This window comes from Methylobacterium sp. J-076, assembly GCF_022829405.1.
Taxonomy (GTDB): domain Bacteria; phylum Pseudomonadota; class Alphaproteobacteria; order Rhizobiales; family Beijerinckiaceae; genus Methylobacterium.
The window spans coordinates 164819-219999 of sequence record NZ_JAKSXW010000143.1 but is presented as its reverse complement, the minus strand read 5'-3'; the positions used below and the strand labels follow the sequence as shown (position 1 = coordinate 219999).

The window sequence follows — 55181 nt, the reverse complement described above, 5'->3', positions numbered from 1 at the left end:
GGCTCATCCGGTGCCGCTTCGGCGAACAGCGTCAGGGAGGAGCGGAACTTCATGTCGTCCGGGCTGCCGAACACGTCGTGGGCCGAGCCCGGCGCCGCCAGCGCCGCCGTGGTGCAGTCCCGCAGGCGCGGCCCGAGGAGCGGGTGGGCGAGGTAGGCCCGCGCCTCGTCGAGGGAGGCGATGGCGTAGCGCTGTGCCATGGGGCTCGATCCGAGCCCGGCGATCTGCGGGAACACGAACCACATCCAGTGGCTGCGCTTGCGGCCGGCGCGGAGCTCGGCCAGCGCCTGCGCGGCCGTGTCGGCCTGCGCCGCGACGAAGCGTGCGAGACCGAAAGGGTCTTGGGCGGGGTGGACCATGCCGGTTCCTGTCTGTTCGATCGGACGGTGGACCGGAGGACAACGCGCGTCCCCCCTCGCCCGTCGGCCGGGGCCGCTCGCCGGGGGTGACCGGTGCCGTCCCACGCCGCATCGTCGTCTCCGGGACGAGATCGCCCCCGTCGAGACGGTCCTCGCCCCCTGCACGCGTGCGCCCGGGGGTGGTGCCGCACGACCGGGGTGGGGGTCGGTGGGCCTGATCGGGTCATGAAAAAACCCCCGGCGAGGGCTCGCCGGGGGTTTTCGCGTTCGGCGGTCTGACCGCTTACTTGATGAGGGCGAGGAGCGCCTTGCCGGCCTTGGAGTTCAGCTCCTTGGCGTCGAGGGTGCCGTCACCGTCCGGGTCGGCCATCTTGAAGCGCTCGCCCACGGCGGCGAGGTATTCCTTCTTGTCGAGGGTGCCGTCCGAATCCGGGTCGGCGGTCTTCACGCCGGCCTTGCTGAGGCGACCCTTCAGCTCCTTGGCGTCGAGGGTGCCGTCCGAATCCTTCTCCAGCCGGTCGAAGGTGGCGGAGGCCACGGCCTCGACTTCCTTCATGTCGACGGTGCCGTCGTTGTCGGTGTCGATCATCTTGACGGCGCCGGCGCCGCCCATCGGCTTGGCCATGGCGGACGGCGCCGCAAAACCGGCCGCCAGAAGGGCCACAGCCGCGAAACCACTGATGTTGCGAAGGGTCATTGCCACTTTCTCCCGCTCCTGATGCTGGGTTGTCCTAGTGCGCGGACGATCTGGACGCAAGTGCGAAAGGCATCTTCCGGTTGCGCGACACAGCCCTGAAAACGCGAAAAGGGGCCGGTGGTGACCGGCCCCCTTGCATGTCTCGACGGCGAACTCAGTATTCGTAGCCGCGACGGTACTCCCCGCGATCGCCCCGGCGATCGTCCATGAACCGCTCGCGGTGGTAGGCGCGCCGCTCGACCTCGCGGTCGCGGCGGTATTCCTCGCGCCGGAAATCCCGCTCGCGCTCACCGCGGGAGCGAAGGTCGATGCTCGGGCCGCCGGGCCCGATATCGATCCGCTGGGCGGAGGCGGGCACGGCACCCGCGATCAAGGCCACGACGATCGCACCGGCTAGCAGTGTCTTCACAAGATTCTCCTTCGCATGTCGCGCACCAACACAGGTTGACGAAGGAGGTTCCAGGGCAGCGGGGCGATCAGGCCAGCGTCGTCAGGTCCTGAAACCAATGCTGTGCCTGGACATACTGCTTTACCCGATTCGACAACGCACGGGCATTGGTGTCGTGCACGACCCAAACCTGTACCGCGTCGTTCACCACGATCTCATGAATGCGGGCGAGCAACCGATCCTGCTCGGCGGGGTCGAGGCTGGCCTTCACCTTGTCGCAGAGGGCATCGACCTCCGTGTTGCGGTAGTGGCTCCAGTTCACCCCGTTGGGCGAGATCTGCCGGGAATCGTAGAACCGCAGGATCGCGTAGAACGGGTCGGAGGTGACGTAGGCGATGTTCTCCGCCGAGACGCCCTTCAGGCTCGGATCCGCCGCGCCCTGCCGCCACGCGGTGTAGGCGACTTCCAGCTCCACCACCTTGAACTCGGCCTGGATGCCCACCTCGGCCCAGCTCTGCTGCACGTATTCGTTGATGGGCAGGGACAGCATCTGCCCCGTCCCGCCGCTCGGGATGAGGATCGTGGTCTTGAGCGGGTTCTTCACCGAGTAGCCCGCCTCCTCGACGAGCTTGCGCGCCTGATCGACATCGGTCCCGATGGCGAAGTCCGGCTTGCCGAACCACGGGCTCGACTTCTGCACCTGCCCCGCCGCGGGGGTGGCGAGCCCTCCCATGAGCTGCACCACGCCGGCCCGGTCGATGGCGAGGTTGGCGGCCTTGCGCAGGCGCAGGTCCCGCCAGGGCGAGCCCTCCAGCAGGGAGAGGTGGTAGTTCCAGACATGCGGCGTGTCGTTGCCGACGATCCGCATCCCGGCGCCCTTCAGGCGCGGCACCGCATCGGGGGCCGGCGATTCGATGAGGTCGACGTTGCCCGAGAGCAGGGCGTTCACCCGGGCGAGGTCCTCCGGCACGCAGGCCAGGGTGAGCTTCGAGACCTTCGGACGCCGCTTCGGGTTCCAGTAGGCGGCGTTCGGGATCAGCTCCAGGCTCACCCGCGGCGTGAGCTTGAGCAGCTTGAACGGCCCGGTGCCCGAGGGCGCGAAGGCGAATTTCGACCAGTCGCGGCCGACCGTCTCGTACTGCGCGGGCGAGGAGATCAGGAACCACAGCATTTGGTAGGGGAACAGGCTGTCGACGCTCTTCGTCGTCACCTGCACCGTCATCGCGTCGAGCTTCCGGTAGCTCGCCACGCCCGGCAAGCGCGGGCGGACCTGGGCGGCCTGCCGCTGGTCGAAATGCGGTGCCTCCTTGTTCAGCACCTTGTCGAAGTTCCAGATCACCGCATCGGCATCGAAGGCCGCCCCGTCATGGAACGTCACCCCGTCGCGCAGGCGGAAGGTCCAGTTCTTCCGGTCGGCCGGGTCGCTCTCCCAGGAGGTGGCGAGGCCCGGCACCATCTTGCCCGGCCGGTCGGCCACGTCGAGCTCCCAGGCGACCAGCGGGTCGTAGAGGGTGAGCCCGGTGAACTGGTAGCCGCCCGCGCCCCGGTCCGGCTGGCCGGTGGTGAGGGGCAGGTCGGTCATCGAGATGCCGTAGGTCAGGCTGCCCGGTTCGCCCGCGGCCTGGGCCCGGCCCGCCGTGCCGAGGGCGGCGAGCGCCGCGCCGCCGGCCATCAGGGAGCGGCGTGTCGGTACGAACATGGTCATCGGGACTCCCGGACTGCACACAGCGGCGTGTTGCATCCGGTATCTTGCATACATCGTGCCTGAGACGGCCCCGTCTCCAGGGGCGGAGCGCCGGGGGTCGTCACCGGACGGGGCGCCGCCCCTCCCCCAGGCGAGCGGCGCGGAGGACGGGCCTCAGCCCTCCCAGACCTGCCCCGGCCTTAGGGCGAGGAACCGCTCCGGCCCCAGCCCGGCGGCGGCCAGGGCCGCCGCGAGGTCCTGGGCCGGCTGCTCGACGCCTTCGTCGGTGAGCTGGAACGTGCCCCAATGGTGCCCGAGCGCCTGCTCCGCCCCGAGGATCCCGGCGATCTCCACCGCCTCGAACGGATCGACATGCTGGGGCCGCATGAACCAGCGCGGCTCGTAGGCGCCGATGGGCAGGGTCGCGAGCCGGGGCGCCCCGAAGCGGGAGCGGACATCGCGGAAGATCGCCCCGTCGCCGAGGCCGGTATCGCCGACATGGTAGTGGAAGCCCCGCGGCGACAGGATCGCGAAGGCGCACCACAGGGCCATGCGGCGGTCGTTCAGCCCCCGGGCGGACCAGTGGTTGGCGGGGGTGAGGTGGATGGTGAGCCCATCGCCGAGATCGACCGACTCGCCCCAGTCGCGGGTCTCGACATGCATCGTGGCGTCGTAGCCGCGGAGGATGGCGTCGTTGCCGAGGGGCGCCACCACGAGGGGCTGGTGCGCCTGCCAGAGCCGCGCGAGGTTCGGCCCGTCGAGATGGTCGTAATGGTTGTGGGTGAGGAGCACCGCATCGATGGGCGGCAGGTCGGCCATGGCGATGCCCGGCGGGTTCACCCGCTTCGGCCCGGCGAATCGCACCGGGCTCGCCCGCTTGGCGAAGACCGGATCGATGAGGATGTTGCGCCCGGCGACCTGCACCAGATAGCTCGCATGGCCGATCAGCACGACCCGCAGGCCCGCCACCCGCTCGGGCGGCCGGTCGGCGGGGAACGGGCTCGGGACGCTGCGGGGCCAGGGGGTGCGCTTGCGCTTGGCCTGCCAGCGGGCGACGTCTTTCAGCCCGCGGTCGGTGTCGACGCCCGGCAGGAAGAAGCGCTTGCCGTCGAAATGGTCCGAGACCGGGCCGGAATAGTACGGGTTCGCATTCCGGCGGTGCGCGGCATAGCCGACGCCGCCGAGTGTCATCACCGTGGCCGCGCTCGCGACCGTCAGCAGGCTGCGCCGTTTCATCGCTTCAGAGATGGCTGCCCGGCCGCGCCGGTCAAGCGCGGCGAAAAGCCGGATCAGCCTTCGAGGACTTCCGTCGCCAGCGACAGGCGCACCCGGTAGACGACCTTGCCCACGGCATCGCGCACGCCGGCCACGTAATCCTGCCGCTCCACGTCCGGCAGCATGTCGCGGGCGATGGCCGACATGATGCGGGTGACCTTGGCCTGGGCCGCGGGCAGATCCGGCAGATCGAAGCCGACCTCGTCCCGGATCGGCTGCGTGCCGTCGTGCAAATCGATGTAGTATCGGGGCATTGGCAAACGTGTCTCAGGGCGTCGAACCGGTGCCGAGACTACGAAAATCTAGGTTAACAGGATCTTTCCACGCCCGAAAACAGCCGGCGTGAAACCTGTCATCGCCGTGATGGCTACGACCGCCAGCGCAGCTCGCGCCGCTCCAGCGGGTTGACGAAGGGGCGCCCGGAAAGCCCCGCCTCCAGAGCCTCCCGCTTCAGCCGGAAGTACCACTGCGAGGGCAGATCGCCCTGCCCGAACAGCACCATGGTGGGCTTGCGGTCGAGCCCCTTCTGGGCGTCCTGCAGCACCCGCTGGTCCTGGCCGAGGAACTGGCGCATCAGCGGCCGGGCGACGGGCTTGAGCAGGTTGAGGGCCGGCATGCTCCAATAGAGGGCATTGGTGAGCATCGTCCGGCTGGGCGAGAGCGGCGTGGCGAAGGTGTAGTTCGCCACCTGCCGCGTGCCCGCGCGGATCCGCTCCAGCCGCACGCCGGGCAGGCGGAACTCGATCTCGACCTCGGGCACGCCACCGAGGAGGCGGTAGACGGGGGAACTCGTCGTGGTGGCGTGGCTCGCCATGGTGAAGCCGTGCATCACCGGCTCGAAGATCTTCACCTTCTCGCGGAGCTGCTTCGACGGGCGGAACCACCACGTGTCGTGGACGAAGGCGACGTGCCCCGGATCCACGAGGCTGAGCACCGTGAGGTCGAAGGAGGCCTCGACCTCCAGCTCGACCACGAGGCGGCCGGCGGGCGTGAAATCGAGTTCGGGCACCGCCGGGGGCTCGCCCGCCGCCGGGCCGAGATGGGGGTTGACCCAGAGGAAGCCCGCGCTCTCCCGGATGGGGAAGGGCTGCACCCGGATGCGGGAGAAATCGGCGGCGTCGTGCTCGGAGAGGGTCGGCACGTCGCGGCAGCCGCCATCGGTCCCGAAGCGCCAACCGTGGAACGGGCACATCAGGGTCTGCCCGTCGAACGGCCCCTTCGAGAGGGCCATCCCCCGGTGGGGGCAGCGGTCGCGCAGGGCGAAGGGCGCCCCGTCCTTGCCCCGGCCGAGCACCATCTGCTCGCCGTTGAGGGCAACGGCCCGCAGCTTGCCCCCGGCGAGCCCGTCGGCCCGGCCGGCGCAGTACCACGCGCTCGGCAGCGGCTGGCGCATCGCCTCCGGGTCGAGGGCCGCCTCGTCGGCGGGGCGTGGCGGGGGGACCTGAACGTTCACGGGCGGGACTGGCTTGCGGAGCGGGGGGGCATTGGCCGTCTTACCCCCTCCGACCCCGCCGACAAAGCATGGGCGAAGCGACGCAGGCCCGCACCCTTCACAAGCCGGTTTCAGCCGCCTACCTTGGCTCCACCCGCAACTAACGAAAGGAGGTGATCCAGTGTCTCATTGTCATCAGCCGACCGTCTCGGCTTCCCGGACCTGGACCTTCGCCTCCGGCGCGTCGCTCTAAGCGCGTCTGAGTTCGAACTCGGAACAGATCCGCCGGGACTTTCGGACCGGCAATGGAAGGGCCATTCCCCTTGGGAGTGGCCCTTCGTCGTTTCGGCCGCCTTCAGCGCTTGGCGGACTGGAACAGGGGCTGGGCCAGGGCCTCGGCCCGAGCCTGCCACAAATCGCGCTCCTCGCGCAGGGCGTCGCGTTCGGCCAGGAGGGCGTCACGCTCGGCCATCGCCCTGTCCCGCTCGCCGCGCAGATGGTCGCGCTCGCCGCGGAACTCGCTGTACTCGGCCTGGACCGACGCCTGCTCGGCCCGCAACTCTTCGAGGGACTCCATCTCCTGGGCGATGTGCTCGCGCAGTTCGCGGATCTGCCCGGCCAGGGCGCTCTGCAAGGCCTCCTGCCGGTCGTTCTCGACCTTCAGGCGCGCCTTGAGCATCAGGTTCTCGGCCATCAGCTCGGAGATGTCGGCCGCCTCCTCGCGCTCGGCGGCGGGCTCGGCCTGGACGAGGCGGGGGCCCCGCGCCGTGTTGGCGGCTTTCGGGGTCGGTGTGGCCGTCGGCGACGACCCGTTCGGCAGCGTGCCCTCGTCGGATTCGTACCGCCGCATCGCGGCGAGCCAATCCCGCAGGGGACCCGGCGCCGTTTCGCTGTCGTCCTCGACGGTCGGGAGCACACGGGCGGGTTCAGACATCGTCAGGCGTCCCAGGGTATCGATCCCCGCACCCAATCCAAACATGCTTAACAGTCGGTAAAGAGCTGCGACAGTTCCGCCGCACCCCTCCCCCGCGGGCGGCTGCCGAGGGGCCACACCCTTGAGGGAAAATTGACTTTTCCGCCGGCTGCCGCTACGCCCCGCCCTCCCGATCCTGAGATGATCGCCGTGACGACCCGCCGACCGGCCCGCGAGGCCGGAGGTCAACGCCCGACAGCGCGTCCGCGCCCTCGGGCGCGATGGGCGTTGGGCGGATCGCCGATGGCGGGCCCGTTGGCGGAGGCTGAAGCCGCATGGTGGCCGAGCAGAACGTTCTGAAGATCGAGGATGCGGTGAACGACACCTGCCCCTGGTCGGGCAAGCCGGTCGCCGCCGACTCGCTCACCCTCTACAACGGCGCCGTCGTGGGCTTCTGCAACCCCGAGTGCCGGGACAAGTTCGCCCGCGCGATCAAGGGCTTCGAGGCGTCGCTGCAGGCCCGCCGGGTCTCCCGCGCCGGGCTCGAGCAGTAGCGGGCCGGAGCCAGCATGTTCGAGGGACTTTCCGACCGGCTTTCCGGCATCCTCTCCGGCCTCACCCGCCGGGGCGCGCTGACCGAGGCCGACGTCACCGCCGCGATGCGCGAGGTGCGCCGCGCCCTGCTCGAGGCCGACGTCGCCCTGGAGGTGGTGCGCGGCTTCACCGACAGCGTGCGCGACAAGGCGGTCGGCGCCACGGTGCTCAAGTCGGTCACGCCCGGCCAGATGGTGGTCAAGCTCGTCAACGACGAGCTGGTGGCGATGCTCGGCACCGATGCCGAGACGATCAGCCTGAACGCCCCCGCCCCCGTGCCGATCCTGATGGTCGGCCTCCAGGGCTCGGGCAAGACGACCACCACCGCCAAGATCGCCCGCCGCCTCACCGAGCGCGAGCGCCGCAAGGTGCTGCTCGCCTCCCTCGACACCCGCCGCCCCGCCGCCATGGAGCAGCTGGCGGTGCTGGCCAAGCAGGTGGGCGTCGAGAGCCTGCCGATCGTCGCCGGCCAGTCGGCGGTGCAGATCGCCCGGCGGGCGATGGAGGCCGCCCGGCTCGGCGGCTTCGACGTGGTGATGCTCGACACCGCCGGCCGCACGACGGTGGACGAGGCCCTGATGGCCGAGGCCGCCGAGGTGAAGGCGGCCACGAACCCGCACGAGGTGCTCCTCGTCGCCGACGCCCTCACCGGCCAGGATGCGGTGAACACCGCCCGCGCCTTCGACCAGCGCCTCGGGGTGACGGGCATCATCCTCACCCGGATGGACGGCGATTCCCGCGGCGGCGCGGCGCTCTCCATGCGCGCCGTCACCGGCAAGCCGATCAAGCTCGTCGGCACCGGCGAGAAGGTCGATGCGCTGGAGGAGTTCCACCCGGCCCGGGTCGCCAACCGCATCCTCGGCATGGGCGACATCGTCTCGCTGGTCGAGAAGGCCGCCGAGACCATCGACCACGAGCAGGCGCTCCGCACCGCGGAGAAGATGCGCAAGGGCAAGTTCGACCTTGAGGACCTGTCCATGCAGCTCGCGCAGATGGAGCGCATGGGCGGCATCGGCGGCCTGATGGGGATGCTGCCCGGCATGGGGCAGATGAAGAAGCAGGTCGAGGGCGCCAACCTCGACGAGAAGATGTTCAAGCGCCAGCGGGCGATCATCTCCTCGATGACCCCGCAGGAGCGCAAGAATCCGGACCTGCTCAAGAACTCCCGCAAGAAGCGCATCGCGGCGGGTTCGGGCGTCGACGTCTCGGAGATCAACAAGCTCCTGAAGATGCACCGGACCATGGCCGACATGATGAAGGCGATGGGCTCGGGCAAGCGCGGCATCGGGCAGGCGCTGGGCTCGATGTTCGGGCTCGGCGGCGGCGGCGGGATGCCGGGGGGGATGCCCGGCCTGCCGCCGGGGATGCCGGAGCCGACGCCCGAGCAGATCGCCGCCCTGGAGAAGCAGTTCGGCGGCAAGCTGCCGCCGATGCCGCCGGGCCTCGGGGGCGGCGGTGGCATGGGCGGCGGAATGCCGAAGTTGCCGGGCCTCGGGGGGGCGAAGCTCCCCGGGCTGGGCGGCCTGCCGTTCGGGAAGAAGAAATGATGATCCTCTCCGCGCAAGCCGTCGATCCCGAACTCGCGCGCCTGCGCGACAGCATCGACAATTTCGACGCGGCCCTGATCCACCTGCTCGCCGAGCGGTTCCGCTGCACCCAACGGGTCGGCGAGCTGAAGGCGCGCAAGGGGATCCCGCCCTCCGATCCGGACCGGGAGGCCCGTCAGGTCGCCCGGCTCCGCACACTCGCGGTCGATGCCAAGCTCGACCCCGATTTCGCCGAGAAGTTTCTGGCGTTCGTCGTCAAGGAAGTCATCCGGCACCACCAGACGATCGCGGCCGAACACGGCGCCACGGTCGGCACTCAAGACTAGGAACAGACAATGTCGCTCAAGATCCGTCTCACCCGCGGCGGCGCCAAGAAGCGCCCCTACTACCGCATCGTCGTCGCCGACGCCCGCTCCCCCCGCGACGGCCGCTTCATCGACAAGGTCGGCGCCTACGACCCGATGAAGGCCAAGGACGATCCGGCCCGCATCGTCCTCGACAACGAGAAGATCCAGAGCTGGCTCGCCAAGGGCGCGCAGCCGACGGACCGCGTCCTGCGCTTCCTCGACGCCGCCGGCCTCGCCAAGCGCCCGGCCCGCAACAACCCGCAGAAGGCCGAGCCGGGCGAGAAGTCCAAGGAGCGGGCCGCCAAGCGCGCCGAGAAGGCCGCCGCCCCGGCCGAAGACGCCGCCGCCTGAGGCACGAAGCGGTGACGCGTCGCCCCGCCGGTCCCCCGTCCCGCGACGGCGCCCGCCGCGCCCGGCCTCCGGCCCTCGCGCCGGAGGCCGCGACCACGGCCAAGCCCCCCGCACCGAAGCCGCCCCCGGCTGCGGCCGACCCGGACCTCGTCCTCATGGGCGAGTTCGGGCGGGCGCACGGGCTCAACGGCGAGGTGCGGCTCAAATCCCACACGGCCGACCCCCAGGGCATCGCGGGCTACGGCCCGCTGATGACCGCCGACGGGCGTGCCCTGACCCTCGCCGAGGTCCGGCCCGCCGCCGGCTCCTCGCCCGACATGCTGATCGCCCGCGTGCAGGGCGTCTCCGGCCGAACCGCCGCCGAGGCGCTGAACCGCCTCGCGGTCTACGTCCCCCGGTCCCGCCTCGGCAGCGCCGAGGAGGCCGACGAGTTCTTCACCACGGACCTGATCGGCGTCACCGCAGTCGATGCCGCGGGGACCGTCGTCGCGACGGTCGTCGCCGTGCCGAACTACGGCGGCGGCGACCTCCTGGAACTGCGCCCGGCCGCCGGTGGGGCGACGGCGCTGCTGCCCTTCACCAAGGCCTTCGTGCCGTCCCTCAACCTCGACGCCCGGCGGATCGTCGTTGCGCTGCCCGAGGACCTGTTCGAGGCGCCAGGGCCGAAGCCCGCCGACGATCCGGGCTAGCTCTGCGCTTCGGGGTGATTGAACTTGCCGACCAGCGAAGTTATCCTTCGGGTGGAGCCGGGAGAGAGCCACCTCCCCCGGTTCCGTCGCTCATGGCTTAGAGCACTTTGAATGCCAGCGTGATGGTCACGGACCACGCGCTGGCATTTTTGCTCACGGTGAGGGTGACGATCGGAATGCCGATCACCGCAATCACCTCCTCTCCGATCTGTCTCCTCACCCTCGCGGGGGCGACGGCCGATCAATTCCGCCGCAAGCCCCGTGGCCAGGGCCTTCGGGCCGGAGAGGCGCCTTGAGCTTGGCCGTTATCGCAAGCGGGCCCAGTCCACTCAAGCAACGTGGCGTTGAGCGATGGCCCTACCGCGCCGTGGCGGTATCCCGGCAGGGCCGGATCGCCTCCGGCTTCGGCCGATTCTCCGGTGCGGGGGCTTCGAACACCGCGAGGTAGACGCCCCGCTTCAGGGGGTGGAAGCCGGTCTCCCGGTAGCCGGCGGCGGACAGCTCGCACCGCAGGAGGGCCGGCGGGGTGCCGTGCCGGGACGGGATGTCGTCCGCATCGACGATGCCGACCCGCCCGCCCGGCCGCATGGCCGGGGCGAGGTTGTAGAGCAGGCCGAAGGGCTGAGTGATCTCGTGGTACATGTGCACGAGCACCACCGCATCGACGGCGTGCGCGGGCAGGCGCGGGTCGTGCGGCTCGCCCTGCACCACCGTGACGTTGTCCATGCCCTTCACCCGCCGCTCCAGGGCCGCGAGATAGGTGGGGGTCACGTCCTCCGCGAGGACCTTGCCCGTCGCCCCGACCTTCGGGCTCAGCCGCACCACGTAGTAGCCGCTCCCCGCGCCGATATCGGCGACGGTCTCGCCGGGGGCGATGCGCATGGCGCGGGCGACGGTGTCGAACTCGCCGTCCCTGTCCCGCTCGGCCTCGGCGGTCCATTGCGGCGCCACGATCTCGGCCACCGGCCGATCCGGCTTCGGGAAGGCCGCGGCCGGCGCCCCCGCCGGGGCCAGCGGACCCGCCGCCTGGGCCGGTACGACGAGGGCGAGGGAGAGGAGCAGGGAGCGGATCATCCCCGACAACCCGGCACGGGCCGCCCCGGTGCCCGCCGCGTTGACCGTGCCGCACCGGACGGGCGATGGAGCGTCATGACGCTCACCCGCGACACGCCCTGGCGGGCCACCATCCTCACCCTCTACCCGGAGATGTTCCCCGGCCCCCTGGGCGCGTCGCTCTCCGGCGATGCCCTCGCCCGCGGCGAGTGGAGCCTGGAGGCGCGCAACATCCGCGAGCACGGGCTCGGGCGGCACCGGAGCGTGGACGACACGCCCTCCGGCGGGGGGGCCGGCATGGTCCTGCGCTGCGACGTGCTCGCCGCGGCCATCGACGCCGCGGCGCCGACGGAGGATCCCCGGCCCCGGCTGCTGATGTCCCCCCGCGGGCGGCCCCTGCGGCAGGAGCGGGTGCGCGCCCTGGCGGAGGGCCCGGGCGTGCTCGTCGTCTGCGGTCGCTTCGAGGGGGTGGACGAGCGGGTGATCGCCGGGCGCGGACTGGAGGAAGTTTCCATCGGCGACTACGTGCTCTCGGGCGGCGAGATCGCGGCCCTGACCCTGCTCGATGCCTGCGTGCGCCTGCTGCCCGGCGTGATGGGCAAGGCCGAATCGGGCGTCGAGGAGAGCTTCGAGGGCGGGCTTCTCGAATACCCGCACTACACCCGCCCCCGCGAATGGGAGGGCCGGGCGATCCCCGACATCCTGAGCGGTGGCAACCACGGCGCCATCGCCAAGTGGCGCCGGGCGGAGGCCGAGCGAATCACCGCAGAGCGGCGGCCGGACCTGCTGAGGCGCGACCGTCCGTAAGGCCGGTCAGGCCGCTTCGAGGTCGAGCACCGGGCCGTCCCCGTCGAGGACGAAGGGATCGAACTCCAGCGCGTGCGCCTGCGGCCGCTCCAGCAGCTCGACCTTGCGGCCCCGCGGCAGCATGGCGATCACGACGGCGAACAGGACCGTAAAGACCGCGAGAATCGCGGCATCTTCGAAGGACATCGGCGCACCCGGAACACAACGCGGTACGCCGTCCAGGCTAGCCGCCCGATCTTAATCGCCCGTTCTCCGCGCCTCGGCCCTCCCGTCCCGCCGCGGAGCGGTCTTGCGCCCGTCGGGGATTCGGCGCAGAGGCGGCTTCGGGACACTCCTCCCCAACGAGGAGCGCCCATCTGGAAGGATGGACCGACATGACGGCACGCCCCACCACGCGCCCGCGCGTGAACCACTTCTCGGCCGGCCCCTGCGCCAAGCGCCCCGGCTGGACCACCGAATGCCTGGCGCAGGCCGCCCTCGGCCGCTCCCACCGCTCCCCCCTGGGCAAGGCCAAGCTCGGGCAGGCGATCGACCTGACCCGCGAGGTGCTGCAGGTCCCGGCCGATTACCGGATCGGCATCGTCCCGGCCTCCGACACCGGCGCCGTCGAGATGGCGATGTGGACCATGCTGGGCTGCCGCCCGGTGGCCGTCGCCGCCTGGGAGGCCTTCGGCAAGGAATGGGTGACCGACGCCCTCAAGCAGCTCAAGATCGACCCGGTGATCCACCAGACGCCCTACGGCGTCCTGCCGGACCTGTCGGCGATCGACACCAAGCACAGCGACGTGGTCTTCACCTGGAACGGCACCGCCGCCGGGGTGAAGGTGCCGGACGGCGGGTGGATCGCCGCCGACCGCGAGGGGCTGACGATCTGCGACGCCACCTCGGCCGCCTTCGCGCAAGCCCTGGACTGGGACAAGCTCGATGTCGTCACCTTCTCCTGGCAGAAGGTGCTGGGCGGCGAGGCCGCGCACGGGATGCTGATCCTGTCGCCCCGGGCCGTGGCGCGGCTGGAGAGCCACGCCCCGTCCTGGCCCCTGCCGAAGGTGTTCCGCCTCACCAAGGGCGGCTCGCTGATCGAGGGGATCTTCAAGGGCGACACGATCAACACGCCCTCCATGCTCGCGGTGGAGGATTACCTCGACGCCCTCGCCTGGGCGAAGCGGATCGGCGGCCTGCCCGCCCTGCACGCCCGGGCCGACGCCAACGCGGCGGCGATCTACGCGTGGGTGGAGCGGACCCCCTGGGTGGCACCGTTGGCCGTCGATCCGGCGACCCGGTCGAATACCGGCGTCTGCCTCGTGATCGCCGACCCGGACGTGCTGGCCAAGGGCGATGCCGCCGTGGCGGCTCTGGCCAAGGGCATCGCCGCGCGGCTGGAGACGGAGGGCGTCGCCCTCGACATCGCCGCCTACCGCGACGCGCCCGCCGGCCTGCGGATCTGGTGCGGGGCCACGGTGGAGACGGCCGACGTGGAGGCACTGCTGCCCTGGCTCGACTGGGCCTTCGCGCAGGAGAAGGCCGCGCTGACCGCAGCGGCCTGACGTTTCCCACGCAAGCACCACCCCTTTCCTCAGGGGGCGCAGCTGCGGGATCCGGCAATCCCGGATTATTCCCATTCCTTCCGCCTCATCCTGAGGTGCCCGCAAAAGCGGGCCACGAAGGAAACCTCCAGGACTCGTTGAGATCACTGGAGGTCTCCTCCGAGGCGGCATCGCCGCAGCTCAGGATGAGGCGGAGATGGGACCCCTGCCGCAGCGATCCCCCCGAGCGAGAGGGCCTCGCGCGCACGCACCCTGATCCTTTCCAGCGCCGGAGGCCCGATGCCCGCGCGGAGCCAGCCCCCCAAGCGAGTCCTCGTCTCCGACGCCCTCTCCGAGGCGGCGATCCGGATCTTCCGCGACCGCGGCATCGCCGTCGATGTCCGCCCCGACCTCGGCAAGGACCGGGACGCGCTGATTCGCGAGATCGGCGCCTATGACGGGCTCGCGATCCGCTCCACCACCAAGGTCACGCCCAGGGTGCTGGAGGCTGCTACCCGGCTGACGGTGGTCGGCCGGGCGGGGATCGGCGTCGACAACGTCGACGTTCCGGCCGCCACGGCCCGCGGGGTGATCGTGATGAACACGCCCCACGGCAACGCCATCACCACCGCCGAGCACGCCATCGCGCTGATGTTCGCCCTCGCCCGCCAGATCCCGCAGGCGGATGCCTCGACGCAGGCGGGCCGGGGGGAGAAGAGCCGCTTCCTCGGCGTCGAGTTGACCGCCAAGACCCTGGGGGTCGTCGGCTGCGGCAACATCGGCGCCATCGTCGCCGAGCGCGGCCTCGGCCTGCGCATGAAGGTGATCGCCTACGATCCGTTCCTCTCGGCCGAGCGCGCGGTGGCGCTCGGGGTGGAGAAGGTGGCGCTGGACGACCTCCTCGCCCGGGCGGACATCATCACCCTGCACGTCCCCCTCACCGAGAAGACCCGCAACATCCTCTCTGCCGCGGCGCTGGCGCGGACGAAGCCCGGCGTGCGCATCGTCAACTGCGCCCGGGGGGGCCTCGTGGACGAGGTGGCGCTCCGCGCGGCCCTGGATTCCGGCCATGTGGCCGGGGCGGCCCTCGACGTGTTCGCCACCGAGCCGGCGCACGAGAACCCCCTGTTCGGCCACGCGAACGTGGTCTGCACGCCCCATCTCGGCGCCTCCACCGCCGAGGCGCAGGAGAAGGTGGCGCTTCAGGTCGCGGAGCAGATCTCGGCCTATCTCCTGGACGGGGCCATCGCCAACGCGGTGAACGTCCCCGCCATCGGCGCCGACGAGGCGCCGCGCCTGCGCCCGTTCGTGGACCTCGTGGAGAAGCTCGGCTCCTTCCTCGGCCAACTCAGCGAGGCACCCGTCACCGGCATCCGCGTGGTCTACGAGGGGGCGGTGGCCGAGATGAACACCCGCGCCCTCACGGCGGCGGCGGTGACGGGGGTGCTCCGGACCTTCCGCGCGGACGTGAACATGATCTCGGCCCCGGTGCTCGCCCAGGAGCACGGCATCGTGGTCGATGAGGTGCGCCGGGGCGGGGCGCACGGCACCTTCGATTCGGTGGTGCGGATCACGGTCGCCGCGCGGGACATGCCCCGCGACGCCGCCGGCACCGTCTTCCAGGACGGCAAGCCGCGGGTGGTCGAGATCCGCGGCATCGCCATGGATGCGGGCTTCGCCCCGCACATGCTGTTCGTGCGCAACGCCGACAGGCCGGGCTTCATCGGCCAATTCGGCAGCCTGCTCGGGGAGGCCGGCATCAACGTCGCGACCTTCAACCTCGGCCGGGAGCGCGAGGGCGGCGATGCCATCGCCTTCGTCGCCGTGGACGGCCCCGTTGCCGAGGAGGTACTGGGGCGGATCGGCGCCATCCCGCAGGTGAAGCGGGTGCGGGCGCTGCGGTTCTGAGGCTCGCCTCGCCTTTCGGCGACCCTGACCCGTCCTACTCTCCCCCCTCATCCTGAGGTGCGGCGAAAGCCGCCTCGATGGAGGCATCCAGAAGGCTCCACGATCCCTGGAGCGCTCCTTCGAGGCCCGCCGGGGCGGGCGCCTCAGGATGAGGTGTCGGGTGGGATTGCGGCGGGCACAGGAAGGATGCGGATAGAAAAAAGGCCCCGGCTCGCGGGAGCCGGGGCCTTCGTCGTCAGAGCCTATGGCTCAGTAGTTGTAGGCGCGCTCGCCGTGGTCGGCGATGTCGAGGCCCTCGCGCTCCTCTTCCTGCGTCACCCGCAGGCCGATCGTCAGGTCGACGAGCTTGTAGAGGATCGCCGAACCGATGCCCGACCACAGCAGGGTCAGCCCGACAGCCTCCGCCTGGATGATCAGCTGGGACATCATATCGTAGGTGCCGACGACGAGCTCACCCGGCTTCGTGGTGTAGTCCGGGATGCCGACGCCGCCGAGGCTCGGATCCACGAGGATGCCGGTCGCCAGGGCGCCGAGGATGCCGCCGACGCAGTGCACGCCGAAGACGTCGAGGGAGTCGTCGTAGCCGATGGCGTTCTTCACCGTGGAGCACATGATGAAGCAGACCACGCCCGCGACGAGGCCGAGGACGATGGAGCCCATCGGGCCGGCGAAGCCGGAGGCCGGGGTGACGGCCACGAGGCCGGCGATCGCACCCGACACCATGCCGAGCAGCGACGGCTTGCCCTTGATCGCCCACTCGGCGAACAGCCACGCCACCGCCGCGCCGCAGGTGGCGACGAAGGTGTTGATCATGGCGAGGGCCGTGGTGCCGTTGGACTCGAGGTTCGAGCCGGCGTTGAAGCCGAACCAGCCGACCCACAGGAGCGAGGCGCCGATCATGGTCATGGTCAGCGAGTGCGGGGCGAGCAGGTCGCGGCCGTAGCCGATGCGCTTGCCCATGATCAGGCAGCCGACGAAGCCGGCGATGCCCGCGTTGATGTGCACCACGGTGCCGCCGGCGAAGTCGAGGGCGCCCTTCTGGAAGAGGAAGCCCGCATCCTTGTTGACGGCGTCGAGGGCCGCCTGGGCGCTCGCCTTCGAGGCGTCGTCCGTGGCGGCGGCGAGGGCCTTGGCCGCGCCGGCGACGACATCGGGGCCGCCCCAGTACCAGACCATGTGGGCCATCGGGAAGTAGATCAGCGTGACCCAGAGGATCATGAAGACCACCAGCGCCGAGAACTTCATGCGCTCGGCGAAGGCGCCGACGATCAGCGCCGGGGTGATCATCGCGAACGTCATCTGGAAGCAGATGTAGACGTATTCGGGGATCACGACGCCGTTCGAGAAGGTGGCCACCACCGAGTTCGGATCGACGCCCTTCAGGAAGGCCTTCGAGAAGCCGCCGACGAAGTCGTTGATGCCGCCGCCGTTGGTGAAGGCGAGGCTGTAGCCGTAGAACACCCAGAGCAGGCCGACGATCGCGACGATCGCGAAGACCTGGGTGAGGACCGAGAGCATGTTCTTGGTGCGGACGAGGCCGCCGTAGAACAGGGCGAGGCCGGGCACGCTCATCATCAGCACCAGGGCCGAGGAGATGAGCATCCAGGCGGTGTCGCCCTTGTTCGGGATCGGTGAGGGCGGCGGGGACGCGGCCTCGGGGACCGGCGTCTGCGCGAGCGAGGGCTCGACCAGAAGGAGGGCGAGCGCCGCCCCTCCCAGGCCGAGCGTGAGGGCAGTACGGAGTTTCATGGGCACGGGGCTCCCAGTCGCTGTTCGCGGTGTCGAAGATCGGAAAAGGGATGGTGAGGTCGAACGGGCGCTGCCGGCGCGGCCGGCGCAGCCTTTTCGATCAGAGGGCGTCGGCGTCGGTCTCGCCGGTCCGGATGCGCACCGCCTTCTCGAGGGGCATCACGAAGATCTTGCCGTCGCCGATCTGGCCGGTGCGGGCGGCCCCGGCGATGGCATCGACGACGCTGGAGGTCAGGTCGCTGGCCACGGCCACCTCGATCTTCAGCTTCGGCAGGAAGCTCACGGCGTATTCGGCGCCGCGGTAGATCTCGGTATGGCCCTTCTGACGGCCGTAACCCTTCACTTCGGTCACAGTCAGGCCGTGCACGCCGATGCCGGTGAGGGCGTCGCGCACCTCCTCCAGCTTGAACGGCTTGATGATGGCCATCACGATCTTCATGGGTGGCACCCCCTTGAGGTCTTTGGGATCCGTCGCCGCTGCCTGACCGGCGCGGCACCCCGGTCCGGGTGGCCCACATGGCCGGGATGGCCTGCGGTTGTGCTGACCTATTCAAGGACTGTGCCAGGGAGCTTGGCCATGGACCACCGCCGGTTCCGGCGACCTGCCTGGAAATTAGTCGCGGAACTGCCTCAAAAACGCACAGACCACGAATTCGAGTGCCTCGATACTGGGCATGATGGCCAGCGTTTGTGTGCGGCGCCGCGAAAGGCGCCCGGCACGTCTCAAGGCTCCGCTTAATCCAACCGGGGTCGGATCAATCCTTCCTGCGCGACGGAGGCGACGAGGCGGCCGTCCCGGTCGAAGATCTGGCCCCGGGCGAACCCCCTGGCTCCGGCGGCGGCCGGGCTGTCCTGCGCGTAGAGCAACCACGCGTCGGCCTTGACCGGCCCGTGGAACCACAGGGCGTGATCGAGGCTCGCCGCCTGGACCTGCGGATCGAACACCGAACGCCCGTGCGGGATCAGCGATACGTCCAACAGCGTCATGTCGGAGGCGTAGGCGAGGACCGCCCGGTGCAGGGCGTCGTCGTCGGGCAGCGAGGCCGCCGCCCGGAGCCACACGTTGAAGACCGGCTCGCGACCCTCCCCGCTGCGGTAGCGCCGCAGGTCCACCGGGCGCAGCTCGATGGGCCGGGGCCGGGCGAAATAGGCGGCGATCGCCTCCGGCAGGGCGAGCCCGGCCGCCGCGGCGATCTCGCGGGCCCCGGGCAGCCCCTCCGGCCCCGGCACCGGCGGCATGGCCGGCAGGTGCGTGAAGCCGTCCTCGACGATCTGGAAGGAGACCGTGGTGGCGAAGATCGCCCGGCCGTTCTGGATCGCCTTCACCCGGCGGGTGGTGAAGCTGTGGCCGTCGCGCAGGCGCTCGACCTCGTAGACGATGGGCACCCGGGGATCGCCCGGCAGCAGGAAGTAGGCGTGGAGGGAGTGGACCGGCCGGTCGGCGGGGACCGTGCGGGTCGCCGCCACCAGGGCCTGGGCCACCACCTGCCCGCCGAACACCCGCCGCCAGCCGGTCTTGGGGTTCTGCCCGCGGAACAGGTCGGTCTCCAGCCGCTCCAGGTCGAGGATGGCGATGAGTTCGGCGACCGCCTCGGTCATCGCGTCGGTGTCGGCATCGGACATTCGAGGGGGGATCCGCCGCCCTGGGGTTTCCGTTCGGGCTTCGGATGCGACATAGGCTGAGGCGTCCGCGCGGTCCACGGGCTGCGGAGCACACGGAGAATTCGATGACGGCCAGCGCGCTTCCGCCCGCCCGGACCGGCACCCGGCCGGGCACCCGCACGGTGCTGATCGCCGGAGGCGGCCTCGCGGGGCTGACCCTGGCTCTGGCGCTCAAACACGCCAACGGCGCGGCCCTGGACGTGCGCGTCCTCGATCCCGGCGGCGCCCGGGCGGAACGGCACCGGGGCCGGGCCTACGCCGTCGCCGCGGGCGGGCGGCGGATGCTCGCCCGGCTCGGGGTCTGGGACGGGATCGCGGGGGCGGCGGAGCCGATCACCCGGATGGAGATCAGCGACAGCCGCCTCGCCGATCCGGTGCGGCCGGCCTTCCTGAGCTTCGGCGACACGCCGGGCGGGGCGGAGGAGCCCTTCGCCCACATGGTGGAGGCCGAACCCCTCGGCGCAGCGCTCCTCGCAGCCTGCGCCGAATCGGGCGTTACTATCCAGCCGGCGGCGGTGACCCGGGCGGCCTGCGCGGGCGGGCGCATGGTGGCGGAGCTGAGCGGGGGCGAGCGGCTCTCCGCCGACCTCCTCGTGGCGGCGGACGGCGCCCGGTCCCGGCTGCGGGAGGCGGCGCGGATCGGCTGGGTCGGGTGGTCGTACCCCCAGGTCGGCATCGTCGCGACCATCGGCCATGCCCGCCCGCACGGGGGCCGGGCCTTCGAGCATTTCCTGCCCTCCGGCCCCTTTGCGATCCTGCCCCTGCCGGATGGCGGCGCCCTCGGCCACCGCTCCTCCATCGTCTGGACGGAGCGGAAGGCGGATGCCGGGGCGCTGCTCTCCGGCGGGCCGGACGAGGTGCTGGGGGAGATCGGCCGCCGCTTCACCCACGATCTGGGGGACATCGCCCTGGAGCGGGGCCCGCACAGCTACCCGCTGTCGCTCGGCATGGCGCGGGCGTTCCAGGCCGAACGCCTCGCGCTCCTGGGGGACGCCGCCCACGTCATCCACCCCATCGCCGGGCAGGGCCTCAACCTCGGCCTCGCCGACGCGGCCGCCCTCGCCGACGGCGTGACGGATGCGATGCGCCTCGGCCTCGATCCCGGCGCCCCGGACGTGCTGCGGGCCTACGAGCGGGCGCGCCGTTTCGACACCTTGGCCATGGCGGCGACGACGGACGGGCTCAACCGCCTGTTTTCCAACGACGCCCTGCCGCTCCGCCTCGCCCGGGACCTCGGCCTCGGCCTCGTGGACCGGCTGCCGGGCCTGAAGGGGCTCTTCATCCGCGAGGCGGCGCAGCAGCGGGACAGCGTGCCGCGGCTGATGCGGTGATCCGGGGCCGCGTCCCTCCCCCGTCCTGGGGGGCATGCGGTCACCGGCGGCCCATCCGCCCCCTCATCCTGAACGTTCGACCGAGAAGCCCGCGCCTCGAGCCGTCATCCTGCGCGAGGCGACAACACCCAGGGGCGCGGGACGTTTCCGACCGGGGTGCGTACGTGGTTCGCGTCACGTCGTCCGCGATGACGGAACGGACGAGGATCGTTCCGGCCGGACGCTCACCGGGAGAGGAGGGTGAACGACCGTCCCTGCGGGAGAAGCTCCCCGTCAGCCCTTCTTCTTCGCCCTGTCCAGGCCCTCGTGGATGAGGCGATGCGCCTCTTCCTTGTCGCCCCAGCGGACGAACTTGACCCACTTGCCGGGCTCCAGATCCTTGTAGTGCTCGAAGAAGTGCTGGATCTGCTGGATCGTGATCTCCGGCAGGTCGGTGTAGTTCTCGACCCGGTCGTAGCGCTTGGTCAGGTGGCGCGAGGGCACCGCGATGATCTTCTCGTCCTCGCCGCCCTCGTCCTGCATCACCATCACGCCCACGGGGCGCGCGCTCATGATCGCCCCCGGCACCACGGCGCGGGTGTTGGCGATCAGCACGTCGCAGGGGTCGCCGTCGCCCGACAGGGTGTGCGGGATGAAGCCGTAGTTCCCCGGATAGAACATCGGGGTGTAGAGGAACCGATCGACCACGAGGGCGCCGGATTCCTTGTCCATCTCGTACTTGATGGGCTCTCCGCCGAGCGGCACCTCGATGATGACGTTGACGTCATGCGGCGGATTCTTGCCGATCGAAATCGCGTCGATGTTCATGGGGTCTTGCTCCCTGAGGCGGATGGTGCCGCGCTGGGGGTCTCATAGCCACGCGCGCGCCCGCTGCAAATTGCCCTTACGTCACGAAATGGGAAAACCGTTCGCTCAGGCGAAGACGTACCCCACCTTCGGCAGGGTGATGCCGGCGACCCGGTCCGGCACCAGCGGCCCGCGCGTTCCGCCGAGACTTTCATAGAAGGCGGCGGCGCGAATATTGTCCTCGAGGGTCCAAACGCCGAGGCGCCCGAGGCCGTGATCGCCGAGATCGTTGTGGACCGCCCGGAACAGCCGGCGGCCGAGGCCGAGGCCCTGGTACTCGGGCAGGAGGTAGAGTTCATCCACCTCGCCGTCGGTCCCGAGGGCCCGGCTCCGCGCCCGCCCGTAGGACGCGTAGCCGACCACCAGTTCGCCGGTCTCCACCACCGCGATCGGCCGCCCGCGGTTGAGGGCGGCCCGCCACCACGGGCGCCCCCGCACGGAGATCATCCGTTCCAGGGCGACGCCGGGGATGATCCCGCGATAGGCCTCGCGCCACGCCGCATCGAACACCCGGGACAAGCCGCCGAGGTCGCCCTCCCGGGCACGGCGGATGCTCGTGGTGCGCGTGCTCATCGGCTCGGCCTCCCTTGTTTCCCCGGCTGACAACCCGTGGACCCGCCGCAGGTTCGCCGCAGATCCGGGCGGAGTGGAGGCAAGAACGGCGCCGTTTGCGCGCAGCCCATTTGCCCCTCCCCCGGCCGGCTGGTACAGGCCGATCCCCGCCTTCCGGACCCATCGTGCTCAAACGTTTCCTCAAACCCGAGACGCGCTACGCCCGCCGCATGGCCCGCATCGCCCGGTTCGAGCGGCCGATCGGCGGCCCGGGCAGCCGGCTCTTGGCCTGGGCGAACATGCTGCTCGTGGACCACGGGGTGTTCCGCCTCGCCTACCTCAACCGGCACCGGGTCGGCCGGGGGCAGGTCTGGCGCTCGGCCCAGCCCGGCCCGCACCAGCTCGCCCGGTTCCGCGCCGAGGGCGTCCGCACCGTCATCTCCCTGCGCGGAGGGCGCGAGCACGGCTCGTGGCCGCTCCAGCGCGAGGCCTGCGAGCGCCACGGGCTGACCCTGGTGGAGTTCGTGCTGCGCTCCCGGGAGGCCCCCGACCGGGAGACCATCCTGGCCGCCAAGCGCTTCTTCGCGGGGATCGAGTACCCCGCGGTGATGCATTGCAAGTCGGGTGCGGACCGGGCCGGCCTGGCGGCGGCGCTCTACCTGATCCTGCACGAGGGCCGCCCCGTGGCCGAGGCCGCGCGCCAGCTCTCGGCCCGCTACGGGCACTTCCGCTTCGCCAAGACCGGCATCCTCGACGCGTTCTTCGCCCGCTACCTGGCCGAGGGCGAGCCCCGGGGCCTCGACTTCCTCACCTGGGTCGAGACCGTCTACGACCCCGACGCCCTGAGGCGCGACTTCCGGCCGGGCTTCTGGTCCGACGTGGTCGTGGACCGGGTGATTCGGCGGGAGTAGGCGGCTTGCCGAACGGGCGGTCGGCGCTCACATTCATCGGGGCAAGGGGCGTGTGACGGACTCGCGGGATCTCGTTCGCCTCCTCGAACAGGATGGCTGGATCTGGCATTCGACGACCGGAAGCCATCGGCACTTCAAACATCCGGTAAAGCCGGGCAAGATCACCGTCCCTCACCCCAAGAAGGACATGCACCCGAAGACCGTGCGATCGATCCTCAAGGCGGCGGGCCTTTGACCCGGAGGCCGCCCCGGCGACAGGATGCAGACGTCATGCCCTACATCGCTTTTGTTCATCCTCCCTCGGACGGCTCCGAATGGGGGGTGACGTTTCCCGATATCGTGGGATGCGTATCGGGCGGCCCGAGCTTCGAGGCTGCCGTCGATGCCGCACGGGAGGCCCTGGCCGGTCATCTGGCCTTTCTCGCGACGGAGGGCGACCCTCTGCCCCCGGCCCGCAGCTGGGCCGACATCCAGGCCGACCCGGCGACGGCCGCAGAGGCGGAAGGCGCGATCACACAGCTCATCCTGCCCGGTGGGCCGACAGAGGCGCGGGTGAACATCGACGTCGCGATCGACGAGCGGGTGCTTCGGCTCACCGATGCAGCGGCGCGGGCGCGCGGCGTCAGCCGCTCGGCCTTCGTGGAGGCGGCCCTGTCGGCCGCCGCCGAAGCGTCCCTCTGAAGCCCTACTCCCCCGGCGGCCGGGCCGCCTCGCGGAACGGGTGGGCCGGATAGGTGCCCACGATCCGCACCTCCCGCGAGAAATAGCCGAGCTCATCCAGCGCCCTGCGCAGGCCGGGCTCGTCGGGGTGGCCGTCGACCTCGGCGTAGAATTGCGTGGCGGTGAACTCGCCCTCGATCATGTAGCTTTCGAGCTTCGTCATGTTCACGCCGTTCGTGGCGAAGCCGCCCAGCGCCTTGTAGAGGGCGGCCGGGATGTTGCGGACCCGGAACACGAAGCTCGTGACGCAGGCGCCCTCGCCCGAGGCCACCTCCGCCTCCGGCGACAGCACCACGAAGCGCGTGGTGTTGTGGGCCGCGTCCTCCACGTCCCGCGCGAGGATCTCCAGGCCGTAGACCTCCGCCGCCAGGGCCGGGGCGAGGGCCGCCCGGGTCCGGTCGCCCGCCTCGGCGATCTCCCGCGCCGCGCCGGCCGTGTCGCCGCTCACCACCGAGCGCAGGCCGAGCCGCCGGATGATTCGCCGGCACTGGCCGAGCGCGTGGACGTGGCTGTGGACGCTCTTCAGCCCCTCCACGGCCGTGCCCGGCAGCGCCATCAGCTGGAAGTGGATCGGCAGGAAGTGCTCGGCCACGATGTGCAGGGGCGAGGTCGGGATGAGGTGGTGGATGTCGGCCACCCGCCCGGCCAGGGAATTCTCGATGGGGATCATCGCCCGGTCGGCCCGGCCCTCGGTCACCGCCGCGAAGGCGTCCTCGAAGGTCGGGCACGGCAGGGGCGTCCAGTCCGGGTAGGCCTGGGAGCAGATGATGTGCGAGTTGGCCCCGGGCTCGCCCTGATAGGAAATCGTTCGCTGCGGCATCGTCTCTGGGGTTTCAGTTGAGGCGGCGGCGCAGCATCAGCGCCCGCGCCTTGTCGAGGTCGGCGGGGGTGTCCACGCCGAGCGGCAGGTCGTCGACGACCATCGCGTCGATCCGCATGCCGGCCTCCAGCGCCCGCAACTGCTCCAGCTTCTCGCGGGTCTCCAGCGCGCCCGGCGGCAGGGCCACGAAGCGCACCAGCGCCTTCCGGCGGTAGGCGTAGAGGCCGATATGGTGCCAGAGCGGCCCGGGACCGTACGGGGCGCGGGCGCGGGTGAAGTAGAGGGCGCGCAGGCGGCGCGGCCCGACCTCGTGGCCCACGATCTTCACGACGTTGGGGTTGTCCGCCTCCTCCGGGTCGGTGATCGGCGCGCAGAGGGTGGCGATGTCCACCGTCCGGTCGGCGAGGGGCAGGAGGGCCGCGGCGATGATCGCCGGATCGATGGTCGGCAGGTCGCCCTGGACGTTGACGACCACATCGTGCCGCCCCTCGGGATCGATACTCTCCAGGGCCTCGGCGAGGCGGTCGGAGCCGGAGGGGTGGTCGGCCTGGGTCATCACCGCGAGGCCGCCCGCCGCCTCGATCACCCGCACGATCTCGGGGGCATCGGTCGCCACCACCACGGGGCCGATCCCGGCCTCCACCGCCCTGCGCCAGACGTGGAGGATCATCGGCTCCCCCGCGATGTCGGCCAGGGGCTTGTTCGGCAGGCGGGTGGCGGCGAGTCGCGCCGGGATGAGCACCAGGGGATCGGACATGGCTTTGCGGATCCGCGGAAGGGGTGGGTCCATATCAGGCCGGGGGCTGGTTGTCGTCCCCGGCGCCGCGGCGATACCCAGCGGTGACAATACCGGCAAAGTTCTGCAGGAGCACCGCCCCCGCGACCCTGCGTTCGGCACCCGCGGCATTGTCAAGGTCGGCCAGAAGCGGCTAAGGCACCCTCGAAGCCTTCCAGAGTGCGGCGGTATGGCCCGGTCTGCCCGCACAGGCGCGGCCCGGAGGACGTAGAGAGGCCCATGAACTCGTTCGAGGTGAACAAGATCGCCGGCGCCGTTCTCGGTGCCCTGCTGTTCGCGGCCGGCTCCGGTTTCTTGGCCGAGCTGATCTACCACCCGAAACCCGCCGGCAAGGCGGGCTACGACCTGCCGGAGGCCCAGGCCGAGAAGGCGGCGGCCCCCGCCGAAGCGAAGGTCGAGCCCATCGCCGTGCGGCTCGCCAGCGCCAACGCCGAGAAGGGCCAGGGCGGCACCAAGGCCTGCCAGGCCTGCCACAGCTTCGAGAAGGGCGGCCCGAACAAGGTCGGCCCGGACCTGTGGGACGTCGTGGAGCGCAAGAAGGGCGCCCACGAGGGGTTCGACTACTCCGCCGGCCTGAAGGAGAAGGGCGGCACCTGGACCTATGCCGACCTGGACGAGTTTCTGACGAGCCCGAAGGCCTACATCAAGGGCACGAAGATGGGCTTCGCCGGCATCGCCGCACCGCAGGAGCGGGCGAACGTCATCGCCTACCTGCACACCCTGTCGGACAGCCCGAAGCCGCTCCCCGCCGCCGAGAAGGCCGGGGACCCGCCGGCCGCCCAGCCCGCTGCGGCGAAGGCCGAGGACAAGCCGGCCCCGGCCGCGCCCGCCGCCAAGCCCGCCGCCGACAAGCCCAGCGCCGACAAGCCGGCCCTGAACAAGGGCTCGGAGGGCAAGGAGTCGCCGGCCAAGCCCGCCGACCTCGGCACCGCCAAGCCGGCGATGGAGAAGCCCGCCGGCAGCCCCCGCCCCGAGGGCAACGGCAGCGACCGCAACGCCCCGAGCCCGCCCGCCAACGCCCGTGACGGCGACCAGCAGGGCCAGCCCTCGAGCGTGATCCCGGCCGAGCCGACGGCGCCCGCCGCCCCGGCGACGACGCTGCCGCCGTCGCAGCCGAATCCCGAGGCGGTCGACAAGGCCAAGGAACTGGACATCCAGGTCCCGCAGAAGGACGACACGTCGGGCCCGAAGTAAGGTCCCCGATCCGCGGGTGGCCGGGGGAACGCCTGGCCGTTCCCGGGCGGGGGTGTTCTCACGTCCACAATCGCCCTCGTCCTGGGCGTCCGGCCGGGACGTGGTTTTCACGGGAGCGGCCCCGCACCGAGAGGGGCGCCGGTTCCCCTCCCCCCTGTCTCGTGCGCGAGCCCCGCCGACATTCCCTTCGTGGCGGCGGGATGCTTAGGCGAAACCACCGCGACGGTGAGGGGACGTTCCGGATAAGGCTGCTGCGGCAGGCCCCATCACCCCCGGCTGCCGCCTCTCCGTGCGACGCGGGGGCGCCGCGGCCCTCTCCCCGCATCCGTGCAGCCTGAGGTCTGAGCCGGCATCGAGCGGCGGCCCCGACGATGGCCCCGAGCGCGCCAGCCGCCTGGAAGACCCGGGCGAGGTGGCTTCGCCGCCCCCGAGCCGAGAGCGAGGGTGGGCTGTCGCGCGCCGTGTGCCGGCGCACGCGAAAACACACTATCCCGTTGCCCATACCGGGTGACTTGATGCTTAAGCGGCATTCCACTTCACCGAGAATGCTCTTTGCCGCCGGGACGCGCAGAGGAAGGCCCTTTGCCCGACGACACACCCGAACGACCATCCCCCCGGCGGGCGCCCCTCGCGCTCCTCGTCGCGGTGACGATGACCGGCACGGTGGCGCTGCACATCTTCGTCCCGGCGCTCGCGGTGGCCGCGGCCGAGCTCCACGCCGATGCGGCCGGCATCCAGGCGACGATCACTGTCTACCTCGTCGGCCTCGCGGGCGGGCAGCTGCTCTACGGCCCCCTGTCCGACCGGTACGGCCGCCGCCCGGTGCTGATCGCCGGCCTCGGCCTCTATCTGGCGGGGCTGCTGCTGGCGATTCCCGCGCCGAATCTCGGCGTCCTGCTGGTGGCGCGCGCGATGCAGTCCCTCGGCGCCTGCTCCTGCCTCGTGATCGGCCGGGCGATGGTGCGGGACGTCTCGACCCGGGAGGACGCGGCCAGCAAGCTGGCGATCCTCGTCACGGCGATGACGCTCACCCCCGCGCTCGCCCCGGCGATCGGCGGCGTGGTGAGCCAAGCCTTCGGCTGGCGGGCGGTGTTCGTGCTGCTGGCGGGTGTCGTCGCCGTACTGGGCGCCCTCGTGGTGCTGACCCTGCCCGAGACCAACCGGCACAAGGTCGCCCTGCCGGGGTTCGGCGCCGTCCTCGCCGCCTACCTGCGCATCGTCCGCGTCCCGACCTCCCGGGCCTACCTCGTCGCCGGGGGCTGCGCCGGGACGAGCCTCTACGCCTTCCTGGCGGTGGCGCCGTTCCTGCTCGTGAACCGGCTCGGGCGCTCGCCGCAGGAGGTGGGGTTCGATTGCCTGCTCGTCGTGTTCGGCATGGTCGCCGGGGCGGTGCTGGCGAGCCGGATCGCCCGGCGGGTGTCGATCCTGTGGGCGGCCCGGAGCGGCAACGTCGTCTGCATCGCCTCGGCCCTGGCGCTGCTCGCCGTGGACCGCTCGGGGATGCTGAGCGTGGTGAGCCTGATCGTCCCGCTCTTCGCCTACGCGGTCGGCGTCGGTCTGCTCAGCCCCAACGCCGTCGCCGGGCTGATGAACGTCGATCCGCACGCGGCGGGCTCGGCATCGAGCCTCTACGGCTTCACGCAGATGACCTTCGGTGCGGTGTTCACCGTCGCGGCGACGGCGTGGCCGGCGACGTCCGCCACGCCGGTCGCGGTGACGCTGCTCGGCGCCGGGCTCGTGGCCGCCCTGGCCCTCAGGCGCGGGTGAGGCGCGACGCCTGCGCCGGCTCGACCGGGCCCTGGAGCCCGGCGGCGTAGCCCTCCGACAGCTCCAGCCACAGGAGCCGGGCGGGATCGACCGGGCCGGGCATGACGAGGCGGCCCGGCGGCACCGGGGTGAAGCCGAACCGGGCGTAGTAGGGCGCATCGCCCACGAGGATCACAAGCCCGTCGCCGGCCGTCCGCGCCGCCTCGATCGTCGCCCGGGTCAGGGCCGACCCGATCCCGCGGCCCGCGAAGCTCGGATCGACGGCGAGGGGCCCGAGCATCAGGAAGCCCTGCCCGCCGGCCCGAACCGGGCTAATCCGCACCGATCCCACGAGGAAGCTGCCCACGGAGGCGGTGACGCCGAGATCGAACCGGTGCGCATTCCCCTCCCGCAGGCGGTAGGCGGTGCGCGCGAAGCGGCCCGGCCCGAAGGCGCGGGCCTCCAGGCGGGCGATGGCGGGGGAATCCTCCGGCCGCTCCGGGCGGACGACGAGGGAGAGTGTGGTCACGGCGCGCGCGCCTCCGGGGAATCGTGAGCCGCGTAACAGTGTGGAGGCGCGGCGGCAAACCGGATCCGAACGGGCCCGGGCGGCTTGTCCCGGTCGAAGCCGGTCCGGAACCGACCGCCGGAGGGAAACCGCCATGCTGTACGAACTCGCGAGCCTGTCCTGCCACCTCCTGGCGGTGGGGAAGGTCGCGCAGGGCGCGGCGGCCTGGGCGGAGGATCCGGCGGCCGGCGGCACGCTGCTCGGCTGCTGGCGCACCGAGATCGGCCCCCTCGGCCGGGTGATCGTCCTGCGCGGCTATTCCCAGCCCGAGGACATGACCGTCGAGCGCCGCCGCGCCCTGATGAGCGAGGATCCGTTCCGCGGGGGCGGCGCCATCACCGCATTGGAGATGGACAGCTACGCGCCCTTCCCCTTCCTGCCGGAGGCCCGGCTCGACGGGCGCGGGGGCATCTTCGAGTTCCGCACCTACCGCCTGAAGCCCGGTGGCCTCCCCCCGACGCTGGCGGCCTGGGAGGCGGCGATGGAGCCGGCGCGGGAGTACACGCAGCACCTCGTGGTCAATCTCTACGCCCTCGACGGCCCGCCGCGGATCACGCACATTTGGGCCTTCGACAGCCTGGAGCAGCGCGCCCGCCTGCGCGAGGCGCACTACGCCAACGGGACGTGGCCGCCCAAGGGCGGGCCGGACCAGATCGCCGAGGCGGTCTCGGTGATCGCCCTGCCGATGGCGGGGCCGGCGAAGGGCTGACCCGCCCTGGCTCTCACGTCGCCCGCGCGGAGAAGTCGATGCGCGGGTCGATCCAGACATAGATCAGGTCGGAGAGCAGGTTCACCGCGAGACCGATCAGCGAGAAGATGTAGAGGGTGGCGAACACCACCGGATAATCCCGCCCGACGATGGCGCGGAAGGAGAGTTCCCCGAGGCCATCCAGGGAGAAGATCGTCTCGATCAGCAGCGAGCCGGTGAAGAAGGCCGAGATGAAGGCGCCGGGGAAGCCCGCGATGACGATGAGCATCGCGTTGCGGAAGACGTGCCCGTACAGCACCCCACGCTCGGAGAGGCCCTTCATCCGGGCGGTGAGGACGTATTGCTTGCGGATCTCGTCCAGGAACGAGTTCTTGGTGAGCAGCGTCGAGGTGGCGAAGGCGCCGATCACCAGGGCGGTGAGCGGCAGGGCCATGTGCCACGCGTAGTCGGTGACCTTGTGCCAGGGGGTGAAGCCGTCCCAGCCCTCGCTGGTGAGGCCGCGCAGGGGGAACCACTGGTAGAACGAGCCCCCCGCGAACAGGATGATCAGCATCAGCCCGAACATGAAGCCCGGCACCGCGTAGCCGACGATCACCACCGCCGAGGTCCAGCGGTCGAACCGCTCCCCGTCCTTCACCGCCTTGCGGATGCCCAGCGGAATCGAGATCGCGTAGGACAGGAGCGTCATCCACAGGCCGAGCGAGACCGAGACCGGCAGCCGCTCGCGGATCAGCTGGATCACGCTGACATCGCGAAAATAGCTGCGGCCGAAATCGAAGCGGACGTAGTTCCACAGCATCAGGGCGAAGCGCTCGGGCGCCGGCTTGTCGAAGCCGAACTGCTTCTCCAGCTTGGCGATGAACTCGGGGCTCAGCCCCTGCGCCCCGCGATAGCGCGAGTTGGCGGCGCCCCCGCCGCTCCCGCTGCGGGCGCCGCCGCCGCCGAGGTCGCCGTTGCCGCCGGTCACGCGGGAGAGCGCGCCGTCGTTCTGGCCCTGCATCTTGGACAGCACCTGCTCCACCGGGCCGCCGGGGGCGAACTGCACGATGGCGAAGGTGATCAGCATGATGCCGAACAGGGTCGGGATCATCAGGCCGATCCGGCGCAGGATGTAGCTCAGCATGGCGTGTGGCCGTTCGAAGGAATCGCCCGCTCCCCTCCCCACCCCCTCATCCTGAGGTGCCGCGGCAGCGGCCTCGAAGGAGGGCTCCCGGGATCGCGCGCCGGCCGGAGGGCTCCGTCGAGGCCGCCGCCGCGCGCCGGCACCCCAGGATGCAGGACAAGAAGGGAAATCGCTTTCATCCTCACTCCCGCCCGATCCGGCGGGCCCTGTCGGCGTCGTACCACCACGTCGCCGGGGCGCCGAGGTCGTAGCGCGGCGCCTTGGCCGGGCGGCCGTAGACGTCCCACAGGGCGAGGCGGTGGCTGGCGCCGTACCACATCGGCACCCAGTACCGCCCGGCGCGCAACACCCGGTCGAGGGCGCGGCAGGCCGTGGTCAGGGCGGCGCGGCTGTCCGCCCCGGCGATGGCGCCCAGCAACGTGTCGATGGCCGGCGCGGCGATGCCGGCGAGATTGTTCGCGCCGACGGTGCCGGCGGCGCGGGAGCCGTAGAGGTCGCGCAGGTCCCCGCCGGGGGTGACGCCGCCGCTGTAGCGCCGGGCGGTCAGGTCGAAATCGAAATCCTTGAGCCGCGCTTGGTACTGGGACGGATCCACCATCCGGCTCGACGCCCGGATGCCGAGCAGGGCGAGGTTGCGGATGAAGGGCTGCGTCACCGGCTGGAACACCGGGTCGTCGTCCAGGAATTCGATGGTCAGGGCCTCGCTGCCCGGCAGACGCAGCGCGCCGCCGACGCGGGTGCAGCCGGCCTCCCGCAGGAGGATGTCGGCCCGCTTCAGGAGCGCCCGGTCCTGCCCCGACCCGTCCGAGACCGGGGGCGTCCAGGGCTCGGCGAACACCTCCGCCGGCAGCGCCCCGCGCAGGGGATCGAGGAGCGCCAGTTCCTCGGCCGTCGGCACGCCCGTGGCCTTCAGGTCGGAATTCTCGAAGAACGAGGCGGTGCGCGTGTAGGCGCCGTACATCAGGTTCGTGTTCGACCACTCGAAGTCGAAGCACAGGCCGATCGCCTCGCGGACCCGGGGATCCTTGAACTTGTCCCGGCGCGTGTTGATCCACCAGCCCTGGGTGCCGGAGGGCCTCGCATCCGGCACGAGGTCGCGCACCACCCGCCCCTCGGCGACGGCGGGGAAATCGTAGCCCGTCGCCCAGACGCGGGCGGTGAACTCCTCGCGGAAGGTGAAGGCGCCGCTCTTGAACGCCTCGAAGGCGACGGTGCGATCACGGAAGTACTCGTAGCGGATCGTCTCGAAATTGTGCCGCCCGACCGAAACCGGCAGGTCCGCACCCCAGTAATCCGGCACCCGGTCGAGCCCGATGGAGCGGCCGGGATCGACCGCCACGACGCGGTAGGGTCCCGAGGCGAGGGGTGCGTCCAGGGTCGAGGCCTCGAACTCGCGGGTCGCGTAGTAGGCGGCGGAGAAGACCGGCAGCTGCGCCACGATCAGCGGCAGGTCGCGGGCGCGGCCCGGCGCGAAGGTGACGACGAGGCGGGCATCGCCCTCGGCGCGGGCCTCGGTCATGTCGCGGATCGTCTCGGCGATCTCGGGGTGCCCCTTGTCGCGCAGCACCGTGAGGCTGAAGGCGACGTCCCGGGCGGTGAGGCGCGAGCCGTCGTGGAAGCGGGCCTGGGGCCTCAGGTCGAAGCTGTAGGTCAGCCCGTCCGGGCTCACCGTCACAGCGCGGGCCAGCAGGCCGTAGATCGCGTCCGGCTCATCGAGGGCCCGGGTCATCAAGCTGTCGAAGGTGAACTCGATCCCCGCCGCGCCGGAGCCGCGCAGCACGTAGATGTTCAGGGTGTCGAAGGTCCCGAGGGACTGGTTGCCGATGGTCGAGGCGATCTGGCCCGAGAAACGGCCCCCCTTCGGCGCGAGGGGGTTCACGTAGTCGAAGTGCGGGAAGTCCGCGGCGTATTTCAGGTCGCCGAAGCTCGACAGGCCGTGCCGCCCCCCCTCCTCCGCCGCGCGCCCGCGCCGGGGCCACGCCGTGGCGGCGAGGCCGCCGAGGACGAGCCCGCGCCGGGTCGCCCTCACCGGGGCGCCCCCGTCTTGGCGGCGAGCGCCTCGTCGTACCACCACGTCGTCGGGAAGCCGGAATTGGCGTAGAGCGGCAGGACCGGCGGGTGGCTGAAGCGGTTCCAGCGCAGGGTCCGCTGCCGGTCGGAGGCCCATTGCGGCACCACGAAGTCGTGGGCCAGCAGCACCCGGTCCAGGGCGCGGGTGGCGGCGACGGCGCCCTCCCGGTCGGGGGCGAAGATCACCTTCTCCACCAGGGCGTCGATGGCCGGATCCTTGATGCCGATGAGGTTGCGCGAGCCGGGCTTGTCGGCCGCCTCCGAGCCCCAGTACTCGCGCTGCTCGTTGCCCGGCGAGAGCGATTCGCCCCAGCCGGTCGTCGTGATGTCGAAGTCGAAGTTGCGCATCCGGTTCTGGTACTGCGCCTGATCGATCACCCGCAGGGTCGCGCCGATGCCGATGAGCTTGAGTTGGGCCGAGAACGGCAGGATCACCCGCTCGAAGGTGTTCTGGAATTCCAGGAACTCGACAGTCAGCGGCGTGCCGGACTTGTCGATCATCTGGCCGCCCTTCAGTTCGTAGCCGGCCTCCTTGAGGAGGCGCACCGCCTCGCGCAGGTTGGCCCGCACCGCCTCGGGGCTGTCGTTGACGGGGTTCCTGTACGGCGTGGTGAAGACGGAGGCCGGGACCTTGTCCTTCAGCCCCTCCAAGATCTCCCGCTCCTTGCCCTCGGGCAGGCCCGACGAGGCGAGTTCCGAGCCGAAGAAGTACGAGTCGATGCGCTTGTACAAGCCGTAGAACAGCGCCTTGTTCATCTCCTCGTAGTTCATGGCGAGGTTGAACGCCCGGCGCACCCGCGGGTCCTTGAACTTGTCCTTGCGGGTGTTGAACACGAACGCCTGCATGATGCCCGTGCCCTTGTCGGGGAAGGCCTCCTTGATCAGGCGCCCGTCCTTCACGGCGGGGAAGTCGTCGTAGGCGGTGGCCCAGTTGCGGGCGATGTTCTCCACGCGGAAATCGTAGAGGTCGCCCTTCAGCGCCTCCACCAGCACGGTCCCATCGCGAAAATACTCGTAGCGGATGGTGCCGAAGTTGTTGCGCCCGGCATTCACCGGCAGGTCCTTGCCCCAGTAGTCGGCGACCCGGGCGTAGGTCGCGGTGCGGCCGGGCTCGAACTTCTCCAGCCGGTAGGGGCCGGAGCCGAGGGGGATCTCCAGGCTCGTCTCGGTGGGGTTGCGCGCACGCCCCTGCGCGTCCTTGGCGGACCACCAGTGCTTGGGCAGCACCCGGAGCTGGCCGATCACCTGGGGCAACTCGCGGTTGCCCTTCTCCGTGAAGGTGAAGGTCACCTCGCGGGGGCCCGTCGCCTCGGCCTTGGCGACGGTGTGGTAATAGGCGGCGTAGAACGGCGAGTTGGCCTTCAGCACGTCGAAGGAGAAGACCACGTCGGCGGGGGTGATCGGCTGACCGTCATGCCACCTGGCGCCCTGGCGCAGGCGGTAGGTGACGGAGCCGAGGTCGGGGGCGATGCGCGCCGCCTCGGCCAGCAGCCCGTAGGAGCTGAACGGCTCGTCCGAGGCCTCGGTCATCAGCGTATCGTAGATCTGCTGGACGCCCCCTTCGAGGTCGCCCTTCAGGCCCGACACCACGATGTTGAAGTTGTCGAACCCGCCCTGGGAGCCGAGCCGCACGAGGCCGCCCTTGGGGGCGGCGGGGTCGGCATAGTCGAAATGCGTGAAATCCGGACCGTATTTCGGCTGGCCCATCAGCGTCATGGCGTGGGTCCATTCGCCATTCGCGTCGGGCGGGACCGGCTGCGCCCTGGCCGGGCCGACCATGCAGGCCGCCAGGAGGGTGCCGTTGAACAGGCGACGGGTCACGGGCTGCGTCACGGGCTTGGCTGCCTCCGGTCCTCGCGGGACCGCGCGGCTGTCCGCCGACGATCCCAGGCCGGTCTTAGGCCGGGCACCCCGGGGCGTCGAGTGCGCAGGCGCCCCGTGCGTCACGTCGCGCGGGCGGGACCGCTCAGTGCCGGGCGCGCCGGGCGAGGTGCGCGCCGACCTCGTACAGGGCAAGATCGAGGACGACCCGCAGATGGCTCTGGGCCTCGCTGCCGGCCTCATCGACGGCCTTGCGGGCTTCGAGCAGGGCGTTGGCCGCGCGGTCGAGGGGGTGCTGCCCGCGGGTGCTCATCCGGGCGAGGTAGCCCGTGCCTTCCTCGCGGCTCTCGGTGATGTCGATGAGGATGCCCTTCGAGCGGACGGGGCGTCCGAGCTGGTCCTGATAGACCCGGCCGCGGCTCAGGAGCCACCGGATCCCCCGGGTCGGGGTGACGACCCTGTACTCGGCGAGGAAGAGGCCGCCGCCCTCGAGCGCCCGCCTCAGCTCGCTGCGCAGCCATTCGCGGTCATCGAGGTGGATGCCCACCATGGCCGCGTCGCCGTGAAGCGGCTGGCCCGCCAGCGCGGGGTCGAGGGCGAGGAGGTCGGCCGCGCCCCGGTCGTACCGGGCCGTGTGGCGCACGATGTCCCAATCCCACGTGCCCACGACGCCGGAGGCGTCCAGGGCGGAACGCAAGTCGTCGAGAGAGCCCTGCCACTCGTCATCCACCCAGATCCCCACGGGCAGGCAACCCCTGTTTCGCAACCCAAAACCGTCGGAGAGGACCCAGCCGTGCCCCGCGTGGCGGCGTGCCACCCGAGGCACGGCTATTCCGTTAATCGAACTAATCGTTCTCGATATACTTTCGCACTGATACGGAAATTCAGCTGTCCGGGCAACATGCGGATCGGGGAAATCCGGCCTCCGTCGCACCGACGACCGCGCCGCGGGGGGCGGCCCCGGCGAGGCCGGAGCGCCCCCCGCCAGGGATCATGGTGCAAGCCGGCTTGGGCCTTGACGGGCCTGAGGATTCGTCCGGTGGACCGCTTCGCCCCTAGGCGGCCCGGCCCCGGCGCCCTTCCACCAGCCACATGGCCAAGATGGCGGCGGCCAGGGCCGCCAGGGCAGCGAGCCCGAGGGCGAGGGGATAGACTTCCACCCCGCGAATATTCGCGCTGTCGCTCGGCCGGAAGCCGATCCAGTCGCTGCCGGAGAGGCGGCCGCCGCGCAGGCTTTGCAGCCGGGGCACCTGCAGCGCCCCCGACGCGTCGGACAGGCGCCGCACCGACCCGCCCGAGCCCTCCGCCACGGCACGCAGGCGCTCGGTGTCGCTGAACACGTCGGCGAGCTCGCGGGGGTTGGCCGGGCCGACGCTCACGAAGGCCACGAGGGTACCCGAGCGCAGGGTGTGCAGCCCCAGGCTCGTCGCATCGAAGGTGGCGGTGAACAGGCCGGGCTCGGCCGGCTTGAGGGTCAGGGTCGTCACCTTGCCGGTCGGGCCGGTGACGGTCACCGGCTCGGCCGTGTCGGCCATGGTCTGGCGCTCCACGCGGACCTCCCGGCCATGGCCGGTGGTCTGGGCGCGCAGGGCCTCCTCCTCCAGGGCCGGCTCCTTCATCAGCCAGTGGGCGAGGCGCCGGAGCAGGTCGAGGTAGGGGCCGCCGTCCTGGTAGCCCCGCGCCCAGAGCCACGCGTGGTCGGACAGGAGCAGGGCCACCCGGCCCTTGTCCTCCCGCGACAGGGCGAGCAGGGGCAGGCTGTCGGCTCCGGAGAGGATCGGCTCGATGCCGGGCCGCAGCCGGGCCTGGACGATCCGCAGCCAGTCGCCCCAGGCGGGGGGGTTCACATCGGAACCCGGCAGGGCGCGGGTGACGGGGTGGCGCTTGCCGGTCTGGGTCGGGGTGGCCTTGTAGGGCCGCTCCACCACCCGCCCGTCGGGATCGCCCGGCAGGATGCCGGCGAGCCGGGTGCGGGCGAGGCTCGCCGGGCCGGCATATTCCGGCCCGGCGGCGATCAGCAGTGCCCCGCCCTCGCGGACGTAGCGGGCGATGTTGTCGAAATACGCCTGCGGCAGCACGCTCTGGTTGGCGTAGCGGTCGAAGATGATGAGGTCGAAGTCCTTGATCTTCTGGACGAACAGCTCGCGGGTCGGGAAGGCGATCAGCGACAGTTCGGAGATCGGCGTGCCGTCCTGCTTCTCCGGCGGGCGCAGGATGGTGAAGTGGACGAGGTCGACGTTGGCATCGGACTTCAGCAGGTTGCGCCACGTCCGCTCGCCCTGGTGCGGCTCGCCGGAGACGAGGAGCACCCGCAGCTTCTCGCGGATGCCCTCGATGGGCAGGACGGCGCGGTTGTTGACGGTGGTCAGCTCGTTCGGCAGGGGCTCGACCTCGATCTCCACGACGTTCTGGCCGCCGTGCTCGATCCGGGTGGAGAGGTCGAAGGGCCGGCCGGTGGGCACGTCCCGGCGGTCGATCTCCTCGCCGTCCCGGCGGGTGACCACCACCGCGTGGCCGGTGCCGCCGCGCTCCATCACCTCGGCGCGGATCTTCAGGTCCTTGCCGACGATGCCGAAGCGGGGGGCCTCGATGAGCTTGATCTGCCGGTCGCGCTCGTCGGCATGGCCGGTGACGAGGACGTGCAGCGGCGCCTTGATGCCGAGCTGCGCGAGGTTCGGCGGGATGTCGTGCACCACGCCGTCCGTCACCATGACGACGCCGGCCAGCCGCTCGGGGGGCACGTCGGCGAGCGCCTGCCCGAGGGCGGCGAAGAGCTTGGTGCCGTCGTCGCCCTCCCCGGCATCGGGCACGTCGATGAAGCGCGGCTCGATGGCCGTGAGCGGGCCGAACCGGCGCTGCAGCTCCGCGCGGACCTGATCGGTCACCTGCGGCCGGTCGCCCAAAGCCTGCGAGCCGGAGCGGTCGATCACCACGGCGGCGATGTCCTTCACCGGCTCCCGGTCCTCGTGGACCAGGGCGGGGTTAGCCAGCGCCGCCAGGACGAGGCCGAGGACGAGGGCGCGCAGCAGCGCCGTGCGCCCCCGGGTGAGCACCGCCAGCACCACCATCACCAGGGCGACGACCCCGAGCCCCGCGAGGACCGGCCAGGGCACGAGGGGGGTGAAGCTGAGGCTCAGCATGGGAGTGCTCCGCTATGGCATCCGCGTGCCTCGACCTGACCCGATGCGGCGCCCCCCTCTCCCCGCCTGCGGGGAGAGGCCCGTCTGCACCTCGTCGTGCAGACGGGAAGCGCAGGCGAAGCCGAAGCGGCGGTGAGGGGTCGGCGCCGAAAGAGGCTCCGCCGGCCGCCCCCCCTCACCCTCGGCTGCCGCCTCGCCCCGGCGACGACAGGGTCGCCGGAGCCCTCTCCCCGCCGGCGGGGAAAGGGGAGAACACCATGTGCCGACAGTGTCCCAAAAAACCTCACTGCCCCAGCCGCTCCAGCAGCGCGGGCACGTGGACCTGATCCGCCTTGTAGTTGCCGGTGAGGGTGTACATCACGATGTTGACGCCGCCGCGGAACGCCATCTCCCGCTGGCGCTGGTCGCCGCCGGTGACGGGGTAGAGCGGCTCGCCCCGGCGGCCGATGGCCCAGGCCGTGGCGAGGTCGTTGCTGGTGATGATGATCGGGCTCACCCCGTCGCCCGCCCGGGCCGGGCGGCGCTCGCCGCCCTCGGGGGCCGGCGGAAGGGCCTCCACCCAGGTCTGGCCGGTGGCGTAGCGGCCGGGGAAGCTGTCCACGAGGTAGAACGCCTTGGTCAGGACGTGGTCGGCCGGCACCGGCTCCAGCTCCGGCACCTCCAGGGTCGCCAGCATCTTGCGCAGGTAGGCGGCCTCCGGCGACGTCGGCCCGCCGGGGCGGCTCGTCAGCGCATCGCGGGTGTCGAACAGCACGGTGCCGCCGTTGCGCATGAACGCGTCGATCTTGCGGATCGCCGCCTCCGACGGCTGCGGCCGGTTCGGGGCGATCGGCCAGTAGATCAGCGGATAGAAGGCCAGCTCGTCCTTGGTGGGGTCTAGCCCGGCGGGCTCCCCCGGCTCCAGGGCGGTGCGGGCGGCGAGCATCTGCGTCAGGCCGGTGAGCCCGGCGCGGCTCGCCTCGTCCACGGCCGCATCCCCGGTGATCACGTAGGCGAGGCGGGTGACCAGGGCCGATTCGATGCCGTTCGGCCGGTTGGCCACGGGCTCCTCGGCCCGGAGCCCGCGCACCGGCAGGGCCGTGGCGAGGGTGGCGGCCAGCAACAGGGCGGCGGGCCGGGCCCCCAGGCGGCCCAGGCGGCCGAGCCGGCCCAGGAAGCCTCCGAGCCACAGCCCGGCCAGGGTGTCGAGGATGAGGAGCAGCAGCCCCGCCGTGAACAGGCCGGGGCGCAGATCCACCGTGGCGGCCCCGGCGAGGGAGCCGAGCGCCGCCCCGGAGAGGCGCGCGTAATCGATGGGCACGAGGCGGTCGTCCGGCTTCAGGGCGTTCACGCTGATTCCCCCATCGGGCGGCCCGTAGAAGCCCGGCGGATGCTCCTGCCCCGCCCGGTCGGCATAGTCGGCCGGCACCGCCGTGGCCGAGGCGGGCGGCGAGCCCAGCACCCCGAAGCCGTCGAGGGTGACGCGGGGGGCGAGCACCGCCACCTTCGCCCGGTTGCCCCCCCCGGCCGCGGCCTCGCCCGGGCTCGCCCCCGCCAGGGCCACCACCCGGCGCAGCATGTCGATGAACAGGCCCGATAGGGGCAGGTTCGACCAAGTGGTGTCGGCGGTGACGTGGAACAGCACGATCCGCCCCTGCCCGCGCTTCTGCGCCGTGACGATGGGCGTGCCGTCCTGGAGGGAAGCCCAGGTCTTGCCCGGCAGGTCGCCGTCGGGCTCGGCCAGGATCTGGCGGCGCACGCCGATGTCGGCCGGGGGCGTCAGGCCGGCGAAGGGGCTCTCCGGAGGGAACGGGGCCATGGTCTTCGGCGCGTCCCAGGACAGGGCGCCGCCGAGGTTGCGGCCGCCCCGGCGCAGGCGCACCGGGACCAGGGTATCCTGCCCGGCCGCGAGCCGGGGCCCGGCGAACCGCAGGAGCAGCCCCCCCTCGTCCACGAACTTGTCGATCCGCCCCGCGGTCTTGTCGTCCAGGGCGCCGACATCGGCCAGGACCAGCACCGAAACCTGGTTGTCGAGGAGCTGGTCGACCGATTCCGCGAGGCCCGTGGCGCCCCGGGCCTGCTGCACGTCGGCGAAGGGGTCGAGGGCGCGGGACAGGTAATAGAGCGGCGCCAGCAGCGGCTGCGACTGGTCGAGGGTGCCTCCGAAGACGAGCCCCACCCGGCGGCGCCGGCCGCGCTCGTCCATCAGCGAGACCGCCCCGGCGGAGCGCTCGCCCGCCACCTCGATGCGGCTGATGCCGTTGCGCAGTTCGGTCGGCATGTCGAAGGCGGCCTCGGCGGTGGTGGCGTCGGCGGCGAAGGCGAAGTCGCGTTCGGCCAGCGGCAATCCCTTCTGGTCGAGGGCGCGGACCACGCCCGCGTCGCGGCCGTTGGCGGCGGCGCGCAGCACATGGGCGACGAGGCGCCCGCCGGTCTCCGCCACGGCGAGCGCGAGGGCCGGGGGCGCGTCGGCCTTGAGGACGGTGAGCGCCGCCCCGGCGCCTCCCGCGAGGTCGCCGAGCCCCGTCACGAAGCGCGTGGTGCCGGCGGCATCGCCGCTGCCGGACACGCCGTCGGCGATCCAGACGATCCCCGCGCCGGGGTTCTTGTCCAGGAAGGCGCCGATGCTCTGGAGGTGGGCGTCCCGGGCGGGCTGGTACGGCCGCGGCGCGATGGCCCGCAGGCGCTCCAGGGATGCGGCCGGGGTCTTGGCCTCGATGGCGGCGGCGGGCTCGGCGAGCCCCACCACCGCGACGGCACGCCCTTCCCGGGCCGCGCCCTCGACGGTGTCGGTGGCCACGCGCAGCCGGTCGCGCCAGTCGTGGGCGGCGGCGAACCCGTTGTCGAGGAGCACGAGAAGCGCCTTCTTGCCCCCGCCCGCGCCGATGCCGCCGGGGCTCCAGACGGGCCCCGACACCGCCAGGATCAGGGCGGCGGCGACGAGCAGGCGCAGGATGAGCAGCCAGGGCGGCGTCCGGGCCGGGGTCTGGCGCTGGGGGATGAGGTCCGCCACGAGCTTCAGCGGCGGGAAGTCGATCCGGCGGGGGCGCGGCGGGGTCACCCGCAGCAGGATCCACAGGGCCGGAAGGCCGATCAGGGCGGCGAGCGCCAGGGGGGCGGCGAAGGTCAAGCCGAGCATGGATGCCTCAGCCGCCCCGGGCGATGACGAGGGTGGCGAGGCGCAGGGCCGCCTCGCTGGCGGGCCGGTCGGTGCGGTGGAGCGTCAGCGTCCAGCCCTGGCCGCGGACGATCTCCTCCAGGCGCGCCCGGTGGGCGGCGATCCGCGCCCGGTAGCGGTCGCCCCAGGAGCCGGCATCGCCGATGTCCAGGGAAGGCCCGCCTTCGAGGCCATGCAGAACCGCCTGGCCCGTAAAGGGGAAGGTCTCCTCGACCGGGTCCGCCACCATCAGCAGGTGGCCCCGGCTGCCCGCCGCCGCGAGGCCGGCGATGGAGGCGGCGATCCGCTCCGGCGGGGTGAGGAAGTCGCCGATCAGCACCACCTCGTCGAACCGGGCCGGCTGGGCCTCCGGCGGCAGGTCCCGGTCGAGCCCCGCCGTGTCGGCGACGAGCGCCTGCGCGAAGTGCTCCACGGTCCCCCGGGAGGCGCGCGCCCGGGTCAGGCCGAGCAGGCCGACCCGCTCGCCGCCGTCCACGAAGGCGTCCGCCAGGGCGAGCCCGAGGACGAGCGCCCGCTCCACCTTCGACGCGCCGGCGAGGTCGGAGGCGAAGGCCATGGACGCGGAGCGGTCGATCCAGAACCAGATGTTGTGGGCCGCCTCCCATTCGCGCTCGCGGACGTAGAGCCGGTCGTCCCGGGCGGAGCGGCGCCAGTCGACCCGGGCCGCCGCCTCGCCGGTCACGAAGGGCCGGAACTGCCAGAAGCTCTCGCCGGGGCCCGCCCGGCGACGGCCGTGCAGCCCGTGGGCGAGGAGGCTCGACACCCGCCGGGCCTCCAGCACGAGCCGGGGCATCCGGGCCGCGAGGGCCGCCGCGCCCTCGGTCTCGCGCCGGCCGGGACGGCGGGTGACTGCGTCGAGGGCCTGGGTTCCGACCAAGGTCAGAGCTTCTCCGCGAGCTTGGCGATCAGGCCCTCGATGGTCTCGCCGTCGGCCCGGGCCGCGTAGTTCAGCGCCATGCGGTGCTTCAGCACCGGTTCGGCCAGGGCCTTCACGTCCGCGACGGAGGGGGCGACCCGGCCCTCGATGAGCGCCCGGGCGCGGACGGCGAGCGTCAGCGCCTGGCTGGCGCGGGGGCCGGGGCCCCACAGGAGCTTGTCCTTCACCAGGGCGTCGCCGCCATGGGGGCGGGCCGAGCGGACGAGGTCGAGGATCGCCTCCACCACCGCCTCGCCCACGGGCAGACGGCGCACGAGGCGCTGGGCGGTCATCAGCTGGTCGGTGGACATCACGGCGACGGGGCGCACCTCGTCGGCGCCGGTGGTCTCGATGAGGATGCGCCGCTCGGCCGCACGGTCGGGGTAGCCGACGTCGATCTCCAGCAGGAACCGGTCGAGCTGCGCTTCGGGGAGCGGATAGGTGCCCTCCTGCTCGATCGGGTTCTGGGTGGCGAGCACGTGGAACGGCCGGGGCAGGTCGTGCCGCTCGCCGGCCACCGAGACGTGGCCCTCCTGCATCGCCTGGAGCAGGGCGGACTGGGTGCGCGGGCTGGCGCGGTTGATCTCGTCCGCCATCAGGAGCTGCGTGAATACCGGCCCCTTCACGAAGCGGAAGGCCCGGCGGCGCTCGGCATCCTCTTCGAGGATTTCGGTGCCCAAGATGTCGGAGGGCATCAGGTCGGGGGTGAACTGCACCCGCCGCCCATCGAGGCCGAGGACGGTGCCCAGCGTCTCCACGAGCTTGGTCTTGGCGAGGCCCGGCAGGCCGACGAGGAGGCCGTGGCCGCCGGCCAGGATCGTCACCAGGGCGAGATCCACCACCTTCTCCTGGCCGAAGATGACCCGGTGGATCGCCTCCCGGGCCTGTCCCACCGCCGCGAGGCAGCTCTCGGCGGTGGCGACGATGCCGTCATCGAGGCTGGTGGCGGGGCTCGCGCCCTGGCTGGCGGCCTGGATCATGCCGGTGTCCGTCTCCGAGGGACGCAACGGGCCTGGACCCGCGGGAAGAGGGGGAGTGTGGGCCCGTTTCGGTCAGGCTGGCAAGGTCGGGATCGCCGCACGGTGGCGCGCCCCCGCCGTCAGGCCTTCCGGTCCCTCCCCTCGGTGAACTCCCGCCAGAGCAGCACGAGGGCCGCCATCACCGCGGGGCCGAGGAACAGGCCGAGCAGGCCGAAGGTCTCGACGCCGCCGAGGATGCCGAGCAGCACCCAGAGGAACGGCAGCTTGGTGGTACCGCCGATCAGGGCCGGGCGGACGAAGTGGTCCGCCGCGAAGGTCACGACGAGGCCCGCCGCCGCCACGATGAGCGCGGCCTTCGTCGCCCCCGCCGTGACAAGGAGCAGCGCCGCGATGGCGATGGCCAGGGCCGCGCCGAAGGGGATCATCGCCGCCACGGCGGTGAAGGCGCCGAGCAGCACCGGGTGCGGCACGCCGGCGAAGTAGTAGACGATGCCGAGGATCACGCCCTCGCCGAGGCCGACGAGGACGAGGCCGTCCACGGTGCCGTGGACGGAGGCGACCATCTGCCGCCCGACCCGCTCGCCCCGGGGGCCGAACAGCCGGTTGCAGGCGGCCAGCGCCTGACGCTCGACGGTCTCCCGGTCCCGGAACAGGAAGAACAGCGCCACGAGGCTGAAGCCGAACAGCACCGCCCGGTGCACCACCTCCCTGCCGATGTTGCGGGAGGCGCCGATCACCTTGTCGTTGTCGAACCGGTGCAGGAATTCCGAGCCGGCCTGGGCGTGGCCGAGGTTCTCGTTCCACCACGCCGTCGCCTGCGCCGCGCCGTAGGGCAGGTGCGAGAGGAACTGCGGCGCCGGGATGCCACTCTCCTCCGCCTTCCGGACGAACTCGGCCACGTCGTGCGCCTCCCGTGCCGCCTGCACGCCGAGGATCGCCAGGGGCGCGAGGAAGACGAGGGCGATCGCGACCACCGCGAGGCTCGGCAGCAGGATGTTGTGCCGGCCCGGCGGGAAGCGCCGCTCCAGGCGGACGTAGAGCGGGCCGAGGGCGATCGCCAGGACCACGGCCCAGGCCAGGGCCGGCAGGAACCCGTGCAGGATCCAGAGGCCGAGGGCGCCGAGCGCGAGGGCCAGCACCACCCGGGCGGCCCCTTGAGAGCGCGCCCGCTCCACCGGCGGCAGGTCCGACACGTCCCTGCGGGGTTCGCTCAGGGCGCGGGCGGGGGGCACAGGTGCCGAGAAGGGCGTGTAGGGGGTCGGGGCGGGCGGGGACTTCATCCGTCTTCTCCGGTTCGGGGCGCCAGCCGGGGGCCGCGGCGATTCGGCCGGAGCGAGCGTGACGGTTCAACGCCGCAGATAGGTCTTCTCCGCCGTTCCGCCACCGGAGGACCCGCGCTCCTGACCGGACCGTGAGTCCGGCCCCCCGCGTACCCGGTAAACCACCCTCCGGCGCGACGTGGTTGCCGCACCCCACCCCCTCGTGTAGAGGTCCCGGCCATCCGTCGGCGCCGCGCGACGGGTCCGGTGCATCCGGGCTCGCCGCCCGCGCTTCATGGCAGCGAGGGAAGGGACGCCGGTCTGCCGGCGCGAGGGGGCTCCCGCCGCCGAACCGGTTTCGATCAGAGCCCACGAGAAGACATGTCCGACGACCCCGCCCACGGCAGCGCCACCTTCCAGCGCGTGGCCGACATCATCGCCGAGACGGCCGACATCGAGCGGGACAAGATCACCCCCGAGAGCCACGCCATCGACGACCTCGGCATCGACAGCCTCGCCTTCCTCGACATCGCCTTCGCCGTCGACAAGGCCTTCGGCATCAAGCTGCCGCTGGAGCGGTGGACGCAGGAGGTCAACGAGGGCAAGGTCCCGGCCGAGCAGTACTTCGTGCTGAAGAACCTCTGCGCGCGGATCGACGCCCTGGTCGCCGAGAAGGCCGCCAAGGCTTAACGCCCCGCCGAGCCGACGCGTCACGCCCGCCATGCGCCTTGAATATTTCGAGATGATCGACGCCGTGGTGCGGCTCGACCGCACCGCCGGCACCATCGAGGCGCTGGCGAAGGTGCCGGCCGAGAGCCCGGTCTTCGAGGGGCACTTCCCCGGCCACCCCCTGGTGCCGGGCGTGCTCCTGACCGAGACCATGGCCCAGGCCTCCGGCTACCTGATCCTCGCCCATCTCGGGTTCGCGCGGATGCCGTTCCTGACCGGCGTCGACAAGGCGCGCTTCCGCAGCTTCGTCGGCCCCGGCGCCACCCTGACGGTGAGCGCCACGCTGGAGCACGACGGCTCCGGCTACGCCGTGACGAAGGCGGCGATCTCCCACGAGGGCAAGGCCCTCTGCGACGCGGAGCTGCGGTTCCGCACCATGCCCTTCCCGGACGGGCTCGACGCGCCGATGCGCGAGCGGGCCAGGGCGATCGGGCTCCTCGAACTCGCCGGCCTCGGCGGTGGAACCTCGGCATGAGCCGTCCGGTCGTCGTCACGGGGGTCGGCCTCGTCTCCTGCGCGGGCGAGGGTCCGGAGGCGCATCTGGCCGCGCTCGCGGCCGGCACGCCGCCGCACACCGACGCGGCGCGCTTCGCGCCCTATCCCGTCCACCCCGCCCCCGCCATCGCCTGGGACCGGCAGATCCCGAAGAAGAGCGACCAGCGGCAGATGGAGGCGTGGCAGCGCCTGGGCGTCTACGCCGCCGGCCTCGCCCTCGACGCGGCGGGCGTGAAGGAGGATGCGGCCTTCAAGCAGGCCTTGCACCTCGTGGTGGCCGCGGGCGGCGGCGAGCGCGACTACGCGGTGGACGGCACGATCCTCACCGGCCTGCGCGACGCGCCGGATCCGGGGGCCTTCCTCAACGAGCGCCTGCAGAACGACCTGCGGCCGACGCTCTTCCTCGCCCAGCTCTCGAACCTGCTCGCGGGCAACATCGCCATCGTCCACGGCGTCACCGGGGCCTCACGCACCTTCATGGGCGAGGAGGCGGCGGGGGCCGACGCCCTGCGGATCGCCCAGGCGCGGATCGCCTCCGGCCAGAACGAGGCGATGCTGGTGGGCGGCTCCTACAGCGCCGAGCGGCCGGACGCGCTCCTCGTCCACGCCATGGGCGGCTTCGCCAAGCAGGGGGATTTCGCGCCGGTCTTCGCCCGGGGGGGGGCGGGGGGCTTCATCCTGGCGAGCTGCGCCGCGTTCCTGATGCTCGAATCGGCCGAGCACGCCGAGGCCAGGGGCGCGAGAGCCCTGGCCCGGCTCGGCGCCGTGGCGAGCGGCCGTTGCCGGCGGGAGCCCGGCAGCGTCTCCGGGGCCCTCGCGGCCCTGTGGAGCGAGGCGGCCCCCGCCAAGCCCGACGTCATCGTCTCCGCCGCGACGGGCGTCGGCCCGATCACCGCCGAAGAGGGCGACACCCTCGCCCGGCTCGCCCCCGACGCCAGGGTGCACGCCCTCGGCGACCTGATCGGCCACGGCCTGGAGGTCGCCGCCCCGTTCGGCGCGGCCCTGGCCGCCATCCTCATCGCGCAGGGCCGGGCCACCGAGGCCGCCGTCACCACGGTCGGCCACCGCCGCGGCGAGAGCGTGATGCGCCTGACGCGGGCCTGAGGGGACCGCCGCAAGGTCCTCTCGCGGCACCGGGCCGACTCTGCGCGCGATGCCCGAGAGAGCCGCTTCCGGCGCGTCGCCAGACCCCGCCTATCGCCGCCGGAGCCGGACGTAGAGGGCGCCGCCGCCGCCGTGGTGCCGGGACGCCTCCTCGAAGCCGATGACGAAGTGGCGCAGCTCCGCGCTCCGCAGCCAGTGCGGTACGCTCCGCCGCAGCACGCCGCGCTCGCCGAAGGGGTCGGCATAGCCCTCCCCGCCCTTGCCCGTGACGATGAGCACGTAGCCGTGCCCGGCCGCCCGGGAGCGCAGCAGGAACCCCGTCAGCGCCGCATGCGCCTCGGACTGGATCATCCCGTGGAGGTCGAGGCGCGCCTCGATACCCTGGCGCCCCCGGCGCAGGGCGAGGCGCACCTGACGCTCCAGCCCGTCCGCCGGCAGGGGGCGCTGCGGCGGGGCCTGGTAGGGCATGGCGGTGGCCGTGCGCGCCGGGGGCGGCACGAATTTCGGCGGGGTCCGCTTGGCCGGCTTGGCCGCCGGCACGGGAACGGCCTTCGGGCCGGACAGGCGCGCAGGCATCACCGGTGCCGGTTCGGGCGGCGGCGGCGCGGGCGCGTCGGGCTCGGGGCGTCCGCGCAGGGGCGTGACGAGCTTGGCGACCTCCCGCCAGAGGCGGGCTTCCCCGGTGGTGAGGGCGCGGTGGCGGCGGGGCGGCTTCACGGCGTGGCCCCGTCGCGGGCCCCGTCGCGGGCCCCCTGGCGGGGCAGCAGGACGACGAAGCCCACCGCATCGCGCAGGTTTCCGGCCGCGACGCCCGCCGCCTCGCCGCTGCCGACGAACAGGTCCCCCCGCGCCGGCCCGACGATGGCCGAGCCGGTGTCGGCGGCCACGGTGAGGCGCCCGCGCTCCCCCTCCCCCGCGCCGGGCAGGTGTCCTTCGAGCCAGAACGGCAGGCCGTAGCGCCACAGGGTCGCGTCCACGGCGAGCCCGATGCCGGGGCGGAGCGGGGCGTTCGCCGCCCCCGGCGGCCCGAGGGCCGGCTCCTCCACCTCCGCGAGGCGGAAGAAGATGTAGGAGGCATTCCGGCGGATGAGCCGCCGGGCCTCGTCCGGATGGTCCCGGAGCCACCCGGTCCAGCGGGCGAGGGTCAGCCCTTCGAGGGGCAGGTGCCCCTCCTGCACGATCAGCTTGGCGACGGCCGTGTAGGGCCGCCCGTTGCGCCCGTCGTAGAGCGCCCGCACCACCCGCCCGTCCGGCAGGCGGATCCGGCCGGAGCCCTGGACCTGAAGGACGAGCAGGTCGATCCTGTCCCGCAGCCACAGGACCGGCCGCGCCTGGGCCCCGAGCACCCCGTCCTCGATCGCCGCCCGGTCCGGGTAGGCCTCGAACCCGTCCCCCGTGGCGCGGGCGGCGCGCAGGGCCGGATCGAGGCCGGGCCGCGTCTCACCGGGGGCGAGGCCGACGAGGTCGTCGGGGCGGGCGAGGATCGCCGTCGTGAAGCCCGGTCCGGGCGTGAGGGAGCCCGGCAGCTCCGGCTCGAAATAGCCGGTGAGGAAGCCCGGGCGTCCATCCGGACGGACGATGCGGTAGGCGTCGAAGGCGTGGCGGAAGAAGTCCGCCGCGGCGGCGTCGGCGACGCCCGCCGCCCGGGTGCAGGCTGCGGCGAGGTCGGCGGCATCCCCGGCGACGGCAGCGCGTTGTGCCGGGGCCGGCGCCGGGGCGGCGCAGACCCGGCGGAAGGCGGCCAGCGCGCCCGCCGGGTCCGGCCCCGGAAATCCGGGCAGGTCGGAGAACGCGACCGGCTCCAGCCGCGCACCACCGACCTCGCCGGGCGCCCCTAGGGCGGCGCCGGAGAGAAGAAGCCCCAGGAGGAGGGCGACCGGAGCGGGTCCGGGGCGGGCACGCGGAGGTCGCACGTCACACGGCTGTCAGGCGCCGGCCTCGGTGGCGACAAGCTGCCAGTTCGGGTCCCGGGAGCCGAGGGTCCGGGCGAAGGTCCAGACGTCGGGCACCTCGACCACCGTCTCCGCGCTGCCGTCCACCACCTTGCCGTCCGCATTGCGGGTGGAGGTGATGAGGTTGGACAGGAACCGCACGGTGATGTGGGCGACCCGGTTGCGCACGTCCACCGCGACGATCTCCGCCCGGTCGATGGACACGAAGGTCGTCTCCAGGGTCTGCCGGGTGCGCTCGCGCTCGGCGATGGCGCGCTCGAACGCCTCGCCGACCTCCTTCGAGAGCAGGGCGCGCAGGGTCTTCCGGTCGCCCTTGGCGAAGGCGATCATGATCGACTCGTAGGCGCCCTTGGCCCCCTCGATGAAGGAGCGGGGCTCGAAGGCGGGCTCCACCTGCACCACGGCCTCCAGGCCGCGGGCGACCTCCGAGCCGGGCTCGGCGATCCCCCGCCAGTCGCGCGGGGCCGCGGCCGGAGCGGATTGGGGGAGCCGGTCCACGCCGGGGAGCCGCACGACGTTGTCGCGCTCGCCTCGGTTCTGGGGTTCCGTGCGGCTGCGCTCCACCGGCTTGAACGGCGCACGCTCCGCACCGGTCTTCTGGCCGAGCACCGACCGCAGCCGCCAGATCACGAAGACCGCCAGCGCCAGGAATATGATCGTCGTTAAGTCGAAGCCGTCTTGCATCACCGATCCGATTGCGGCCGTCCGCGCGTCAGTTGCCCCGCGTGACTGGGCCATCACTTAGCGCATATCCCGCTCTCCCTTATCCGACCAACGCGCCCGGATCGAGCGGGTTGTTCGGGCACCGGGGATTGTCGTGCGACCAAGCCGCGCGACCGTAGGTGAGAGTGGCCGCGGAGATCGCCCCGCGGCGTCGCTTGTCCGTTCCCTGCGGGCGTGTTAGCGGCGCCGACGTTCGGGTCCCCCAAGGGCCCGTGTCGCGATGCCACCTCGGCCGTCCGCGTCGGACGCCTTGATCGAGAAGGATGACCCCGATGGCCGACTCCCCGGCAGCCAACGGCAATGGCGGCGGCATGCCGCAGGGCGCCCCCACCATCAACGCCCTGGCGCAGTACGTGAAGGACCTGTCCTTCGAGAACCCGCACGCCCCGCGCTCCCTCCAGCCGAAGGAAGGGGTGTCGCCGCAGATCAACATCCAGGTCAACGTGAACGCCTCGCAGCTGAGCGAGACGGATTTCGAGGTGGAGCTGACCCTCGAAGGCGACGCGAAGATGGACAACGAGGTCCTGTTCGCCTTCGACGTGAAGTATGCCGGCGTGTTCCGCATGCTCAACATCCCGGAGGATCAGATGCATCCGGCGGTGATGATCGAGTGCCCGCGCCTGCTGTTCCCCTTCGGCCGGCAGATCGTGGCCGAGGCGGTGCGCAACGGCGGCTTCCCGCCCCTCTACATCGACCCGATCGACTTCGTCGGCCTCTACCGGCAGAAGATGACCGAGCAGCAGGGCGCCACGGGTCCGCTGGCCTCCTGAGGCGTCACGGCGCGCCCGGGCCGCGATAGGCGGCCGACAGGGCGCGCAGGGCCTCCGCCGCCGCGCCCCTCAGGGCGCGCGCATGGAGGACGACCCGCGTGAGCGGCAGCTCGGGCAGGCCCAGGCGCTGCCCGGACTCCACGGTGCCCGCGGGGGCCGTGCCCGGTGCCAGAGCCGCGACGGCGATCCCCGCCGCCACGGCGGCCCCGACGGCGGCCACGCCGCCGCCGACGAACACTTCCCGCCAGGGCAGGCAGGCCGCGTCGAGAACGATCTCCGCCGCCGACCGGACCTGACAGGGCCCCGCCAGCGTCGCGAGCGGCAGCGGCCGCCCGGCCTCCCGCGCCCAGCCGAACCCCGGGGCCGCGTACCAACCGAGCCGTTCGACGGCCAACACCGTCCCGCTCCCCTGCGCATCGTCCGGCTCCGCGCCTTCCACCCGCAGGAGCACGGCATCGAAGCGGCCCGCCAGAAAGGCCGGATAAAGCTACCGCGACGGCAGGATCGTCACCTCCGGCACGACGCCCGTGCCGTCCAGGCCGAGCCGCGCGAGGCGATCCGGCAGGGCCGGGCCCGCGACGTGCTCGCTGATCCCGAGGGTCAAGCGCGGCGGGGGCGCGTCCGCGAGATCCGCCAGGGCGCGGGCATGGGCCTCCAGCAGGGTCCGGGCCGAGGCGAGGAACCGGGCTCCCCGGACGGTCGGCGCCACATGGCGCGGCGTCCGGTCCAGAAGGCGGACGGCGAGCCGTTCCTCCAGGCGCTTCACCCGCAGACTGATCGCCGCCTGCGTCGTCCCCAGGGATTCCGCCGCCCGCGTGAAACTCGCCAGATCGACGACCCGGACGAAGGCGCGGACACCGTCGAGGTCGAGGCTGCTGTCCGGTTCGTGCACCACCACAAGCACCCGTTATGACAGATATCAGTAGCCATATGTTTCTCTAATCACCCGGCGATGCAACCATGTCCTCGCGCTTTTGGAGGACGACATGATTCTCGCCCGCTACCGGCACCGCCTGCCGGCCGATTACGACCTCGGTCGCATCCGCTCCCGCATCGCGGCGCGCGGACCGGCCTGGGACCTCGCGCCGGGGCTCGTCTTCAAGGCGTTCACCCTGGAGGACCGGCGCCAGGGCGCCCGGGAGAATGCCTACAGCTCGCTCTACCTCTGGCAGGATGCCGGCGCGGCGGCGGACTTCCTCGCGGGGCCGGGCTTCGCCGCCGTTCTGGAGGCCTTCGGGCGGCCTCGAATCGATCTCTGGCTGCCCTTCGATGTCCGCATCGGTGCCGCCGGCCATGCGCGCAGCCTCGCCATCACCGACCACACCCTGCCGCCGGAGGCTGACCTCGGCGCCGGGCGGCGTGAGGAGGCGGCGCGGGGGCGCACGCTCTGCGGAGAGCCGGATGTCCTGGCGGTGCTGCACGGGCTCGACCCCGCCGGCTGGCGCCTGACCCGCTTCGTCCTGCGCGCCGGGGAGCCGGCCGCCGGTGCCGGCGAGATCGTCCATCTCGCGGCCCCCGGGCTCGCGGCCCTGCGCGCGACATCCCCCACCCTTTGAGGAGATTCCGATGCCCCTGACCCGTATCTCCCTCCGCGTCGGCAAGAGCCCGGACTACCGCGCCGCGCTGATCCGTGGCGTCTACACCGCCATGCGGGAGACCTTCGCCGTGCCGGAGGACGACCTGTTCGCCGTGGTCCACGAGCACGACGCCGCCGACTTCGCCTTTGGGCGCGGGTATCTCGGCATCCGGCGGGACGACGACCTCGTCCTGATCCAGATCACCGCCAACGCCACCCGGACGATCGGCCAGAAGCGGGCGCTCTACAGGGCCATCACCGCACACCTGGCGACCGATCCGGGTGTCCGCCCGGGGAACGTGCTCATCAGCCTCGTCGAGGTCAGCCCCGAGAACTGGTCGTTCGGCGACGGCGAAATGCAATACGGGCCGGTGGAGGCGGCGTGACGGGTGCTTGACCGCACCGTCCGGGCGGCCCATGCGGGCGGCCCCAACGGTATTCGGACAGCATGGCCCCCACCGCCCACCTCGCTCTGATCAACCTGTTCATCGGTGACATCCAGGGCGGCCTCGGCCCGTTCCTCGGCACGTGGCTCGCGGAGACCGGGTCGTGGAGTCCCGCCCGGGTCGGGTTCGTCATCACCCTCGTCGGGTTCGCGACGCTCTTCCTCAGCGGCCCCTTCGGCGCCCTGGTCGACCGGGTGCCCCGGCCCCGGCTGCTGATCGGCGCGGCCTGCGCGGCGATCCTGGCCGGCACCCTGCTGCTCCTCCCCGCCCGGAGTTTCTTCGGGGTGTTCACCGCCCAGCTCCTGGCCGCCGCGGGGGGCACGCTCCTGCTGCCGGCGGTGGCGGCCCTGACCCTGGGGATCGTCGGCAAGGACGGGTTCCCGAAGCAGCAGGGCCGCAACCAGGCGTTCAACCATCTCGGCATCCTCATCGCCGCCGGGGTGATCGGCCTCGGCGCACCGCTCGGGCCGGCGACCGCCTTCTACGTCCTCGGCGGCATGGCGCTGGCGGCCATCGTCGCCACCTTCACCACCCCGGCGGGGGCCTGGAACCGCCGCCGGGCGGTGGGCTGGAAGGAGGACGACGAGGACGAGCCCAAGCGCAGCGGCATCCGGCAGGTGCTGGGCAACCGCCGCCTGCTGGTGCTCACCGTGGCGCTCACCCTGTTCAACCTCGGCAATGGCGGCATGCTCACCCTGCTCGGCCAGAAGCTGGTGGCGACCGCCGACGATGCGACCACCTGGACGGCGCGCTACGTGATGGTGGCGCAGCTGGTGATGGTGCCCGTCGCCCTGTTCGCGGGCTCCCTGGCCGACCGGCGGGGCCGGCGCCAACTCCTGATGGTGGCCTTCGCCGTGCTGCCCCTGCGGGCGCTGATGTCGGGCCTGATCGACGATCCCTGGTGGCTGATCGGCGCGGAGGTGCTGGACGGCATCGCCTCGGGAATCGTCGGCGTCGCCGTGCCGGTGGTGGTGGCGGACCTCACCTGGGGGTCCGGCCGCACGCAGACCGCCCTGGGCAGCGTCAACGCGGTGCAGGGGGTCGGGGGTGCCCTGTCGGGCTGGTATGGCGGGCTCGCCTATACGTGGCTCGGCTGGACCGGGGCGTTCCTCGCCCTCGGCGTGCCGGCCCTGTTCGCCCTCGGCCTCGTGATCTGGCTCGACGCCACCCCCGAACCTGGCCGGAGGCGCCGCCGCCGGGAGAGCCGCGCTCCGGCCAAACAGACGGCCTGAACGAGAGAACCCGGCCGAAGGGCCGGGTTCCGTGTCGCGCCGGGGTCGATGGGTCAGCCGACGTAGGGGCTGCCGGTCTCCGCCGGGAACCGGTCGGCGAGCGCCCTGCGGAGCTTCTCCAGGGCGCGGTTCTCGATCTGCCGGACGCGCTCCTTCGAGATGCCGAGGCGCTGGCCCAGGGCTTCGAGGGTCGCCTGATCCTCCGCAAGGCGCCGCTCGCGCAGGATGCGCAGCTCACGCTCGGACAGGACGCCCAGGGCCTGGTGCAGCCAGCTGAGGCGACGCTCGCCATCCACCGCCGCGCCCACCGTCTCGTCGGGCAGGGCTGCGCCGTCCACGAGGAAGTCCATCCGCTCGGAGGCCGCGTCGCCGTCCTCGCCCACCGGGGCGTTCAGCGACATGTCCGGGCCGGACAGGCGGGCATCCATCAGGGCCACGTCATCCCGGGAGACGCCGATGGCGGTGGCGATCCGGCGGTGGATCTCGTCGCCGACATGCTCCTCGGTCGATTGCATCAACCGCGCCCGGAGACGGCGCAGGTTGAAGAACAGGGCCTTCTGCGCCGACGACGTCCCGCCGCGCACGATCGACCAGTTCCGCAGGATGTAATCCTGGATCGAAGCCCGGATCCACCACGTGGCATAGGTGGAAAAGCGAACCTCCCGCTCCGGCTCGAACCGGGCGGCGGCCTCCATCAGGCCGACATGCCCCTCCTGCACGAGGTCGGCCATCGGCAGACCGTAGTGACGAAAACGCCCCGCCAGGGCGATGACGAGGCGCATGTGAGCGGAGATGAGACGGTGAAGGGCGCGCTCGTCGCGCCGGTCCTTCCAGCGGACGGCGAGGTCCCGCTCTTCCTCGCGGGCGAGGAAGGGCGCCTCCATCGCGGTCCGGATGAATTGTCGACGTATTCCCGCGATTTCCGCCATCCCGCCTGCCTCTTTCGACCGAGTGCTGGTGCGGCACCGGTCCCATAAGCCCGGCGCGCGAGGCGCCATCTGAGGTGCCAAGCGTCCGATAACGGGACGGCAAACGCGAAAGTTCCGCGCCGCCATCTGTGAAAGACGGTCGGCCGGGCAGGAATCGCGATCAACTTCTCGAAAGATGGGTCGCGAAGCGGCGCTGTCCAGGGAGGTGCCCCAAGTCCAGGGGGAAAAGTGACGCGGGGCGGCCTCTTCCCGGCGGCGCTGCGGCAGCGGCCCATGCGGGACCCATGAAGATGGGCGGCGGCGGCGCACCATGTCGCGCCAATGAAAAAGCCCGGCCTTGCGGGCCGGGCTTCTTCCATCTCATCGGGTGGTGAAGGTGGCCCTCAGGCCGCCTCCTCCTGGATGTCGTCACTTTCCGCCTCGGCTTCACCCTCGGCCTCCGCCTCGGCCTTGGCCCGGCGGGGCGACTTGGCGAGGCTCTGCTCGATGAGCTTGAGCGCCTCGGTCTCGGTGATGCGGTTCACCGAGGAGATCTCGCGGACGATCCGGTCGAGCGCAGCCTCGTAGAGCTGGCGCTCGCTGTAGGACTGCTCCGGCTGGGCCTCCGAGCGGAACAGGTCACGCACCACTTCCGTCACGGCGAGGAGGTCGCCGGAATTGATCTTCGCCTCGTATTCCTGCGCCCGGCGCGACCACATCGTCCGCTTCACGCGGGCGCGGCCGGTCAGCACGTCGAGGGCCTTCTTCACCACTTCCGGCTCGGCCAGCTTGCGCATGCCCACCGAATTCGCCTTTGCAGTCGGCACCCGGAGGACCATCTTGTCCTTCTCGAAGGAGACGACGAACAGCTCAAGCTTGTAGCCGGCGATCTCCTGTTCCTCGATCGCGGTGATGCGACCGACGCCGTGGGCCGGATACACGACGGCCTCGCCGGTCTTGAAGCCTTGCCGGCCTGCGGTCGTCTTCTTGGCTGTGGTCATGCGAGAAGGGCCTCCACTGACGCGCGATGCGTTTCGCCCCGCGCGAACCGCTGTTCCCGGGCGGACGCCACCCGGTTCGATCGCAGCCTCCCGGAGCCGGCGCCCTGCGGCGCGTCTCCCGAGATACTGGCGAAGCCGGGCACGCGACATTGCCTTCCGCCGGGGGGAAACCCGGCGGCCGAACACATACAACCCCAGGGAGGGAAATGCGTTTCGGCGCGGAGCAGGCACGTCTGACGCGAGCGACGGCAGGCGAATTGTGTATCACAATCCGCGCCGGAATCAAAGCTCGCTCCGGGCAAGGGAACGCGCAGGATGCGTCCCGTCGAGGTTTTACACCGGCGGGCCGGCTCGCCTAGGGAGCCGTTGCAGGGCAGGCCTTCGCTGCACGCAGGTCCGACCGGATGGGAGGCCGGAGGTGCCCCGCGCGTGGCGCGAGACCTCCGGCCCACCGGCGTTGGGCGTGGTCAGATCAATCGCCGGAGCCGGCGTTCGACGAGAAGTGCGCCTGCAGCTTGCCGGCGACCCCGTCCCACTCCTTGGCGTCGGCGGGGGCGTCCTTCTTCTGGGTGATGTTGGGCCAGCTCTTCGCGTAGTCAGCGTTGAGC

57 protein-coding genes (2 of these 57 running past the window's edge) are annotated in these 55181 nt (G+C 71.9%); 22 read left to right on the top strand and 35 right to left on the bottom strand.

Annotated features, from left to right (window positions below):
* The 8 genes from MKK53_RS20595 to MKK53_RS20560 form a co-directional block, all read right to left on the bottom strand.
* Positions 1-359: the 5' portion of a DUF1810 domain-containing protein gene (locus MKK53_RS20595; RefSeq protein ID WP_243930617.1), read on the bottom strand. It extends 76 nt beyond the left edge of the window; the window shows 359 of its 435 coding nt (coding positions 1-359); it begins with the start codon at positions 357-359; its stop codon lies off the left edge, out of view.
* Between the two features lie 283 nt (positions 360-642).
* The gene (locus MKK53_RS20590; protein ID WP_243930616.1) at positions 643-1056 is read right to left on the bottom strand and encodes an EF-hand domain-containing protein; all 414 of its coding nucleotides are present in this window, start codon (positions 1054-1056) and stop codon (positions 643-645) included.
* A gap of 154 nt (positions 1057-1210) precedes the next feature.
* Entirely contained in the window at positions 1211-1465 is a 255-nt protein-coding gene (locus tag MKK53_RS20585) for a hypothetical protein (RefSeq protein WP_243930615.1), read from the bottom strand.
* 67 nt (positions 1466-1532) lie between these two features.
* A complete protein-coding gene (locus tag MKK53_RS20580; protein WP_243930614.1) occupies positions 1533-3149 on the bottom strand; it encodes an ABC transporter substrate-binding protein in 1617 nt (538 codons plus the stop codon).
* A 153-nt stretch (positions 3150-3302) separates the two neighbouring features.
* Complete coding sequence (locus MKK53_RS20575) at positions 3303-4364, bottom strand: MBL fold metallo-hydrolase (RefSeq protein WP_243930613.1); 1062 nt, start codon at positions 4362-4364, stop codon at positions 3303-3305.
* Between the two features lie 53 nt (positions 4365-4417).
* Positions 4418-4657, bottom strand: a complete 240-nt coding sequence (locus tag MKK53_RS20570; RefSeq protein ID WP_243930612.1) for a DUF6894 family protein — start codon at positions 4655-4657, stop codon at positions 4418-4420.
* A gap of 113 nt (positions 4658-4770) precedes the next feature.
* The gene (locus MKK53_RS20565) at positions 4771-5796 is read right to left on the bottom strand and encodes an aromatic ring-hydroxylating oxygenase subunit alpha (protein ID WP_243930641.1); all 1026 of its coding nucleotides are present in this window, start codon (positions 5794-5796) and stop codon (positions 4771-4773) included.
* Between the two features lie 394 nt (positions 5797-6190).
* Positions 6191-6769 (bottom strand): ATPase, encoded by a 579-nt coding sequence (locus MKK53_RS20560; RefSeq protein WP_243930611.1) that lies wholly within the window; start codon positions 6767-6769, stop codon positions 6191-6193.
* 314 nt (positions 6770-7083) lie between these two features.
* Here MKK53_RS20560 and MKK53_RS20555 point away from each other — a divergent pair, with 314 nt between their 5' ends.
* The 5 genes from MKK53_RS20555 to rimM are packed head-to-tail and all read left to right on the top strand — an operon-like array spanning position 7084 to position 10276.
* Positions 7084-7302 carry a glutathione S-transferase gene (locus tag MKK53_RS20555; RefSeq protein ID WP_243930610.1) on the top strand — a complete coding sequence of 73 codons (219 nt, stop codon included), beginning with the start codon at positions 7084-7086 and terminating at the stop codon, positions 7300-7302.
* A 15-nt stretch (positions 7303-7317) separates the two neighbouring features.
* Entirely contained in the window at positions 7318-8889 is a 1572-nt protein-coding gene (gene ffh / locus MKK53_RS20550) for a signal recognition particle protein (RefSeq protein ID WP_243930609.1), read from the top strand.
* The gene (locus MKK53_RS20545; RefSeq protein ID WP_243930608.1) at positions 8886-9215 is read left to right on the top strand and encodes a chorismate mutase; all 330 of its coding nucleotides are present in this window, start codon (positions 8886-8888) and stop codon (positions 9213-9215) included. Before ffh ends, MKK53_RS20545 begins: the two co-directional genes overlap by 4 nt.
* Before the next feature lie 9 nt (positions 9216-9224).
* Entirely contained in the window at positions 9225-9587 is a 363-nt protein-coding gene (rpsP, locus tag MKK53_RS20540) for a 30S ribosomal protein S16 (protein ID WP_243930607.1), read from the top strand.
* Positions 9588-9598: 11 nt separating this feature from the next.
* The gene (gene rimM, locus MKK53_RS20535) at positions 9599-10276 is read left to right on the top strand and encodes a ribosome maturation factor RimM (protein WP_243930606.1); all 678 of its coding nucleotides are present in this window, start codon (positions 9599-9601) and stop codon (positions 10274-10276) included.
* Positions 10277-10633: 357 nt separating this feature from the next.
* On the opposite strand, the gene MKK53_RS20530 is transcribed toward rimM, so the two are convergent.
* Complete coding sequence (locus MKK53_RS20530; protein WP_243930605.1) at positions 10634-11350, bottom strand: class I SAM-dependent methyltransferase; 717 nt, start codon at positions 11348-11350, stop codon at positions 10634-10636.
* 75 nt (positions 11351-11425) lie between these two features.
* On the opposite strand from MKK53_RS20530, the gene trmD reads away from it, so the two are divergent.
* A complete protein-coding gene (gene trmD / locus MKK53_RS20525) occupies positions 11426-12136 on the top strand; it encodes a tRNA (guanosine(37)-N1)-methyltransferase TrmD (protein WP_243930604.1) in 711 nt (236 codons plus the stop codon).
* Between the two features lie 6 nt (positions 12137-12142).
* Here trmD and MKK53_RS20520 read toward each other — a convergent pair whose 3' ends face one another.
* Positions 12143-12322, bottom strand: a complete 180-nt coding sequence (locus MKK53_RS20520; protein WP_243930603.1) for a hypothetical protein — start codon at positions 12320-12322, stop codon at positions 12143-12145.
* Between the two features lie 188 nt (positions 12323-12510).
* Between MKK53_RS20520 and MKK53_RS20515 the strand changes: the two genes are divergently transcribed.
* On the top strand, positions 12511-13680 hold the full coding sequence (locus MKK53_RS20515; RefSeq protein ID WP_243930602.1) for a phosphoserine transaminase: 1170 nt from the start codon (positions 12511-12513) through the stop codon (positions 13678-13680).
* A 279-nt stretch (positions 13681-13959) separates the two neighbouring features.
* Positions 13960-15567 (top strand): phosphoglycerate dehydrogenase, encoded by a 1608-nt coding sequence (gene serA, locus MKK53_RS20510; protein ID WP_243930601.1) that lies wholly within the window; start codon positions 13960-13962, stop codon positions 15565-15567.
* Between the two features lie 249 nt (positions 15568-15816).
* Here serA and MKK53_RS20505 read toward each other — a convergent pair whose 3' ends face one another.
* The 3 genes from MKK53_RS20505 to tesB all read right to left on the bottom strand — a co-directional run bounded on the left by MKK53_RS20505 (position 15817) and on the right by tesB (position 18915).
* Complete coding sequence (locus tag MKK53_RS20505) at positions 15817-17316, bottom strand: ammonium transporter (RefSeq protein ID WP_243930600.1); 1500 nt, start codon at positions 17314-17316, stop codon at positions 15817-15819.
* 100 nt (positions 17317-17416) lie between these two features.
* On the bottom strand, positions 17417-17755 hold the full coding sequence (locus tag MKK53_RS20500; protein ID WP_238248428.1) for a P-II family nitrogen regulator: 339 nt from the start codon (positions 17753-17755) through the stop codon (positions 17417-17419).
* A gap of 296 nt (positions 17756-18051) precedes the next feature.
* On the bottom strand, positions 18052-18915 hold the full coding sequence (gene tesB, locus MKK53_RS20495; RefSeq protein WP_409564385.1) for an acyl-CoA thioesterase II: 864 nt from the start codon (positions 18913-18915) through the stop codon (positions 18052-18054).
* A gap of 128 nt (positions 18916-19043) precedes the next feature.
* On the opposite strand from tesB, the gene MKK53_RS20490 reads away from it, so the two are divergent.
* Entirely contained in the window at positions 19044-20309 is a 1266-nt protein-coding gene (locus MKK53_RS20490) for an FAD-dependent monooxygenase (RefSeq protein WP_243930598.1), read from the top strand.
* A 273-nt stretch (positions 20310-20582) separates the two neighbouring features.
* Here the strand turns inward: MKK53_RS20490 and ppa are convergent, their stop codons facing one another.
* Positions 20583-21116, bottom strand: a complete 534-nt coding sequence (ppa, locus tag MKK53_RS20485; protein WP_243930597.1) for an inorganic diphosphatase — start codon at positions 21114-21116, stop codon at positions 20583-20585.
* 105 nt (positions 21117-21221) lie between these two features.
* A complete protein-coding gene (locus MKK53_RS20480) occupies positions 21222-21728 on the bottom strand; it encodes a GNAT family N-acetyltransferase (protein WP_243930596.1) in 507 nt (168 codons plus the stop codon).
* A 164-nt stretch (positions 21729-21892) separates the two neighbouring features.
* Between MKK53_RS20480 and MKK53_RS20475 the strand changes: the two genes are divergently transcribed.
* From MKK53_RS20475 to MKK53_RS20465, 3 genes are read left to right on the top strand one after another with little or no spacing between them, the layout of a single operon-like run.
* Positions 21893-22618: a tyrosine-protein phosphatase gene (locus MKK53_RS20475; protein ID WP_243930595.1), complete on the top strand. Its 726-nt coding sequence runs from the start codon at positions 21893-21895 to the stop codon at positions 22616-22618.
* Between the two features lie 52 nt (positions 22619-22670).
* Positions 22671-22853 (top strand): type II toxin-antitoxin system HicA family toxin, encoded by a 183-nt coding sequence (locus MKK53_RS20470; protein WP_243930594.1) that lies wholly within the window; start codon positions 22671-22673, stop codon positions 22851-22853.
* A gap of 35 nt (positions 22854-22888) precedes the next feature.
* The gene (locus MKK53_RS20465) at positions 22889-23299 is read left to right on the top strand and encodes a type II toxin-antitoxin system HicB family antitoxin (RefSeq protein ID WP_243930593.1); all 411 of its coding nucleotides are present in this window, start codon (positions 22889-22891) and stop codon (positions 23297-23299) included.
* 4 nt (positions 23300-23303) lie between these two features.
* Here the strand turns inward: MKK53_RS20465 and MKK53_RS20460 are convergent, their stop codons facing one another.
* Both MKK53_RS20460 and MKK53_RS20455 read right to left on the bottom strand, forming a co-directional pair.
* On the bottom strand, positions 23304-24158 hold the full coding sequence (locus MKK53_RS20460) for a prephenate dehydratase (RefSeq protein ID WP_243930592.1): 855 nt from the start codon (positions 24156-24158) through the stop codon (positions 23304-23306).
* Positions 24159-24171: 13 nt separating this feature from the next.
* On the bottom strand, positions 24172-24915 hold the full coding sequence (locus MKK53_RS20455) for a 3-deoxy-manno-octulosonate cytidylyltransferase (protein WP_243930591.1): 744 nt from the start codon (positions 24913-24915) through the stop codon (positions 24172-24174).
* Positions 24916-25173: 258 nt separating this feature from the next.
* On the opposite strand from MKK53_RS20455, the gene MKK53_RS20450 reads away from it, so the two are divergent.
* Together MKK53_RS20450 and MKK53_RS20445 are read left to right on the top strand one after the other, a co-directional pair.
* Positions 25174-26148, top strand: coding sequence for a c-type cytochrome (locus MKK53_RS20450; RefSeq protein WP_243930590.1), 975 nt, complete (start codon positions 25174-25176; stop codon positions 26146-26148).
* 582 nt (positions 26149-26730) lie between these two features.
* On the top strand, positions 26731-27915 hold the full coding sequence (locus tag MKK53_RS20445) for a multidrug effflux MFS transporter (RefSeq protein ID WP_279599150.1): 1185 nt from the start codon (positions 26731-26733) through the stop codon (positions 27913-27915).
* Here MKK53_RS20445 and MKK53_RS20440 read toward each other — a convergent pair.
* A complete protein-coding gene (locus MKK53_RS20440; RefSeq protein WP_243930589.1) occupies positions 27902-28423 on the bottom strand; it encodes a GNAT family N-acetyltransferase in 522 nt (173 codons plus the stop codon). The two genes, MKK53_RS20445 and MKK53_RS20440, sit on opposite strands and share 14 nt — an antisense overlap.
* Before the next feature lie 133 nt (positions 28424-28556).
* Between MKK53_RS20440 and MKK53_RS20435 the strand changes: the two genes are divergently transcribed.
* Complete coding sequence (locus MKK53_RS20435; protein WP_243930588.1) at positions 28557-29171, top strand: NIPSNAP family protein; 615 nt, start codon at positions 28557-28559, stop codon at positions 29169-29171.
* A gap of 13 nt (positions 29172-29184) precedes the next feature.
* Here the strand turns inward: MKK53_RS20435 and MKK53_RS20430 are convergent, their stop codons facing one another.
* The 9 genes from MKK53_RS20430 to MKK53_RS20390 form a co-directional block, all read right to left on the bottom strand.
* On the bottom strand, positions 29185-30294 hold the full coding sequence (locus MKK53_RS20430; RefSeq protein ID WP_243930587.1) for a microcin C ABC transporter permease YejB: 1110 nt from the start codon (positions 30292-30294) through the stop codon (positions 29185-29187).
* Between the two features lie 181 nt (positions 30295-30475).
* A complete protein-coding gene (locus MKK53_RS20425; RefSeq protein WP_243930586.1) occupies positions 30476-32323 on the bottom strand; it encodes an extracellular solute-binding protein in 1848 nt (615 codons plus the stop codon).
* The gene (locus MKK53_RS20420) at positions 32320-34143 is read right to left on the bottom strand and encodes an extracellular solute-binding protein (RefSeq protein ID WP_243930639.1); all 1824 of its coding nucleotides are present in this window, start codon (positions 34141-34143) and stop codon (positions 32320-32322) included. Before MKK53_RS20420 ends, MKK53_RS20425 begins: the two co-directional genes overlap by 4 nt.
* Positions 34144-34330: 187 nt before the next feature.
* A complete protein-coding gene (locus MKK53_RS20415; protein WP_243930585.1) occupies positions 34331-34915 on the bottom strand; it encodes a PAS domain-containing protein in 585 nt (194 codons plus the stop codon).
* A 325-nt stretch (positions 34916-35240) separates the two neighbouring features.
* Entirely contained in the window at positions 35241-37325 is a 2085-nt protein-coding gene (locus tag MKK53_RS20410; protein WP_243930584.1) for a hypothetical protein, read from the bottom strand.
* Positions 37326-37608: 283 nt separating this feature from the next.
* Positions 37609-40443, bottom strand: coding sequence for a DUF4159 domain-containing protein (locus tag MKK53_RS20405; RefSeq protein WP_243930583.1), 2835 nt, complete (start codon positions 40441-40443; stop codon positions 37609-37611).
* A 7-nt stretch (positions 40444-40450) separates the two neighbouring features.
* Positions 40451-41359 (bottom strand): DUF58 domain-containing protein, encoded by a 909-nt coding sequence (locus MKK53_RS20400; RefSeq protein WP_243930582.1) that lies wholly within the window; start codon positions 41357-41359, stop codon positions 40451-40453.
* Positions 41360-41361: 2 nt separating this feature from the next.
* Positions 41362-42378 (bottom strand): AAA family ATPase, encoded by a 1017-nt coding sequence (locus MKK53_RS20395; protein ID WP_243930581.1) that lies wholly within the window; start codon positions 42376-42378, stop codon positions 41362-41364.
* 119 nt (positions 42379-42497) lie between these two features.
* Positions 42498-43658 (bottom strand): AI-2E family transporter, encoded by a 1161-nt coding sequence (locus tag MKK53_RS20390; protein WP_243930580.1) that lies wholly within the window; start codon positions 43656-43658, stop codon positions 42498-42500.
* 360 nt (positions 43659-44018) lie between these two features.
* On the opposite strand from MKK53_RS20390, the gene MKK53_RS20385 reads away from it, so the two are divergent.
* The 3 genes from MKK53_RS20385 to MKK53_RS20375 are packed head-to-tail and all read left to right on the top strand — an operon-like array spanning position 44019 to position 45965.
* Positions 44019-44327: an acyl carrier protein gene (locus tag MKK53_RS20385; RefSeq protein ID WP_243930579.1), complete on the top strand. Its 309-nt coding sequence runs from the start codon at positions 44019-44021 to the stop codon at positions 44325-44327.
* Positions 44328-44358: 31 nt separating this feature from the next.
* The gene (locus MKK53_RS20380) at positions 44359-44841 is read left to right on the top strand and encodes a 3-hydroxyacyl-ACP dehydratase FabZ family protein (protein WP_243930578.1); all 483 of its coding nucleotides are present in this window, start codon (positions 44359-44361) and stop codon (positions 44839-44841) included.
* Positions 44838-45965 (top strand): beta-ketoacyl-ACP synthase, encoded by a 1128-nt coding sequence (locus MKK53_RS20375; RefSeq protein WP_243930577.1) that lies wholly within the window; start codon positions 44838-44840, stop codon positions 45963-45965. The genes MKK53_RS20380 and MKK53_RS20375 overlap by 4 nt, the downstream gene beginning before the upstream one ends.
* 90 nt (positions 45966-46055) lie before the next feature.
* Here MKK53_RS20375 and MKK53_RS20370 read toward each other — a convergent pair whose 3' ends face one another.
* Genes MKK53_RS20370 through MKK53_RS20360 form a run of 3 tightly spaced genes read right to left on the bottom strand, consistent with a single transcriptional unit; the run spans position 46056 to position 48601 of the window.
* Positions 46056-46682 (bottom strand): Smr/MutS family protein, encoded by a 627-nt coding sequence (locus MKK53_RS20370; RefSeq protein WP_243930576.1) that lies wholly within the window; start codon positions 46680-46682, stop codon positions 46056-46058.
* A complete protein-coding gene (locus tag MKK53_RS20365) occupies positions 46679-47878 on the bottom strand; it encodes a murein transglycosylase A (RefSeq protein WP_243930575.1) in 1200 nt (399 codons plus the stop codon). The genes MKK53_RS20370 and MKK53_RS20365 overlap by 4 nt, the downstream gene beginning before the upstream one ends.
* 12 nt (positions 47879-47890) lie before the next feature.
* On the bottom strand, positions 47891-48601 hold the full coding sequence (locus MKK53_RS20360; protein ID WP_243930574.1) for a Tim44/TimA family putative adaptor protein: 711 nt from the start codon (positions 48599-48601) through the stop codon (positions 47891-47893).
* 311 nt (positions 48602-48912) lie between these two features.
* Here MKK53_RS20360 and secB point away from each other — a divergent pair, with 311 nt between their 5' ends.
* Positions 48913-49410, top strand: coding sequence for a protein-export chaperone SecB (secB, locus tag MKK53_RS20355; protein WP_243930573.1), 498 nt, complete (start codon positions 48913-48915; stop codon positions 49408-49410).
* A gap of 4 nt (positions 49411-49414) precedes the next feature.
* On the opposite strand, the gene MKK53_RS25615 is transcribed toward secB, so the two are convergent.
* The gene (locus MKK53_RS25615; RefSeq protein ID WP_313901572.1) at positions 49415-49807 is read right to left on the bottom strand and encodes a hypothetical protein; all 393 of its coding nucleotides are present in this window, start codon (positions 49805-49807) and stop codon (positions 49415-49417) included.
* 90 nt (positions 49808-49897) lie between these two features.
* On the bottom strand, positions 49898-50305 hold the full coding sequence (locus tag MKK53_RS25610) for a LysR family transcriptional regulator (RefSeq protein ID WP_313901571.1): 408 nt from the start codon (positions 50303-50305) through the stop codon (positions 49898-49900).
* A gap of 91 nt (positions 50306-50396) precedes the next feature.
* On the opposite strand from MKK53_RS25610, the gene MKK53_RS20345 reads away from it, so the two are divergent.
* The 3 genes from MKK53_RS20345 to MKK53_RS20335 all read left to right on the top strand — a co-directional run bounded on the left by MKK53_RS20345 (position 50397) and on the right by MKK53_RS20335 (position 52664).
* Positions 50397-50966 carry a DUF4865 family protein gene (locus MKK53_RS20345; protein ID WP_243930572.1) on the top strand — a complete coding sequence of 190 codons (570 nt, stop codon included), beginning with the start codon at positions 50397-50399 and terminating at the stop codon, positions 50964-50966.
* A gap of 10 nt (positions 50967-50976) precedes the next feature.
* Positions 50977-51372 (top strand): tautomerase family protein, encoded by a 396-nt coding sequence (locus tag MKK53_RS20340; protein WP_243930571.1) that lies wholly within the window; start codon positions 50977-50979, stop codon positions 51370-51372.
* 62 nt (positions 51373-51434) lie between these two features.
* A complete protein-coding gene (locus MKK53_RS20335) occupies positions 51435-52664 on the top strand; it encodes an MFS transporter (protein WP_243930570.1) in 1230 nt (409 codons plus the stop codon).
* Positions 52665-52717: 53 nt separating this feature from the next.
* On the opposite strand, the gene MKK53_RS20330 is transcribed toward MKK53_RS20335, so the two are convergent.
* The 3 genes from MKK53_RS20330 to fdxA form a co-directional block, all read right to left on the bottom strand.
* The gene (locus MKK53_RS20330) at positions 52718-53593 is read right to left on the bottom strand and encodes an RNA polymerase factor sigma-32 (RefSeq protein ID WP_243930569.1); all 876 of its coding nucleotides are present in this window, start codon (positions 53591-53593) and stop codon (positions 52718-52720) included.
* 383 nt (positions 53594-53976) lie between these two features.
* Entirely contained in the window at positions 53977-54573 is a 597-nt protein-coding gene (locus MKK53_RS20325) for a CarD family transcriptional regulator (protein WP_243930568.1), read from the bottom strand.
* A 472-nt stretch (positions 54574-55045) separates the two neighbouring features.
* Positions 55046-55181, bottom strand: the 3' portion of a protein-coding gene (fdxA, locus tag MKK53_RS20320) for a ferredoxin FdxA (RefSeq protein ID WP_243930567.1). Its footprint extends 203 nt past the window's final position; only the last 136 of its 339 coding nucleotides appear in the window; its start codon lies beyond the right edge, outside the window; it ends in the stop codon at positions 55046-55048.

Coding starts and splice junctions, on each gene's coding strand:
- MKK53_RS20590 (WP_243930616.1), bottom strand. CDS start 1,056: ATGACCCTTCGCAACATCAGTGGTTTCGCGGCTGTGGCCCTTCTGGCG.
- MKK53_RS20580 (WP_243930614.1), bottom strand. CDS start 3,149: ATGACCATGTTCGTACCGACACGCCGCTCCCTGATGGCCGGCGGCGCG.
- MKK53_RS20575 (WP_243930613.1), bottom strand. CDS start 4,364: ATGAAACGGCGCAGCCTGCTGACGGTCGCGAGCGCGGCCACGGTGATG.
- MKK53_RS20570 (WP_243930612.1), bottom strand. CDS start 4,657: ATGCCCCGATACTACATCGATTTGCACGACGGCACGCAGCCGATCCGG.
- MKK53_RS20565 (WP_243930641.1), bottom strand. CDS start 5,796: ATGCGCCAGCCGCTGCCGAGCGCGTGGTACTGCGCCGGCCGGGCCGAC.
- MKK53_RS20560 (WP_243930611.1), bottom strand. CDS start 6,769: ATGTCTGAACCCGCCCGTGTGCTCCCGACCGTCGAGGACGACAGCGAA.
- MKK53_RS20555 (WP_243930610.1), top strand. CDS start 7,084: ATGGTGGCCGAGCAGAACGTTCTGAAGATCGAGGATGCGGTGAACGAC.
- ffh (WP_243930609.1), top strand. CDS start 7,318: ATGTTCGAGGGACTTTCCGACCGGCTTTCCGGCATCCTCTCCGGCCTC.
- MKK53_RS20545 (WP_243930608.1), top strand. CDS start 8,886: ATGATGATCCTCTCCGCGCAAGCCGTCGATCCCGAACTCGCGCGCCTG.
- rpsP (WP_243930607.1), top strand. CDS start 9,225: ATGTCGCTCAAGATCCGTCTCACCCGCGGCGGCGCCAAGAAGCGCCCC.
- MKK53_RS20530 (WP_243930605.1), bottom strand. CDS start 11,350: ATGATCCGCTCCCTGCTCCTCTCCCTCGCCCTCGTCGTACCGGCCCAG.
- trmD (WP_243930604.1), top strand. CDS start 11,426: ATGACGCTCACCCGCGACACGCCCTGGCGGGCCACCATCCTCACCCTC.
- MKK53_RS20520 (WP_243930603.1), bottom strand. CDS start 12,322: ATGTCCTTCGAAGATGCCGCGATTCTCGCGGTCTTTACGGTCCTGTTC.
- MKK53_RS20515 (WP_243930602.1), top strand. CDS start 12,511: ATGACGGCACGCCCCACCACGCGCCCGCGCGTGAACCACTTCTCGGCC.
- serA (WP_243930601.1), top strand. CDS start 13,960: ATGCCCGCGCGGAGCCAGCCCCCCAAGCGAGTCCTCGTCTCCGACGCC.
- MKK53_RS20505 (WP_243930600.1), bottom strand. CDS start 17,316: ATGAAACTCCGTACTGCCCTCACGCTCGGCCTGGGAGGGGCGGCGCTC.
- MKK53_RS20500 (WP_238248428.1), bottom strand. CDS start 17,755: ATGAAGATCGTGATGGCCATCATCAAGCCGTTCAAGCTGGAGGAGGTG.
- tesB (WP_409564385.1), bottom strand. CDS start 18,915: ATGACCGAGGCGGTCGCCGAACTCATCGCCATCCTCGACCTGGAGCGG.
- MKK53_RS20490 (WP_243930598.1), top strand. CDS start 19,044: ATGACGGCCAGCGCGCTTCCGCCCGCCCGGACCGGCACCCGGCCGGGC.
- ppa (WP_243930597.1), bottom strand. CDS start 21,116: ATGAACATCGACGCGATTTCGATCGGCAAGAATCCGCCGCATGACGTC.
- MKK53_RS20480 (WP_243930596.1), bottom strand. CDS start 21,728: ATGAGCACGCGCACCACGAGCATCCGCCGTGCCCGGGAGGGCGACCTC.
- MKK53_RS20465 (WP_243930593.1), top strand. CDS start 22,889: ATGCCCTACATCGCTTTTGTTCATCCTCCCTCGGACGGCTCCGAATGG.
- MKK53_RS20460 (WP_243930592.1), bottom strand. CDS start 24,158: ATGCCGCAGCGAACGATTTCCTATCAGGGCGAGCCCGGGGCCAACTCG.
- MKK53_RS20455 (WP_243930591.1), bottom strand. CDS start 24,915: ATGTCCGATCCCCTGGTGCTCATCCCGGCGCGACTCGCCGCCACCCGC.
- MKK53_RS20450 (WP_243930590.1), top strand. CDS start 25,174: ATGAACTCGTTCGAGGTGAACAAGATCGCCGGCGCCGTTCTCGGTGCC.
- MKK53_RS20435 (WP_243930588.1), top strand. CDS start 28,557: ATGCTGTACGAACTCGCGAGCCTGTCCTGCCACCTCCTGGCGGTGGGG.
- MKK53_RS20430 (WP_243930587.1), bottom strand. CDS start 30,294: ATGCTGAGCTACATCCTGCGCCGGATCGGCCTGATGATCCCGACCCTG.
- MKK53_RS20420 (WP_243930639.1), bottom strand. CDS start 34,143: ATGGTCGGCCCGGCCAGGGCGCAGCCGGTCCCGCCCGACGCGAATGGC.
- MKK53_RS20410 (WP_243930584.1), bottom strand. CDS start 37,325: ATGCTGAGCCTCAGCTTCACCCCCCTCGTGCCCTGGCCGGTCCTCGCG.
- MKK53_RS20405 (WP_243930583.1), bottom strand. CDS start 40,443: ATGCTCGGCTTGACCTTCGCCGCCCCCCTGGCGCTCGCCGCCCTGATC.
- MKK53_RS20395 (WP_243930581.1), bottom strand. CDS start 42,378: ATGATCCAGGCCGCCAGCCAGGGCGCGAGCCCCGCCACCAGCCTCGAT.
- MKK53_RS20390 (WP_243930580.1), bottom strand. CDS start 43,658: ATGAAGTCCCCGCCCGCCCCGACCCCCTACACGCCCTTCTCGGCACCT.
- MKK53_RS20385 (WP_243930579.1), top strand. CDS start 44,019: ATGTCCGACGACCCCGCCCACGGCAGCGCCACCTTCCAGCGCGTGGCC.
- MKK53_RS20380 (WP_243930578.1), top strand. CDS start 44,359: ATGCGCCTTGAATATTTCGAGATGATCGACGCCGTGGTGCGGCTCGAC.
- MKK53_RS20375 (WP_243930577.1), top strand. CDS start 44,838: ATGAGCCGTCCGGTCGTCGTCACGGGGGTCGGCCTCGTCTCCTGCGCG.
- MKK53_RS20360 (WP_243930574.1), bottom strand. CDS start 48,601: ATGCAAGACGGCTTCGACTTAACGACGATCATATTCCTGGCGCTGGCG.
- secB (WP_243930573.1), top strand. CDS start 48,913: ATGGCCGACTCCCCGGCAGCCAACGGCAATGGCGGCGGCATGCCGCAG.
- MKK53_RS20345 (WP_243930572.1), top strand. CDS start 50,397: ATGATTCTCGCCCGCTACCGGCACCGCCTGCCGGCCGATTACGACCTC.
- MKK53_RS20340 (WP_243930571.1), top strand. CDS start 50,977: ATGCCCCTGACCCGTATCTCCCTCCGCGTCGGCAAGAGCCCGGACTAC.
- MKK53_RS20335 (WP_243930570.1), top strand. CDS start 51,435: ATGGCCCCCACCGCCCACCTCGCTCTGATCAACCTGTTCATCGGTGAC.
- MKK53_RS20330 (WP_243930569.1), bottom strand. CDS start 53,593: ATGGCGGAAATCGCGGGAATACGTCGACAATTCATCCGGACCGCGATG.
- MKK53_RS20325 (WP_243930568.1), bottom strand. CDS start 54,573: ATGACCACAGCCAAGAAGACGACCGCAGGCCGGCAAGGCTTCAAGACC.